Source organism: Pseudomonas alkylphenolica (genome assembly GCF_016009175.1).
Classification (GTDB): Bacteria; Pseudomonadota; Gammaproteobacteria; order Pseudomonadales; family Pseudomonadaceae; genus Aquipseudomonas; species Aquipseudomonas alkylphenolica_B.
The window spans coordinates 1-57,671 of record NZ_JADUCM010000022.1 but is presented as its reverse complement, the minus strand read 5'-3'; the positions used below and the strand labels follow the sequence as shown (position 1 = coordinate 57,671).

At 61.6% G+C, this 57,671-nt stretch carries 43 protein-coding genes (1 of these 43 running past the window's edge); 14 read left to right on the top strand and 29 right to left on the bottom strand.

Annotated elements, in window-relative coordinates; genetic code table 11:
* From I5S59_RS26595 to I5S59_RS18165, 5 genes are all read right to left on the bottom strand, one after another.
* Positions 1 to 320, bottom strand: partial view of an SDR family oxidoreductase gene (locus I5S59_RS26595; protein WP_197877850.1) — the start only. The gene continues 1,498 nt to the left of window position 1, outside the view; 320 of the gene's 1,818 nt are visible here — the first part of the coding sequence; it begins with the start codon at positions 318 to 320; the stop codon falls past the left edge of the window.
* 25 nt (positions 321 to 345) lie between these two features.
* On the bottom strand, positions 346 to 1,485 hold the full coding sequence (locus tag I5S59_RS18180; RefSeq protein ID WP_232239840.1) for an acyl-CoA dehydrogenase family protein: 1,140 nt from the start codon (positions 1,483 to 1,485) through the stop codon (positions 346 to 348).
* Positions 1,486 to 1,517: 32 nt separating this feature from the next.
* Positions 1,518 to 2,663, bottom strand: a complete 1,146-nt coding sequence (locus tag I5S59_RS18175) for an acyl-CoA dehydrogenase family protein (protein WP_197877848.1) — start codon at positions 2,661 to 2,663, stop codon at positions 1,518 to 1,520.
* Between the two features lie 261 nt (positions 2,664 to 2,924).
* Positions 2,925 to 5,606 (bottom strand): LuxR C-terminal-related transcriptional regulator, encoded by a 2,682-nt coding sequence (locus tag I5S59_RS18170; protein ID WP_197877847.1) that lies wholly within the window; start codon positions 5,604 to 5,606, stop codon positions 2,925 to 2,927.
* Between the two features lie 250 nt (positions 5,607 to 5,856).
* On the bottom strand, positions 5,857 to 6,999 hold the full coding sequence (locus I5S59_RS18165) for an acyl-CoA dehydrogenase family protein (protein ID WP_128325415.1): 1,143 nt from the start codon (positions 6,997 to 6,999) through the stop codon (positions 5,857 to 5,859).
* Between the two features lie 263 nt (positions 7,000 to 7,262).
* Between I5S59_RS18165 and I5S59_RS18160 the strand changes: the two genes are divergently transcribed.
* Both I5S59_RS18160 and I5S59_RS18155 read left to right on the top strand, forming a co-directional pair.
* Positions 7,263 to 8,447, top strand: a complete 1,185-nt coding sequence (locus I5S59_RS18160; RefSeq protein ID WP_197877846.1) for an acetyl-CoA C-acyltransferase — start codon at positions 7,263 to 7,265, stop codon at positions 8,445 to 8,447.
* A gap of 111 nt (positions 8,448 to 8,558) precedes the next feature.
* Positions 8,559 to 10,136, top strand: coding sequence for an AMP-binding protein (locus I5S59_RS18155; RefSeq protein ID WP_197877845.1), 1,578 nt, complete (start codon positions 8,559 to 8,561; stop codon positions 10,134 to 10,136).
* Positions 10,137 to 10,205: 69 nt separating this feature from the next.
* Here the strand turns inward: I5S59_RS18155 and I5S59_RS18150 are convergent, their stop codons facing one another.
* From I5S59_RS18150 to I5S59_RS18115, 8 genes are all read right to left on the bottom strand, one after another.
* Positions 10,206 to 11,561 (bottom strand): DUF1329 domain-containing protein, encoded by a 1,356-nt coding sequence (locus I5S59_RS18150; RefSeq protein ID WP_197877844.1) that lies wholly within the window; start codon positions 11,559 to 11,561, stop codon positions 10,206 to 10,208.
* Positions 11,562 to 11,804: 243 nt separating this feature from the next.
* Complete coding sequence (locus I5S59_RS18145; RefSeq protein ID WP_197877843.1) at positions 11,805 to 12,260, bottom strand: MaoC family dehydratase; 456 nt, start codon at positions 12,258 to 12,260, stop codon at positions 11,805 to 11,807.
* Positions 12,261 to 12,296: 36 nt separating this feature from the next.
* A complete protein-coding gene (locus I5S59_RS18140) occupies positions 12,297 to 13,436 on the bottom strand; it encodes an acyl-CoA dehydrogenase family protein (RefSeq protein WP_197877842.1) in 1,140 nt (379 codons plus the stop codon).
* A gap of 15 nt (positions 13,437 to 13,451) precedes the next feature.
* The gene (locus I5S59_RS18135) at positions 13,452 to 14,648 is read right to left on the bottom strand and encodes an acyl-CoA dehydrogenase family protein (protein ID WP_197877841.1); all 1,197 of its coding nucleotides are present in this window, start codon (positions 14,646 to 14,648) and stop codon (positions 13,452 to 13,454) included.
* 13 nt (positions 14,649 to 14,661) lie between these two features.
* Positions 14,662 to 15,849 (bottom strand): lipid-transfer protein, encoded by a 1,188-nt coding sequence (locus I5S59_RS18130; RefSeq protein ID WP_197877840.1) that lies wholly within the window; start codon positions 15,847 to 15,849, stop codon positions 14,662 to 14,664.
* A 129-nt stretch (positions 15,850 to 15,978) separates the two neighbouring features.
* Positions 15,979 to 16,779 carry an enoyl-CoA hydratase/isomerase family protein gene (locus tag I5S59_RS18125; RefSeq protein WP_197877839.1) on the bottom strand — a complete coding sequence of 267 codons (801 nt, stop codon included), beginning with the start codon at positions 16,777 to 16,779 and terminating at the stop codon, positions 15,979 to 15,981.
* A gap of 69 nt (positions 16,780 to 16,848) precedes the next feature.
* The gene (locus I5S59_RS18120; RefSeq protein ID WP_197877838.1) at positions 16,849 to 17,994 is read right to left on the bottom strand and encodes an acyl-CoA dehydrogenase family protein; all 1,146 of its coding nucleotides are present in this window, start codon (positions 17,992 to 17,994) and stop codon (positions 16,849 to 16,851) included.
* A gap of 114 nt (positions 17,995 to 18,108) precedes the next feature.
* Positions 18,109 to 20,820: a LuxR C-terminal-related transcriptional regulator gene (locus I5S59_RS18115; protein ID WP_197877837.1), complete on the bottom strand. Its 2,712-nt coding sequence runs from the start codon at positions 20,818 to 20,820 to the stop codon at positions 18,109 to 18,111.
* 167 nt (positions 20,821 to 20,987) lie between these two features.
* Between I5S59_RS18115 and I5S59_RS18110 the strand changes: the two genes are divergently transcribed.
* The 4 genes from I5S59_RS18110 to I5S59_RS18095 all read left to right on the top strand — a co-directional run bounded on the left by I5S59_RS18110 (position 20,988) and on the right by I5S59_RS18095 (position 25,711).
* On the top strand, positions 20,988 to 21,761 hold the full coding sequence (locus I5S59_RS18110; RefSeq protein WP_197877836.1) for an enoyl-CoA hydratase/isomerase family protein: 774 nt from the start codon (positions 20,988 to 20,990) through the stop codon (positions 21,759 to 21,761).
* Between the two features lie 44 nt (positions 21,762 to 21,805).
* The gene (locus I5S59_RS18105) at positions 21,806 to 23,050 is read left to right on the top strand and encodes a thiolase family protein (protein WP_197877835.1); all 1,245 of its coding nucleotides are present in this window, start codon (positions 21,806 to 21,808) and stop codon (positions 23,048 to 23,050) included.
* 85 nt (positions 23,051 to 23,135) lie between these two features.
* The gene (locus I5S59_RS18100) at positions 23,136 to 24,056 is read left to right on the top strand and encodes an SDR family NAD(P)-dependent oxidoreductase (protein WP_197877834.1); all 921 of its coding nucleotides are present in this window, start codon (positions 23,136 to 23,138) and stop codon (positions 24,054 to 24,056) included.
* Between the two features lie 92 nt (positions 24,057 to 24,148).
* Complete coding sequence (locus I5S59_RS18095) at positions 24,149 to 25,711, top strand: AMP-binding protein (RefSeq protein ID WP_197877833.1); 1,563 nt, start codon at positions 24,149 to 24,151, stop codon at positions 25,709 to 25,711.
* A 137-nt stretch (positions 25,712 to 25,848) separates the two neighbouring features.
* On the opposite strand, the gene I5S59_RS18090 is transcribed toward I5S59_RS18095, so the two are convergent.
* From I5S59_RS18090 to I5S59_RS18035, 12 genes are all read right to left on the bottom strand, one after another.
* Positions 25,849 to 26,886, bottom strand: coding sequence for a DUF1254 domain-containing protein (locus I5S59_RS18090; protein ID WP_197877832.1), 1,038 nt, complete (start codon positions 26,884 to 26,886; stop codon positions 25,849 to 25,851).
* A gap of 29 nt (positions 26,887 to 26,915) precedes the next feature.
* The gene (locus I5S59_RS18085) at positions 26,916 to 28,268 is read right to left on the bottom strand and encodes a DUF1214 domain-containing protein (RefSeq protein ID WP_197877831.1); all 1,353 of its coding nucleotides are present in this window, start codon (positions 28,266 to 28,268) and stop codon (positions 26,916 to 26,918) included.
* Positions 28,269 to 28,391: 123 nt separating this feature from the next.
* Positions 28,392 to 29,453 (bottom strand): NAD(P)-dependent alcohol dehydrogenase, encoded by a 1,062-nt coding sequence (locus I5S59_RS18080; protein ID WP_197877830.1) that lies wholly within the window; start codon positions 29,451 to 29,453, stop codon positions 28,392 to 28,394.
* A gap of 70 nt (positions 29,454 to 29,523) precedes the next feature.
* Entirely contained in the window at positions 29,524 to 30,981 is a 1,458-nt protein-coding gene (locus tag I5S59_RS18075) for an acyl-CoA reductase (protein WP_197877829.1), read from the bottom strand.
* Between the two features lie 3 nt (positions 30,982 to 30,984).
* Entirely contained in the window at positions 30,985 to 32,415 is a 1,431-nt protein-coding gene (locus I5S59_RS18070; RefSeq protein ID WP_197877828.1) for a hypothetical protein, read from the bottom strand.
* Positions 32,416 to 32,595: 180 nt separating this feature from the next.
* Positions 32,596 to 33,309 (bottom strand): TetR/AcrR family transcriptional regulator, encoded by a 714-nt coding sequence (locus I5S59_RS18065; protein ID WP_232239833.1) that lies wholly within the window; start codon positions 33,307 to 33,309, stop codon positions 32,596 to 32,598.
* Positions 33,310 to 33,312: 3 nt separating this feature from the next.
* Entirely contained in the window at positions 33,313 to 35,286 is a 1,974-nt protein-coding gene (locus I5S59_RS18060) for an alkyl/aryl-sulfatase (RefSeq protein ID WP_197877827.1), read from the bottom strand.
* 67 nt (positions 35,287 to 35,353) lie between these two features.
* Entirely contained in the window at positions 35,354 to 36,052 is a 699-nt protein-coding gene (locus tag I5S59_RS18055; RefSeq protein WP_197877826.1) for an acyl-CoA dehydrogenase family protein, read from the bottom strand.
* A 127-nt stretch (positions 36,053 to 36,179) separates the two neighbouring features.
* Complete coding sequence (locus I5S59_RS18050) at positions 36,180 to 37,328, bottom strand: acyl-CoA dehydrogenase family protein (RefSeq protein WP_197877825.1); 1,149 nt, start codon at positions 37,326 to 37,328, stop codon at positions 36,180 to 36,182.
* Positions 37,329 to 37,374: 46 nt separating this feature from the next.
* Positions 37,375 to 39,846 carry an efflux RND transporter permease subunit gene (locus I5S59_RS18045; RefSeq protein ID WP_197877824.1) on the bottom strand — a complete coding sequence of 824 codons (2,472 nt, stop codon included), beginning with the start codon at positions 39,844 to 39,846 and terminating at the stop codon, positions 37,375 to 37,377.
* Positions 39,846 to 40,931, bottom strand: coding sequence for a WD40/YVTN/BNR-like repeat-containing protein (locus I5S59_RS18040; RefSeq protein ID WP_197877823.1), 1,086 nt, complete (start codon positions 40,929 to 40,931; stop codon positions 39,846 to 39,848). The genes I5S59_RS18045 and I5S59_RS18040 overlap by 1 nt, the downstream gene beginning before the upstream one ends.
* Before the next feature lie 101 nt (positions 40,932 to 41,032).
* Positions 41,033 to 42,727, bottom strand: coding sequence for a DUF1302 domain-containing protein (locus tag I5S59_RS18035; protein WP_197877822.1), 1,695 nt, complete (start codon positions 42,725 to 42,727; stop codon positions 41,033 to 41,035).
* A gap of 224 nt (positions 42,728 to 42,951) precedes the next feature.
* Here I5S59_RS18035 and I5S59_RS18030 point away from each other — a divergent pair, with 224 nt between their 5' ends.
* Positions 42,952 to 44,013: an MBL fold metallo-hydrolase gene (locus I5S59_RS18030; protein ID WP_197877821.1), complete on the top strand. Its 1,062-nt coding sequence runs from the start codon at positions 42,952 to 42,954 to the stop codon at positions 44,011 to 44,013.
* A gap of 83 nt (positions 44,014 to 44,096) precedes the next feature.
* On the opposite strand, the gene I5S59_RS18025 is transcribed toward I5S59_RS18030, so the two are convergent.
* Entirely contained in the window at positions 44,097 to 44,840 is a 744-nt protein-coding gene (locus tag I5S59_RS18025) for an SDR family NAD(P)-dependent oxidoreductase (RefSeq protein ID WP_197877820.1), read from the bottom strand.
* Between the two features lie 167 nt (positions 44,841 to 45,007).
* Here I5S59_RS18025 and I5S59_RS18020 point away from each other — a divergent pair, with 167 nt between their 5' ends.
* The 3 genes from I5S59_RS18020 to I5S59_RS18010 all read left to right on the top strand — a co-directional run bounded on the left by I5S59_RS18020 (position 45,008) and on the right by I5S59_RS18010 (position 50,506).
* Complete coding sequence (locus I5S59_RS18020; RefSeq protein WP_197877819.1) at positions 45,008 to 47,704, top strand: LuxR C-terminal-related transcriptional regulator; 2,697 nt, start codon at positions 45,008 to 45,010, stop codon at positions 47,702 to 47,704.
* Positions 47,705 to 47,807: 103 nt separating this feature from the next.
* Positions 47,808 to 48,962 carry an iron-containing alcohol dehydrogenase gene (locus I5S59_RS18015; RefSeq protein WP_197877818.1) on the top strand — a complete coding sequence of 385 codons (1,155 nt, stop codon included), beginning with the start codon at positions 47,808 to 47,810 and terminating at the stop codon, positions 48,960 to 48,962.
* Positions 48,963 to 49,171: 209 nt separating this feature from the next.
* Complete coding sequence (locus I5S59_RS18010; RefSeq protein WP_197877817.1) at positions 49,172 to 50,506, top strand: MFS transporter; 1,335 nt, start codon at positions 49,172 to 49,174, stop codon at positions 50,504 to 50,506.
* Positions 50,507 to 50,567: 61 nt separating this feature from the next.
* Here I5S59_RS18010 and I5S59_RS18005 read toward each other — a convergent pair whose 3' ends face one another.
* Genes I5S59_RS18005 through I5S59_RS17995 form a run of 3 tightly spaced genes read right to left on the bottom strand, consistent with a single transcriptional unit; the run spans position 50,568 to position 53,148 of the window.
* Positions 50,568 to 51,509 carry an electron transfer flavoprotein subunit alpha/FixB family protein gene (locus I5S59_RS18005; protein ID WP_197877816.1) on the bottom strand — a complete coding sequence of 314 codons (942 nt, stop codon included), beginning with the start codon at positions 51,507 to 51,509 and terminating at the stop codon, positions 50,568 to 50,570.
* On the bottom strand, positions 51,509 to 52,258 hold the full coding sequence (locus I5S59_RS18000) for an electron transfer flavoprotein subunit beta/FixA family protein (protein WP_197877815.1): 750 nt from the start codon (positions 52,256 to 52,258) through the stop codon (positions 51,509 to 51,511). Before I5S59_RS18000 ends, I5S59_RS18005 begins: the two co-directional genes overlap by 1 nt.
* Before the next feature lie 26 nt (positions 52,259 to 52,284).
* On the bottom strand, positions 52,285 to 53,148 hold the full coding sequence (locus tag I5S59_RS17995) for an MBL fold metallo-hydrolase (protein ID WP_332262085.1): 864 nt from the start codon (positions 53,146 to 53,148) through the stop codon (positions 52,285 to 52,287).
* A gap of 239 nt (positions 53,149 to 53,387) precedes the next feature.
* Here I5S59_RS17995 and I5S59_RS17990 point away from each other — a divergent pair, with 239 nt between their 5' ends.
* Genes I5S59_RS17990 through I5S59_RS17975 form a run of 4 tightly spaced genes read left to right on the top strand, consistent with a single transcriptional unit; the run spans position 53,388 to position 57,519 of the window.
* A complete protein-coding gene (locus I5S59_RS17990; RefSeq protein ID WP_197877814.1) occupies positions 53,388 to 54,395 on the top strand; it encodes a LacI family DNA-binding transcriptional regulator in 1,008 nt (335 codons plus the stop codon).
* A gap of 47 nt (positions 54,396 to 54,442) precedes the next feature.
* Complete coding sequence (locus tag I5S59_RS17985; protein ID WP_197877813.1) at positions 54,443 to 55,747, top strand: MFS transporter; 1,305 nt, start codon at positions 54,443 to 54,445, stop codon at positions 55,745 to 55,747.
* A 34-nt stretch (positions 55,748 to 55,781) separates the two neighbouring features.
* Complete coding sequence (gene hisD, locus I5S59_RS17980) at positions 55,782 to 57,068, top strand: histidinol dehydrogenase (RefSeq protein ID WP_197877812.1); 1,287 nt, start codon at positions 55,782 to 55,784, stop codon at positions 57,066 to 57,068.
* Positions 57,069 to 57,072: 4 nt separating this feature from the next.
* Positions 57,073 to 57,519 (top strand): acyl-CoA thioesterase, encoded by a 447-nt coding sequence (locus I5S59_RS17975; protein ID WP_197877811.1) that lies wholly within the window; start codon positions 57,073 to 57,075, stop codon positions 57,517 to 57,519.
* The last annotated feature ends 152 nt before the right edge of the window (positions 57,520 to 57,671 follow it).

Here is a 57,671-nt window from a genome sequence, read left to right as displayed (position 1 = left end):
GAGGTGTCGCGCAGAATGCCGGCGTTGTTGATGAGGATGTCGACGGTGCCAAAGGCTTCCAGCGCGGTGGCGACGATTTTCTCGCCTTCAGTGACCGAATGATGGTCGGCCACTGCTTCACCGCCCAGGGCACGGATTTCGGCCACTACAGCATCGGCGGCAGCACTGGAGGCACCCAGACCATCGGTGCTGACACCGAGGTCGTTGACCACCACTTTGGCGCCGCGGGCACCCAGCAACAGCGCGTGGGCACGACCCAGGCCGTTGCCGGCGCCGGTGACAATGGCGACTTTACCGTCAAAACGAATTTCTTCAGACACGTGTGCACTCCTATTGTTATGGCGCTCACAAGGTGCGAGCGATGATTTCTTTCATGATTTCGTTGGTACCGCCCCAGATGCGGTTGCCGCGTGTGTCCAGGTACAGCCTGGCAATCGGGTATTCGGTCATGTAGCCATTGCCGCCGTGCAGCTGCAGGCAGGCATCGACCACGCGACTGCTGAGTTCGGCGGTCCAGTACTTGGCCACTGCTGCGGTCTCGGCACTCAGTTCGCCGCGCATCAACAAGTCCATGCAGCTGTCGACCCACGAGCGGCCGATCTGGATTTCGGTCTTGAGTTGCGCCAGGGTGAAGCGCGAGTTCTGGAAATCGAGCACCGGCTTGCCGAACACGATGCGTGTGCGGGTGTACTCAAGGGTGTTCTCAAAGGCCGCTTCGGCCTGGGCCTGAAAGCCCACGGCGCCGATGATGCGTTCCCAGGCGAGGTCATGCATGAGCTGGTAGAAGCCCTGGCCCTGCTCGCCGCCCAGCACGTTTTCAGCGGGCACACGGCAGTCGTCGAAGAACAGCATGCTGGTGTCCTGGGCATGCAGGCCGATTTTTTCCAGCGGCTGCGAGCGTTCGAAGCCGGCGCGCTCTTTTTCGACGATGACCAACGAGATGTCCTTGGCCGTGCCGCTGGTGCCGGTCTTGCACACCACCAGGGCCAGGTCGCAGGAGGCGCCGTTGGAGATAAAGGTCTTGGAACCGTTCAGCACCAGTTCATCGCCGTCCAGCACGGCGCGGGTGCGCACGGCCTGCAGGTCGGAACCGGTGTTGGGCTCGGTCATGGCGATGGCGCCCACCGCCTCGCCGGCGATCATCTTCGGCAGCCAGGCCTGCTTTTGCGCCTCGGTGCCGTAGTTGAGGATGTAGAACGCCACCAGGCCATGCACACCAAAGCCCATCAGCCCGGTGGCGCCGATGCGCATGAATTCTTCGGCAAACACCATGTCGAACAGGCGGTCGGCACCCGGGCCGCCGTATTCTTCAGGCATGGAGGGCAGCAACATGCCCAGCTCGCCAGCCTTGCGCCACACCTCGCGGGGGACGCACTTGTCCTTCTCCCACTGGGCGTGGAACGGTGCCACTTCTTCTTCCATGAAGCGGCGTGCGGCGCGACGGAACTCGTCATGCTCGGTGCTGAACAGTGTACGGGGGATCAGGTATTCCATTGGGTATTCCTCAGCGGCCCGGATCAGAGCGTGCGCCCGACCAGATCTTTCATGATGTCGTTGGCGCCACCGGCAATGCGCAGCACGCGGTGGTCAAGGTAGTGACGGGCTACCGGGTACTCGAGCATGTAGCCGTTGCCGCCGTGCAGCTGCACGCACTCGTCCACCACCCTGGTGTAGAGGTCTGAGCACCACAGCTTGGCGGCGGCTGCCGCTTGCGGGCTCAAGGTGCCGTTCAGGCACTGTTCCATGCAGCGGTCGACATAGTTCTGCGAGACCGCCAGCTGCATCTTCAGATCAGCCAACTTGAAGCGGGTGTTCTGGAAGGCAAAGATCGGCTGGCCAAAAACATTGCGGCTCTTGGTGTACTCCAGGGTGCTTTCCAGTACCGCGAGGGAGCCGGCGACGCTGCTGATGGCGATGGACAACCGCTCCCAGGCCAGCTCTTTCATCAACTGGAAGAAGCCCTGCCCCGGCACGCCGCCGAGCAGGTTCTCTTTTGGCACCCGCACGTTGTCGAAGAACAGCATGGTGGTGTCCTGGGCATGCAGGCCGACCTTGCGCAACGGTTGCGAGCGGCTGAAGCCCGCACGGTCTGCCTCGACCAGGATCAGCGAGGTGTCCTGTGCGCCCTTGCCGGTGTTGCCGGTCTTGGCCACGACCACCACGATGTCGCAATTGGTACCGTTGGAAATGAAGGTCTTGGCGCCGTTGATGACGTATTCGTCACCCTCGAGCACGGCGCGGGTCTTTACCGCCTGCAGGTCGGAGCCGGTGTCCGGCTCGGTCATGGCCACGGCACCGATCGCTTCGCCTGCAGCCATCTTCGGCAGCCAGGCCTGCTTTTGGGCTTCGCTGCCAAAGTTGACCAGGTAGCCGGCGACGATGTCATGTACGCCGAAACCGATCAGCCCGGAGGCCAGGCCCGCACGGTAGATCTCTTCGGTGGCCACCATCGAAAAACGCCGGTCCAGGCCCAGGCCGCCGTAGGCTTGCGGCGTGGTCGCATTGAGCATGCCCAGCGCACCGGCCCGCTGCCAGATTTCCCGGGGCACCCGATGATCGGCTTCCCACTCTTCCTGGCGGGGCGCACAGTCGTGCGCCAGGAAGCGTCGCACACTGCTGCGAAACGCCTCGTGCTCATGATCAAACAGGCTACGCGGGATCATTGAAGGTTTACTCCTCGGCTCATCGTTCTGCCGCCCTTGCGGGGGCGCTGAATCGATCATAGGAGGAGCGTTGGTTGAACCGCCCCCTCACGGCGGGGGGGATCTGCGCAGTGACTCAAGGTAAGGGTTGTGCCCCCCCGACCGGGGTTGGGCGGGTGGCGGCCAAGGCGCTTAGCCTAGGCCGGCGAAATGCCCGTGCAGAGTGCCTGGCGAGACGTCCACGCAACGTCCCGCCAGCGCGCTGTACGGGTGGTTTCGCGCTTACTCGATCAGGCCGTTCTTGCGCGCCCAGGACACCGCGTCATAGCGACTGGAAACACCTAGCTTGGCGTAGATGTTCTTCAGGTTCCATTTCACCGTTTCCAGGGAAATGTTCAGGGTCAGGGCCACCCGTTTGTTGGCCATGGCCTGGCTGATCAACTGCAGGATGGCCAGCTCGCGTGGTGTCAGCATCGAGGGCGCGCCATGGGCGGATGAATCATTGCTGCGCCCTGCTCCGCCTTGGCCGAAGCGCTCCAGCAGCAGGGTCAGGTACGTCACGTCGGCGCTTGCCAGTGCCTGGTTTGTCAGCGCCGAGAGCATCTTGCGCAGCACCTCGCCTTCATCCAGAAACGTGCGTACCAAACCCAGTTCGCGGCCTTGGGACAGGGCCGCGACCAGGTGTTCCTGGGCCTGCTCGGGTTGGCGCAGGTCGGCAGCAGCGCAGGCCATGAGCAATTGGCCGGTAACCTGCAGTTGACCGCGGCGGAATGTGCAAGCATAGCCATTGAGCAGTTGCAGATCCTGCAGCGCCTTGTCCGGGTAGTTGGTTGCCAGCAACAGACGCGCACGCGCCAACGCCGTCATCGCCATGATATCGGCCTGAAACCCTTGCGCGCCTTTGTGCAACTCTGCCAGCACCTGCAACTTGGCAACCTGTTCGCTGGCGTAGGCTTTGTTGCTCTCCAGCAAGGCAATGCGTACCTGTTCGGCCAGACAGTGGACCAGGGCGCGATCCTGGCCGATGGTGCGAAAATGACGCTCCTGGCGCTCCAGGAAAGCCATTGCCACTGCAGCACAATCTTGCAGCAGATCCAGACGCGCGCGGCAGATCGTGGCGCGCAACATGGTATCGGGCATTGCCCACTGCAAGAGTCCACTCCGGTTGGCAAGGATTTCCCGCGCCTCATCGGTTCTGTCCAGCTCCCGATACACTTCAGCCAGGGTGGCGGCACCGAGGTAGGCACTGGCCGAGCGGTGACCGTGAACCGACACGGCGCGGGCCAGTTGCGCAGCGCCAACGCGCTCGGCTTCGAGAATGCGCCCCTCCTGCAGGTAGCAGAGGGTTCGTGCGCCCTGAGCTACCAGGGCCATTTCGGCATCCAGCTCGGATTCAGGTATCGGATTGTCATCCAGGCAGCGCAACGCCTCTTCCATGCGTCCCGCTGCCAGGTAGGCAATGGCCAGCAATGCCGGGGCACCATAGCGAGTTACCGAATAATCATCGGGCAACGCCTGAAAATCCTTCAGCAGGTCAATGATCGGTTCGGTGCGGTCACGCTGCAGCTCTATGGTGGCCTGCACCAACGGCAGTCGGTAGGCGACGTCGTCCTGATGGGCCGCACCGCTGTGACGAAACTGCTCTAGCCAGGCTTCGGCCTTGGCCGGACGCGCAGTCAGCGCATAGGCCAGGCAACCGAGGAAGAACAGCCGAGGCCTGGAGAACAGGATGTCCTGTGGCAAGCGGTCGAGCAGACGCAGCAGCGGGCTGAGCTGCCCCAGGCTCCAGGTGGCCGGTGCCGCCCGTTCAATCACCTGGGCGGCAAATCCAAGATCGCCAGCCTGGGTGGCATGGCGTACGGCTTCGGCGAGCAGTTTGCGCTCAGCGAACCAGTGAGCCGCGCGGCTGTGCAATTCCGTCTGCGAGGTGCTGTCGCGCCGGGCCAGGCGCGTGGCCAGAAAATCGCCGAACAGCGCGTGAAAGCGGTACCAGGGCTGGCGGTCGTCCGCCTCAACGCGAAAAATCAGCAGGTTATCTTCGTCCAGACGCTTCAACATCGCCTGCGCTGCGTCATTGCCGGTCACTGCCTGCGCGAGCGAGGCGTTGAAGCGACGACAGATACTGATGCTTTCCATGAAGGTTGCCAGTTCGACAGGCAGATGGGCCATGACGTTTTCGGCCAGGTAACTTTGCAGGTCGTCGGAGCGCCAGCCCATCTCGCGCAAGGTGCCGCGTGATTCCGGATCACTGCGCAGGAGAATGATCACCAGTTGCAAGGTCGCCGGCCAGCCACTGGTGAGTTCATGGATCTGATGCAGTTCTTCCGGGCTGAGTTTCAGCGCCGCCAGGCTCTGCTCAAGGAATGCCCGCGACTCGCTCAGGTCAAACGGCAAGGCCGCACAATCGATCTCCACCAGTTGCCCACTGAGCCGCAGGCGGCTGAAGCTCAAGGGTGGGCCAACCCGTGAGGAAATGATGAAGTGCAGGTTTTCCGGGCTATGATCCAACAGTTTTTGCATCAACTGATGCGCGCGCGGATCAACAACATGCTGGTAGTCGTCGACGACCAGGTACAGCTCTTTATTGATTGAAGCGGCGCCTTCGACGATCGCCGCGACGACTTCATCGATCAACTCCTGACGCGCGCCTTCCAGCGGGATGCCACTGTCCAGGGCAATGCCCAGGCGTTGCAGGGCACCGCGCAGGTAGGCGAAGAATATCGACAGGTGTTTGTCATCGGCGCTAAGCGACAACCAGGCCACATCAGCCCCCGAGCGCATCATCACCTGACGCCATTGGGCCAGCAGTGTGGTCTTGCCAAAACCGGGGCTTCCGGTGATCAGCCCCACACGGCACTGCGCCATGCTGCGCAGATCCTCCAGCAGGCGTTCGCGAACGATCGTCTGGGTGCTGATGCGCGGTGGCGCAAATTTCGTCGATACGAGCAGTTTGTCGGTATGCATGTGCTGACTGGTCTCCGATCCCGCCGAATGCACCGCTACAGCACCCCGGGGTGCTGCATGATCGGCTAGGTGTGGCCACGTTCTGGCGTTTTTTCGGATTATTTACCCGAATACCGGCAAAAGACAGCACGTATCGTTACTACGCCCTGACTTGCGGCACCTCGAGGATCCGCCTGGCACAGATGGTGGCGGGGATCAGCGATAAACCACCCCCTACAAGTGAGGGGGCTGTCGTCACTGCGGCAGAGGTTCAGAGGGTGCGTGCCACCAGTTCACGCATGATGTCGTTGGCGCCCCCATAAATACGGTTGACCCGGCTGTCCAGATAATGCCGCGCCACCGGATACTCAAGCATATAGCCGTTGCCACCGTGAAGCTGTACGCACTGGTCGACCACCTTTGAATACAGTTCGGTACACCAGAGCTTGGCTGCCGCAGCTGCCTCCGGGCTCAGCTGGTGTTGCAGGATCAGTTCCATGCAACGATCAACGTAGGTCTGCCCGAGAACGATCTCGGTCTTGAGCTCGGCGAGTTTGAAGCGCGAGTTCTGGAATTCGAAGATCGGCGTACCGAATGCCTTGCGCTCACGCGTGTAGGCGATGGTCTGCTCCAGCACCGCCTGACTCGCGGCAATAGCAAGGATGCCGATGCTCAGGCGCTCCCAGGCCAGCTCTTTCATCAATTGATAAAAACCCTGGCCGGGCTCACCGCCGAGAATATTGGCCTTGGGCACACGCACATCCTGGAAAAACACCATGGTGGTGTCCTGGGCGTGCATACCGACCTTGCGCAACGGCTTGGACTTGCTGACGCCCGCCCGCTCGGCCTCCACCAGGATCAGCGAGATGTCACGCGAACCCTTGCCACTGGTGCCGGTCTTGGCAATCACCACGATGATGTCGCTGTTGGTGCCGTTGGAGATGAACGTCTTCGCGCCATTGATAACGTACTCATCGCCATCCAGCACGGCGCGGGTTTTTACTGCCTGCAGGTCCGAGCCGGTATCGGGTTCGGTCATGGCCACCGCTGCGATGGCTTCACCCGCGGCCATTTTCCCCAGCCATTGCTGTTTCTGAGCCTCAGTGCCGAAATTGTTCAGGTACCCGGCGCAGATGTCGTGCACGTTGAAGCCGTTCAAGCCCGATAGCCCCGCCCGGGCGATTTCCTCGACAGCGATCATCGAAAAGCGCCGGTCCAGTCCCAGCCCCCCATAGGCTTCAGGCGTGGTGGCATTGAGCATGCCCAGCTCGCCGGCACGCTGCCATACCTGGCGCGGCACCCGATGATCTTCCTCCCACTGTTCATGGAAGGGCGTGCATTCCTCGGCGAGGAAACGCTGCACGGTGCTGCGGAACGCTTCATGTTCATGATCGAAAAGGGTACGCGGAATCATCGTTTGACCTCGGGAGACAGTGGCTGCGTTGCGCCACATTAGGGCCGCGCAATCAGCTTCTACCCCCTCGAAGCGGGTAGGCGGTGGCAATCCGGCAACGACCAGCAACCCCTTGCAGCGTGCCGCCGCCCTACCCTTCGCGCCTGCGCCCCCCTCCGAAAGGGAGTTACGCTGAGGTGCCGGAATTGGATTTACTGCGGCTTCCGTCGCCTCCGCCGACACCGGCGAAGGGCACCAGGCGCCACCTTCCAGAGACCTACGCCATGAAAGAAGCCGTCATCCTCTCAACTGCCCGCACGCCCATAGCCAAAGCTTTTCGCGGCGCGTTCAACCACACCACGTCACCGACCATGGCGGCATTCGCCATCCGCGCGGCGGTGGAACGCGCAGGCATTCGTGCCAATGAAATCGAGGACCTGGTCATGGGCACCGGGATGCCTGCCGGTACGGCGGGCTGGAACCTGGGGCGCATGAGCGCATTGGCGGCCGGGCTACCGGTTAGTGTCAGCGGGCAAACCCTGGATCGGCAGTGCGCATCAGGCCTGATGGCCATTGCCACGGCCGCCAAACAGATCATCGTCGACGGTATGCTGGTCACCCTGGGGGCGGGTCAGGAACATATCAGCCTGGTACAGAACCGCCACACCCAGTGGATTGGCGAGTTCCACGATACTCAGGTGCTCAGCCATGCACCGGATGCCTACATGCCGATGCTGCGCACCGCCGAACTGGTTGCCCAGCGCTATGGCATCAGCCGCGACGACCAGGACGCCTATGCGCTGCAATCCCAGCAACGTACAGCAGCAGCGCAGCAAGCAGGTCTGTTCGAAGGCGAAATCGTTCCGGTGACGGTGACTCAGCAGGTGGTGGACAAAGCCACGGGGGCCGTCAGCTTCCAGCAAACCAGCCTGAGCCAGGACGAAGGCAACCGTCCGCACACCGTGCTGGACGACCTGACCCGGCTCAAGCCGGTCATTGAAGGCGGCTGTATCACAGCCGGCAACGCCAGCCAGCTGTCCGACGGTGCCAGTGCCTGTGTATTGATGGACGGGCGTCTGGCCGAACAGCGCAACCTTGAACCGCTGGGGGCTTACCGCGGCATTGCGGTGGCGGGCCTGGCCCCGGATGAAATGGGCATCGGCCCGGTATTGGCGGTACCGAAACTGCTCAAGGCCCACGGCTTGAGTGTCAATGACATCGGCCTGTGGGAACTGAACGAGGCTTTCGCCTGCCAGGTGCTGTACTGCCGCAACGTGCTTGGCATCGACAATGACAAGCTGAATGTCAATGGCGGCGCCATTGCCATCGGCCATCCCTATGGCATGAGCGGCGCGCGCATGGTTGGTCATGCACTGCTCGAAGGTAAACGCCGCAGCGTGCGTTATGTCGTGGTGACCATGTGCGTTGGTGGCGGTATGGGCGCTGCCGGGCTGTTCGAGGTCTACTGACGTTCACACAGCTGTGCGTGCATGTGCCCCTCTCCTGTAGGGAGGCGCTGCACCAGGCGGTGCTTCCTAGAATGCGTTCTCCACTGATTACAACAACAAATGGAGATCGCGATGAAGATGAATTTTTCCCGCGTCATGGCTCAGGTTGCCCAGCGCTATGCCAAGCAGGACGCGCTGGTCAACGTCGAGCGCAACCGGCGGTATCGTTTCGATGAGTTGCACCGTTTGACCAATCGTATCGCCACGATGCTGCGCACACGGCTCAACCTGCAGCGTGGCGATACCGCGCTGTGCATTCTGGAAAACGACAACTTGTCGCTTTTGCATGCCTGGACCGCGTTCAAGGGTGAGGTGGCATTCGCCCACACCAACATCCGCGACTCCCTGGAAGAACACCGCTGGCAGGTGACTTTCATCGAGCCGAAAGTCATTTTCATCGAGCGGGCCCTGCTGCCACCGTACAACGACATGCTGCGTGCCAGCGGCGCCACGGTGGTGTGCATGGACCCGCCACCTGCCGGCTGCACTTTCGCGCTGGACTTCTGGACACTGCTCGAAGGCGTCCCGGAGAAGGAGCCCGACATCGAGTCCGATGTCTACCAGGACACTCTCATCTATCGCTTTACCGGAGGGACCACCGGCAGGAGCAAGTGCGCCCGCTACACCATCGACAACTGGTTGGCGGCGCGTGATTCGATGTATGCCGATAGCGAGCAGAGTCAGGCCTTCAACGAAAACACCCGTTATCTGCACATAGCGCCCATCAGCCATGGCTCAGGGTTGTCGCTGCTGCCAACACTGTTTCGTGGCGGCTGCACCGTGACCCAGAATGCCGCCGACCTCAAGGCCTGGTGCCGAAACGTAGAAGCGGAGCGCATCACCACCGCGCTGATGGTACCGACCCTGGTCGGCTGGTTGCTCGAACTGCCCGAGGCATCACAGTCCGACCTCTCCAGCCTGCAAACACTGTTCTACGGCGCCGCTCCGATGAGTCCGGCCAAGCTCAGACAAGCCCAGCAGCGCTTCGGCAATATCTTCTTTCAGCTCTACGGTGCCACAGAGTGTGCCCAGGCGGTTTGTACCCTGAACAAGGCCGACCACCTGGATGCCGTGGAGACGGGTCGGCTGGCCTCCGCCGGACGGCCGGTGACCGGCATCGAGCTGAAGATTGTCGATGAAGCAGGTAATCGCCTGGCGCCCGGCAGCACCGGGGAAATCTGGCTGCGCGGGCGCGGCACCATCAGCGGCTACCACAACAATCCGCAAGGTACCGCAGCCGAGTTCAGCGATGGCTACTGGAAGTCCGGGGACCTGGGCTATGTTGATGAAGCCGGCTATGTGTTCATCGTCGATCGCAAGAAAGATGTGATCATCACCGGAGGTTTCAATGTCTACGCCGTTGAAGTGGAAGCCACCCTCAACGCCCACCCCGCCGTGTCGATGTCGGCTGTGGTGGGTATTCCGGATGACAAATGGGGTGAAGCGGTGCATGCCGAAGTGGTGCTCAAAGCAGGCATGTGCGTGACTGCAGAAGAACTGATCGTGCTGGTCAAGGAGCGTCTGGGCCGCTTCAAGGCACCGAAGTCAGTCAAGTTGGTGGACGCGCTGCCCCTGAGTGCCGTCGGCAAGGTGCTGCGGCGTCAGGTAAGGGACCGTTACTGGTCCGATCAACCTCGCCGGGTATCCTGAACGACCTCGCGGCACACGCCTTCGCCTGTTGCAGGCGTGGGCATGTGCCGCGATGGAAACCCTGCTATATCAGCGAACGCCGGCACCGGCCAGGCTGTCGGATGTCCAGCCGTTGTCGGGGCTGAGCTTGTCCATGACCTTCACACCGCCTTTGCCGGGCCAGACGTTGATGTAGTAGGTGCCGCTGATCAAGTCGTAGTGGCCGCCCGGCGAATTGTTGATTGCACCGACATCATACATCTGGGTCATGTAGCTGAAGCCGGGGCGCCAGAGCTGGCCACGCCCGTCATACTGGTCCACTGCCAGTGCGGTCCAGCTGTCCTCGTCGATGTAGAAGGTACGCTTGGAATAGATGTGGCGCTTGCCCTCCTTGAGGTTGGCCTCCACCACCCAGACACGGTGACGCTCCCAGCGCACCAGGTCGGGGTTGATGAACTTCGGCCCGAACACGTTCTTCGGGTCATCGGCGTAGGTGAAGCGATAGGTATTGTAAGGAACGTACATTTCCTTCTTGCCGATCAGCTTCCAGTCGAAGCGGTCCAGCCTGCCGTTGAACAGGTAGATGTCGTCGACCGTGGACATGCCCGAGGTACTGGCGTTTGGTGTGTCGTAAGCCAGATCGGGCGCCAGCCGCACACGGCGCTGCCCCGGCAGGTACTGATAGGCTTTGCGGCCCTTCTCGGTGTCGAGGTTGTCGAAGGTCATCACCGCTTCGCCAGCGCGGCGTGCCGGCCCGGTGTAGTTGGCACGGGCACGGGTAATGAGCGTCGGTGCCTCGTCTTTGCTGGTGTCGTAGTACGGCATCTCGTACATCCAGCGGCCCTCGGTCGAGACCACCAGTTTGCCGGCGGCATCGACGTTGTAGGCGCCGTACTTGGGCGCGAGATAACCCACCCCCTGATAACGGGTCAAGTGGTTGAACATCACCTCGATACCGCGTTTGGGAATCGGGAATGGCACCCCCGCGCGCGCGCCCTGCAAGTTCTGATCGTCGTTGGTCAACTGTGCCTGGGTAGCATTCTTGCGGGTGTTGTCGAGTACGAACTGCGGGTAACCGACCGTGCGGTGGGTCGGGTAGACATCAACGCGAAAGCCCGGCCTGGCCTTGATCAGCGCCTTGGTACCTTCGGTGAGCTTGTCCGCATACGTGTCAACGTTCGAAGCATCGATGGTGAACTGCGGTTTTTCGTTGATGAAGGGATCAGGGCGAATACCTGACGCCTTGTCAAAACCTGCGGGCGCGGTCAGCAGCCCGCCGGTGTAGGCCGGGATGCTGCCGTCGGCATTTGCGGCCATCTCGGCGCCCACGGGGGTCAATGTCGTGCCCAGTTGCCGGGCTTCCTGTTCGCTTACTGCTGCATGGAGCACGCCTGCGTGTGCAGCCACTAACGCGGCAGCAATCAGGGTTTTTGTCAGTCTAATCATGTCTCCAACCTCTAGGATGGTGGTTTGAGCGTCTGCTAAAGCGCGCCCGGCCCCTCAGGAAATGCGGTTTCTCTTCCCGTCCTGGCCCTATGTTTTTAACCAACCACCCTGTCCTCTCGCCCCCCCCTTATTGGCGCGGCGAGGGGGGGCCGTCTACCAGCCATCGCCAAAACACAAACGCCACGCAACAGAGCACTGTGCGTGGCGTTTGTGGGCGCGGCGTTTGTCCCCGTCAGGGTGCGATCAGGCAAAGACGCGCAAGATGGTCTCCGCTACGCAGGCAGGTTTTGAGGCACCTTCGATCTCAACAGTCATCTCATAGGTCACCTGGGCGCCGTTGCCGTCCAGCGGCTCCCAGGACTGCACCTTGAAGTGCGCGCGCAGGCGGCTGTCCACCGGCACCGGCTGGACGAAGCGCACTTTGTTCATGCCGTAGTTCACGCCCATTTTCACGTCACGCAGCTCAAACGCGTTGGTCATGAAAGTCGGCAGCAGGCTCAGGGTCAGGAAGCCATGGGCAATCGGCTTGCCGAAAGGCCCGCTGGCGGCGCGTTGCGGATCGACATGAATCCACTGGTGATCACCAGTGGATTCGGCAAAGGTATTGATGCGTTGCTGATCGATGCTGATCCAGTCACTGGTGCCGACGACTTCGCCGACCAGGCCTTGCAGTTCAGCCAGGGTTTCGTAGCTTTTCATTGTTGTGCGGTTCTCGAGGGTCTGTCTGTGGGCGGATCAGGCGCGCAACTCGGCCTGCAATGCGGCCGCGCAGGCGGCTTCGTGACCGTCACTGCTACCGAGCAACACGTCGGCGACGACGGCACGCTTGTAGTAGTGGCCGACCAGGTACTCTTCAGTCATGCCGATACCGCCGTGCAACTGGATGCCCTGGCCACAGACAAACCTGGCGGCGCGGCAAATGAGCATCTTGCTGCCGGAAACAGTCTTGTAGCGGGTCGTTTCATCATCGTTGGCCATCGACGCCAGGGCCACGTGCAGGCTTGACCGCGCCAGCTCCAGTTCCGCAGCCATATCGGCCAGGCGGTGCTGCAGTGTCTGGAACGAACCGATGGGCACGCCGAACTGCTGGCGTACCTTGAGGTAGTCAGCGGTGACTTCAAGGGTTTTTTCCATCGCCCCGATCAGCTCGGCACACAGGGCTACAATGCCGTTGGCCAACCCCTGGCGCAGCCCGGGCAAGCCCTGCCCTGCCTCACCGAGCAAAGCATCGGCAGCAACTTCAACGCCATCGAACTGCAGCTCCTGGACCCAACTGCCATCGTGCAGTGGCAACGTTTGGCATTCGAGGCCGGCGCAGCCTGCTTCGACCAGAAACAGGCTGACGCCCGGGGTCTGCGGTATGTGTGCAGAAACGATGAAGGCGTCCGCCCCCGGCGCCCCAAGTACCAGACTTTTGCGCCCGGACAGGCGATAACCGTCGCCGATGCGCTCGGCCTGCAGCGCAACCGGCTCAGGCATACCACGCGAACCTGGCTCGCTGTAGGCCAATGCTACGCGGTAGGAGCCATCGGCCACCTGCGGTAGCAGGCGTACTTTCTGCGCCTCGCTAGCGGCGCCCAGCAGGGTCTGTGCGGCCAGCACGCCACAGCCGAGGAAAGGCTCCAGTACCAGGCCGCGACCCAGTTCCTGGGCAATGATCACTGTATCCACGAGCGAACCGCCAAGCCCGCCATAAGCCTCCGGCAACGCGGCCATCAACCAGCCGTTGTCGGCAAAGATGCCCCAGTTTTCGGCGCTACCGTTCTTGCCCGCTGCCAGCAGCGCAGTACGCGCTTCGAAACTGTAGGCCTTGTCTACATAGCGTCGCAGGCTGTCCTGCAACAGTTGTTGTTCCGAAGTGAATTCGAAATCCATAGCGGTTTCCTGATATCAGAGTTGGAACAGCATCTTGGCGATAATGCCGCGCTGCACTTCACTGGTGCCGCCGTAGATGGTCGACGCCCGGCGCAGGAACATATCGTTGCTGATACCCCGGGCAAGCGCCTGCAGCGGAAACGGCTGCTGTGGATCGGCCTCATGCGGATGCGCATAGGCAATCGCACCGTAATCCCCCAGTGCCTCGATCTGCGCCTCGGTCATGCGTTGCTGCAGTTCAGTGGCGCGAATCTTGAGCATCGACCCCAGGGTGTGGGACGCCGGGTTTTGCTGTTCATCCAGGCGTGCAACACGCTGCACCAGCATCTCGATCGCCTGCAGCTCAACCTCCAGGCGCGCCAGTTTCAGGGCGAACTCCGGACGCTCGAACAACGGTTTGCCGGCCACCTGCAGCGTTGTGCCAATCAAGCGCAGTTCGCGCATGTAGCGTTTGAGTTCGGGTAAATCGGCGGTGGTGGCATGTTCGTTGTTGAGCAGAAACTTGGTAATGCTCCAGCCCTGCCCTTCGCTGCCAATCAGGTTACCCACCGGCACCCGTACATTGTCGAAGAAGGTTTCGTTCAAGTGATGGGCATCGTCGATACTGCGAATCGGCCGCACGGTAATGCCGGGCGTGCGCATGTCCACCAGCAGGAAGCTGATACCCGCCTGCTTCTTCACCTGCGGGTCGGTACGCACCAGCAGGAAAATCCAGTCCGCGTGGTGGGCGTAGCTGGTCCAGATCTTCTGGCCATTGACCACGTAGCAATCACCGTCACGCTCGGCACGGGTGCGCAGCGACGCCAGGTCAGAGCCGGCGCCAGGCTCGGAAAAACCCTGGCACCACAAACGTTCGCCATTGAACACGGCCGGCAGGTGCTCGGCCTTTTGATCAGGCGTGGCGAAGGCATTGAGCACCGGCCCGAGCATCTTGTGCACGAAGCCATCCTGGGTCGGTGTGCCAGCCAGGCTGCACTCGTCATCGAACACCAGGATCTGCGGCACCGTCCAGCCCGTGCCGCCGTGCTCCTTGGGCCAGTACGGTGCCCCCCAGCCACGTTCGTTGAGGAGCTTTTGCCAACGCATGATCTGCTCGCGTGGCGAGCGGGTACAGCGCTGCTGCCCTTTCAGGTCTGCCGGGACCTGGTCCCGAAGGAACTGACGAACCTCCTGGCGGAACACCTCGAGGCTGGCATCAGGTCGAAAATCCATGGTGTTTCCCCTGTCAGTCTTTGCGGTACAGGGTGACGACGCAGGCGCCACCGATGCCGACGTTGTGTTGCAGGGCGATCCGTGCGCCTTCTACCTGGCGCTGTTCGGCGCGGCCACGCAGTTGCTGGACCAGCTCGGTGCTCTGCGCCAGGCCCGTAGCACCGATCGGGTGGCCTTTGGAAAGCAGGCCGCCGGACGGGTTGACCACGTACTGGCCGCCATAGGTATTGTCACCATCGTCGACAAATTTCTGCGCCCCGCCTTCCGGGCACAGGCCAAGCGATTCATAGGTCAACAGCTCGTTCTGGGCAAAGCAGTCGTGCAGTTCAACCACGTGCACGTCTTCAGCACCGATGCCGGCCATTTCGTAAGCCTGCTGCGCCGCCGCCCGTGACATCGAAAACCCGGCAACATCGCGCATGTCGCCGGACTTGAAGGTTTCCGCGCCGTCGGTAGTCAAGGCCTGACCGGCAATCGACACGCTACGGTCCAGACCATGTTTCAATGCATAGGCTTCACTGCACAACACCACCGCTGCGGCGCCGCAGGTCGGCGGGCAGGCCATCAAGCGGGTCATGACCTCAGGCCAGACCACCTGATCGGCCATGACTTCTTCGGTGGTGATCACCTTGCGGAATACCGCCTTGGGGTTGTTGGCAGCGTGACGACTGGCCTTGGCGCGAATCTTGGCGAAGGTTTCCAGCGGCGTGCCGAAGCGTTTCATGTGCTCCACCCCGGCGCTACCGAATATGCGCAGCGCGGCCGGGATCTGAGACGCGCCAGGAATCGCTTCGTCGCATTGATCCAGAAAAAGCTCCAACGGGCTCGGACGATCGGGGAAGGCACTGCCGATGGCACCAGGAATCATTTGCTCAAAGCCGAACGCCAGGACGATGTCGACCATGCCGCTGGCAATCGCCTGATTGGCCAGGAACAACGCGGTAGAACCACTGGCGCAATTGTTGTTGACGTTGATCACCGGGATACCGGTCATGCCAACGTTGTAGAGAACGCGCTGACCGCAGGTGGAGTCGCCGAACACGAAGCTGGCATAGGCCTGCTGCACTGACTCGTAGCCAACCCCGGCATCGGCCAGGGCCAGACGCACGGCCTGTTCACCCATGACTGCGTAGGTCTCGCTCTGGCCAGGTTTGACGAAGGGAATCATACCGACACCCGCGATGACGACTTTCTGCCTCATGTCTTACTCCTCAGCGTTGGATAGTCTGCCGGCCTTCAGGGGCGTGTGCGCCGGATCATGACGGGCGGCAGGCGGTGAGTCTCAAGGATAGGTGCACGCTCATGCGCTCGGCCCCTCCCTATTTGGGGCTTACGGCGGCGGTAGCACCGCCCCTCGGTAGGACAAACCCTCTTTACCGAGAAAGCGCCGTACGGCTTCGGCATGGTAGCGGCTGGCGCCGCACATCGACTGCGCGCTGGCTTCGAACTCGGTCATCGCCGGGCGATCGGTCTCAAAGGCACGGTTGAGCAAGGTCTTGGCCATACCGAGCGCATCCGCGGGTGCTTCATCGAACTGCCGGGCAAACTGCAAGGCACTCTCAAGCAATTGCTCTCGAGGAATGATCGCCTGCGCCAGGCCAAGTGCCAATGCCTGTTGTGCATCTAGCGCACGGGCGCAAAAGATCAGCTCCTTGGCTTTTGCCAGCCCGACCAGGCGCGGCAGCACATACAGCATCGACAGGTCCGGCACCAGGCCGAGGCTGAGAAACGTCGGCAACAGCCTTACCTGCGGCGTGACAAACATGAAGTCCGCAGCCAGGGCCAGGGAAAAGCCGGCACCGACAGCTGCACCATCGACGGCAGCAACAACCGGCTTGGGCATATCGGCAAAGCTTCCGAACCATTGATGAAAGCCCTGTACCAGCGTGCGCCCGGCAAATGCCGGGTCCTCGCCGGGGTCCAGGCTACCCAGGTCGAAGCCGGAACAGAATGTGGCCCCCGCCCCGGTCAGCACAATGGAGCGCACGGCACTATCGTCGCGCGCCTTCATTACAGCTGCGGGCAAGGCATCGTTGATGGCCGCCTCGAAGGCGTTCCTTTTCTGCGGCCGGTTCAAGGTGATCAGCGCTGTCTTGCCGATCCGTTCATAAAGCACTGCACTCTCAGTCATGTCCCTTCCCTCCTCAAGGGGCATCGGCCAGCATACGCGGGCCGTGCCCAGGTCGACAGGCAGCCTGGCCTACAGGTTGCGGGCAATGATTACTTTCTGGATATGACTGGTTCCCTCATAAATCTTGGTCACCCGCACATCACGGCAATACCGCTCCACCGGGAAGTCACTCAGGTAGCCGTAGCCACCGTGAATCTGCAGCGCCTCGGAGCAGACCTTCTCGGCCATTTCACTGGCGAACAGCTTGGCAATCGACGCCTCTTTGGCGCAGGGCACACCGGCACCGTGAAGCCGCGCTGCGTGCAGCATGTAGTGTTGTGCCACTTCGAACTGAGTGGCCATGTCAGCCAGATCGAATGCCACGCCTTGCAGGTTGATGATCGGCGCGCCATAGGCCTCACGCTCCTGGGCATATTTGACCGCAGCCTCCAGCGCGGCACGGGCGGCCCCCACAGCAACGGCGGCGATGCCGATGCGGCCTTCGGACAGTGTCGCCATCAGGCGCTTGTATGCCGTACCTTCTTCTGCCAGCAGGTTCTGCGCCGGCACCTGGCAGTTGTCCAGCTGGATCGCGGCGACGTGCGCGGAGCGCTGGCCCATCTTGCTTTCAACCCGGGTGACGATGTAGCCAGGCTCGCGTGGATCGATGATGAACATGCTCGGGCCTTTGCGGCCCTCTGCGGTCTCGGTGCTCGCGGCAATGGCGAAGGCGATACCGGCTTCGTTGCCATTGGAGATGAATTGTTTGCTGCCGTTGAGCACATAGTGGTCGCCTTCGCGGCGAGCCGTGGTGCGAAATGCTGAAGTGTCGGAACCGGCCTGCGGCTCGGTAAGCAAGCCCGCAGCGATCAGCTCGCCGGAAATCATCCCGGCCAGGTAGCGGTCCTTTTGCGCTTGGGTGCCAAAACGGTGAAGCATGTCGGCCATGCCGTTGTGCACATGAAGGATGGTGGCGAAACCGGCGTCCGCCGCCGCGAACTCCTCGATGCACAGGCAATATTCGGGAAAGGACATCCCGGCACCACCCGATGCCTCGGGAATGTGCATGCCCAGAAAGCCGAGCTCAGCCACCGCTTTGAGCTCCGCATGTGGCCAGGCACCTGTTCGGTCGCGCTCGGCTGCCGTAGCGCCCACCACCTCTTGCGCCACCTTGCGGGCGGCATCACGGATCATGATTTCCTGCTCGCTCAGGAATACTGCAGATGTATCGCTCATGGTCTTCCTCTTGAACCGGGTCGGATAGTCGAAGTTGACCTGAGCATGGCGGCTGACCAGGGCCGTACGCGCCTATCCTCTCGGGAGGGCGTAACGGCCGTTGTCAGCATCCCGCTACTCGAGCAGACCTTGCTGGCGGGCCAGGGTGATCGCTGCATAGCGGCTCGACACGCCGAGTTTGGCGAGGATGTTCTTGACGTTCCATTTCACCGTGCCGAAGGTGATATTGAGGGTCAGGGCAATACGTTTGTTCGACATCGCCTGGGCCACCAGCCCGAGAATTTCCAGCTCGCGCGGAGTCAGACTGGCCCGTGGCGAATCGACCCGGCTCCTGCTCGCACAGGCCAGTGGTGCCGGCGTGTGCACGGGCGTCTTGCGATTGAGCAGTGCCTGCACATACTCGGCAGCGGCCGGTGCCTGGCTGATGGCTTCCAGGTGCGTGGCGAGCAAGTCAAGCACGCCTTGGCCCTCATCGAGCAAGGTGCGCACCAAGCCCATCCTCACGCCTGATGCCAGCGCCTCCTGCAGGTTTTCCACCACTGCGAGCGTCTGCCCCAGCAGGGCATGGGCCTGCGCGCTGAGCAGGTGCGCCCTGACCCAGCTGCGGCCACGGGCTGACTGCTCGACGTGGGCATGGATGGCCGCAAGCGCGTCCAGTGCCGATTGCCCGTCCTGCGCCGCCAGCGCCAGACGTACCCGGGACAATGCCACCAGGTAATTGATCTCCTCGCGGCTTTCAGCATTCGGGCGCTGTGCGGCGGCCAGGCTCGTCAGGCGTCCTGTCACCTCGGCAGCGCGGCGGCTTTCGCCTTGCAGCACCAGCACGCGTACCTGCTCGGCCAGAATCAATGCCAACAAACGGTCCAGCTCCAGCACCTGAAAATGTGCGCCCTGGGTGTCGAGAAAACTCAGCGCTGCCTGGGGTGAATCTTGCTGCAGGGTGATACGCGCACGACAGAGCGAAGCGCGGATCATCACGTCCGGCATGGAAGAGCGCAAAATGCCGCTGCGATTGGCCAGTACGCGCAAGGCATCATCCAGCTGGTCCAGTTCGTAATAGGCATCGCACAGCGTGGCCGCGCACAGGTTGGCAGACACCGACCCGCGCCCGTAGGCCTCCTCGGCGCGGGCGATCACCTGCTCGCCGATGCTCAAGGCCTGGCGGGCATTGCCTTCCTTGAGCCGGGCCAGGGCCTGCGTACTTTCAAATACCATGGCCATGTCGTTGGCACGGTCTTGCAGGTCAATCGGGTACTGTTCATGGAGCTTGCGGGCATCCGCTGCACGGCCCACGGAGAGGTAGGCAGTGGCCAGCCCGGAGAAACTGATATAGCGCAACGAGCGGTTCTCCAGAGGTGCCTGGTGGGCTGCTTCCAGCAAGCTGATGACGCGCCGTGGCTGATCAAGCTGGAGGGCGATGGCCGCGTCGGCCAGGACCAGTTTCGAAGAGATCGCCGGATTACGCGCCGCATCGCTGCGGCGCATCTGCTCAAGCCAGCGCTGCGCTTTTTCCGGCCGGGCGGTGAAGGCATAGGTCAGGCAGCCCATGATGAACAGCTGCGGATGGGCAAACAGCGTGTCCTGCGGCAAACGCTCAAGCAGGCTCAACATCGGGCTGATATAGGCCATGCTCCAGGTCGTCGACGCCGCCTCTTCCATCGCCTTGATCGCGTAGTCGCGATCCCCGCCAAGGTTGGCGTGGCGCACTGCCTCGACCAGATACTCATGCTCGGCGAACCACTGGCTCGCGCGGCGATGCAGTGCCTGTACCGCACCCTCACCGCGGGCCGCCAGACGCTGGGTGAGAAACTCACCGAACAAGGGGTGGAAGCGGTACCACGGGGTGCTGTCATCCGATTCGATCCGGTAGATCAGAAGGTTCTCGTCTTCAGCACGCTTGATCATCTCCGGAGCGTGGTGATTGGCACTGACGAATGCCCCAAGGTCGGCGTTGAAACGCCGCAGTATCGAGACTTTTTCCATGAAATCCAGCAGTTCCGGCGACAGGCAGACCAACACATCTTCGGCCAGGTAGGCTTGCAGGTCCGCTGAATTGCGCAGGATCGAACGCAGGTGCGCACGCTTGCTCGGTCGCACCCGCAACATGGTTGCAATCGGCTGCAGGCTCGCCGGCCAACCGCTGGTCAAGTCATGGATCAGGCGTTCTTCGTCAGCGCTCAGTACCAGCGTGCTGAGGTTTTGCTTGAAAAAATCACGGGTTTCGGCGGTGTCGAACGGCAGTTCGACGGTATCGATCTCGACCACATGCCCCTGCATGCGCAAGCGACCCAGGCTCAACGCCGGCGTCGACCGGGAAGCAAGGGTGATATGCAGGTTTGCCGGGCAATGGTCCAACAGCTTCTGCATCAAGCGGTGCGCCGCTGGCGACTCCACGTGATGAAAGTCGTCCATCAGCAGATGCAGTTCTTTGTCGATGCCTTGCGCGGCGTGGGTAACGATGGCGATCAGGGTGTTGATCGACTGCTCGCTGCCATCGCTGTGCAGCCAGTCCTGTTCGACGGCAATCCCCAGACGCTGCAACGCCTCGAGCAAATACGAGAGGAAGCTGCCGAACTGCCGGTCGTCGCGGCTGAACGAGATCCAGGCCACGTCCAGCCCGGCCTTCATCAGCTCCAGGCGCCACTGCGCGAGCAGAATGGTCTTGCCAAAGCCTGCTCCCCCAGTAATCAGCGTTGCGCTGCACGGCTGTGACTCGCGCAGGCGACTGAGCAGCTGGCTACGAACAATGTGCCGGGCGTTCAGGCGCGGTGGCGAGAACTTGGTGGCGACCAGCAGATCGCCGGCGTTGATGACATTTGTATGCATTATTAGAGTCTCCGCCCTTGGCATTGTTGCCTGGATGTCGCCCGCATCCTGCTACAGACAGCCGGGTGGGCGCCCCCGTCCGCAAGGGGGGGGGTGGGGCGTCGGGACACTCGCGTAACTTCCAATTCAGACAGAAACGTCAATTGCAGCGTGATTGAGGATTGAAGATGAGCGAGTCCGTTTCTTTTGAAATCAAAGGCCAGGTGGGATGGATAACCCTGACCCGCCCGAAAGCCATGAATGCCCTGAACCGTGAAATGCTGGAGGCCATGACCGCCCGCCTGCACGCCTGGGAGAACGACAACCAGGTGCGGGTGATCGCCCTGACCGCCACCGGCAGCGCCTTTTGCGCCGGCGCCGACCTCAAGGCTGGTGGCACCCCGCTTCCCGGCGAAAAAGACCTGCTGGACACCATCGTGACGTTTTTCGATGCCCTGCGCGCCTTTCCCAAGCCGGTTATAGCCGCCGTCAACGGCCTGGCCCTCGCTGGCGGCCTGGAAACCGTACTGTGCTGCGACCTGGTGATTGCCGCCCAGAGTGCCCGTTTTGGCGATGCCCACTCCAACTTCGGGGTGTTCCCTGGCGGCGGCGGTGCAGCGGTACTGCCGCGCAAGATCCCGGAGAACATCGCCAAGTACATGCTGTTCACCGGCGACGCTCTGCCTGCCGAAGACATGAAGTTTTACGGCCTGGTCAGTGAAGTGGTGGCCGACGCCGAGCTGCTCGCGCGTGTTCAGGTCCTGGGCGACAAACTGGCCGGAAAAAGCCCGCTGGTGCTGCGCAAAATGAAAAAAGTCGCCAACGACGCCGCCGATAAATCGCGTGCCGACGCTCTGCGCCAGGAACTGCTGGAGTTGCGCAACCACCAGCGCTCCTACGACATGGCAGAAGGCGTGCGCGCGTTCGCCGAAAAGCGCAAACCTGACTTTAAAGGCTACTGAGCCGGGCGCCCTGCCCCCTGATTTCTAAAAAACGCGAGGCAACGATGGAAAACGTATACATCGTCGGCGTCGGCATGACTGCCTTCGGCCGCCACATCGACAAAAGCATCAAGCAACTCACCGCCTGGGCGGTCGAGGATGCGCTCAAAGATGCCGGTTGTGACCGCAAGTGGATCCAGGTCGGCTTCTTCGGCAACTGCACCCAGGGCCACTTCGATGGCCAGCACATGATCCGTGGTCAGGTGGCATTGCTGCCGCTGGGTCTGGATGGCATCCCGATCTTCAATATCGAAGGTGCCTGCGCGTCTTCCAGCCATGCCTTCAACCTGGCGGTGACCCAGCTGCAAGCCGGTGCCGCCGAGGTCGCTCTGGCCGTTGGTGCGGAGAAAATGTTCTACAGCGACAAGGCCAAAATGTTCTCGGCGTTCGAGTCGGCCTGGGACATTGAAACCTTCGAAGAGAACAAGCAGTACCTGGCTGCCATGGGCAAGGGCGTGATTCCACCCGCCGGCTCGCAATCGGAAAAGCCCTACAGCCCGTTCATGGACGTCTATGCGGCCCTGGGTCGTGGCGGCCTGATGGAGCGTTATGGCGTGACCCAGCGTCAGCTGGCCGCCGTGTCGTCAAAGAACCACGGTCATTCGGTGCACAATGAGCGCTCGCAGTACCGCAATGCCATGAGCATCGAGGAAATCCTCGCTGCGCCGCCGATCACCTACCCGATCACCCTGCCAATGTGCTCGCCAATCTCCGACGGCGCCGCTGCGGCCATTCTCTGCACCGAGTCAGCCCTGAAGAAGTACGGTTTCGACAAAAACCGGGCGATCAAGGTCCTGGCCAGCGTGGTGCGCTCCGCCTCCGCCCGCGCGGCCGATGATTTCGACAAGGGTTGTACCCACTTGGCCGGCAAAGCCGCCTTCGAGCAGGCCGGTATTGCTCCGCAGGATGTCGATGTGGCCGAAGTCCATGACGCCACGGCCATCGGCGAACTGCTCGCCATTGAAGCCCTGGGCCTGTGTGAGCCTGGCATGAGCGGGATAATGGCCGAACGTGGCGACAGCGCCCTTGGCGGCAGACTGCCAGTCAACCCCTCCGGTGGCCTTGAGTCCAAGGGGCACCCGATTGGCGCCACGGGCATCGGGCAGATTTTCGAACTGGTCGAGCAGCTGCGTGGCAACTGCGGCCCGCGTCAGGTTGAAGGCGCGCGGATTGCCCTGCAAGGCAACGGTGGCGGTCTCTGGCGCGTAGAAGAGTCCACCGAGCATGTCGGTATTTTCGGCCGCGCCTGATCTTCATGGGGAACGGCGACTCAGGGGAAACCACGCACTTCCTCCGCCGTTCGCCACCTATTATCAATAACAAGAGGAACACACCATGACCATTCGCTTCGATGACCGTGTTGCCATCGTCACCGGTGCCGGCAACGGCTTGGGCCGCGTTCACGCGCTGAAACTCGCGGCCCTGGGCGCCAAGGTAGTAGTCAACGATTTCGGCGGCAGCCGCGACGGCTCCGGCAGCTCGTCCGACGCCGCCCTGGCTGTGGTTGAGGAGATTCGCCAGGCGGGTGGCAGCGCCATCGCCAACGGCGCCAACGTCGCGGACTACGAGCAGGCTCAGGCGATGGTCAGGCAGGCGGTAGACGCCTTCGGGCGCGTCGATATCCTGATCAACAACGCCGGCATCCTGCGTGACAAGTCGTTCGCCAAGATGGAAATGGCCGACATCCATGCCGTGATCAATGTCCACCTGATGGGCTCGATCCACTGCACCAAAGCGGTGTGGGAGGTCATGCGCGAGCAGAACTACGGGCGCATTCTGATGACCACCTCCGCCGCAGGCCTGTTTGGCAACTTCGGCCAGGCCAACTATGGTGCAGCGAAAATGGCCGTGGTCGGCCTGATGAACATGCTCGCCATCGAGGGCCGCAAGAACAACATTCTGGTCAATACCCTGGCGCCGATGGCTGCCACGCGCATGACCGAAGATGTGATGCCGGCCGAGTTGCTGGCGGCCAGCCGTCCTGAGCAGGTTACTCCGGGCGCGTTGTTCCTGGTCAGCGAAAATGCACCGACCAAACTGATTCTGGGCGCTGGCGCCGGGGTCTTCACCGCCCTGCGCGTGGAAGAGACCGCGCCGGTGTACATCGGCAGCGATGAACTGTCGCCGGAAGCCATCGAAGCCCATCTGGCGCAGATCACCGACTGGAGCACTGCCGTTACCCGCGACGATGCCAACCAGCAGGTCAAGGTTTTCATCGACACCGCCCTGCAGGCCATCAAGGCTCAACAGGCCTGAGCATTCGCAGGATAGGGCCGGTGATAATCGTGCGATGATGATTGCAACGGGCGTGCAGCGACACGCCCGGACGGAGAATAACGATGACAATAATGAACTTCGCACACACGGTCGGTAACCTGGCCGTGCGTTTCGGCGACCGGGAAGCCCTGGTCAACATCGAGCGCAATCGACGCTACACCTTCAAAGAGCTGCACGCGCTGACCAATCGCATCGTCAACATGCTTCGCGAACGCCTTGAACTGCGCCGCGGCGATGTCTACCTGTGCATTCTGGAAAACGACAACATCGCGCTGTTCCATGCCTGGACTGCGCTCAAGGGCGACGCAGCGGCGGCTTACACCAACTACCGTGACGCCTTCGAGGAACACCGCTGGCAGGTGGAGTTCATTCGTCCGAAAGTGGTGTTCATCGAAAACGCCCTGATCGACCGATACTTCGACCTGCTCCACGGTCAGGGCATCACCGTTGTCTGCATGGACCCTCCGACCACCCCGCGGGAGGGGCTGCTGTACTTCTGGGACCTGCTCGACGGCGTGCCGGATCACAACCCCGGCGTCGACAACGACATGCAACGGGATGCGCTGGTCTACCGCTTCACCGGTGGCACCACCGGCCAGAGCAAGTGCGCCGCCTACACCCTCGACAACTGGATGGCGCTGCGTGACTCGATGTACCTGGAGGCTGAACAGCCTTACCAGCCAGACACCCGCTTCCTGCACATGGCGCCCATCAGCCACGGCTCCGGCCTGGGCCTGCTACCCACCTTGTTCCGCGGTGGTTGCACCCTGACCCAGAACATTCCGGATCTGGCGCAACTGTGCCGCAACATCGAAGCCGAAAAGGTCACCATGACCTTGCTGGTGCCGACCATGATCTACCGTCTGCTGGAGTTGCCCGAAGCCAGGGACTACGACCTGTCTTCACTGCAGACCATGGCATACGGCGCCGCTCCCATGAGCCCGGCGAAACTGCGTCAGGCCCAACAGCGCTTCGGCAATATTTTCATGCAGATCTACGGCGCCACCGAAAGCCTGCATGCCGTTGCGCTGTTGAGCAAGGCCGATCACCTGACCGATAACGAGCAGCAACTGTCGTCGGCCGGGCGCATTGCCGTGGGCGCGGAGATCCTGATTGTCGACGACAACGGCAAGGAGGTACCCCTGGGCACCACCGGCGAGCTGTGGGTGCGCTCGCGCGGCACCATTGCGGGTTACTACAAGAACCCGCAGGGTACGGCCACGGAGTTTCACAACGGCTACTGGAAGTCCGGCGACATGGGCTATATCGACGCACAGGGCTTTCTGTTCCTGGTCGACCGCAAGAAAGACATGATCATTACCGGTGGCTTCAACGTGTACGCCATTGAGGTGGAAGCGGCGCTCAACGCCCACCCTGCGGTGTCCAACTCGGCAGTGGTTGGCATTCCCCATGAGGAATGGGGCGAGGCGGTGCATGCCGAGGTAGTGCTAAAAGCCGGTGAAAGTCTGTCGGCGCAGGCACTGATCGAGCATGTCAAAGGTCGACTGGGCCGGTTCAAGGTCCCCAAGTCCATCATCTTCGTCGACGCTCTTCCGGTCAGTGTGGTGGGCAAGGTGCTGCGTCGTCAGGTACGCGAGAAATACTGGAAAGACAAGGCTCGTTGCGTGTCCTGAAGCGTCGCGCACCGTCGATACTACCCCTTCGTTTTGTGCCCTGATGTCTCCTTCCGTCCTTGGTCAGGCGGAGGCATCGGGGCTTTTTTTTGGGGGGGTTGGGTTCGGGTTTGGGCTGGTTACAGCCCCCCCCCCGATCAACTGGCCGGCTTCGCCTCAGGCAGCGTCCAACGGCCATCGAGTACCGGTGGCTCCGGCAGATAGAAGCGCACCATATAATTCCAGCCCGGCGTAATCGGCAGGCAATTCACCGTTGCCGCCGTGCAATCGCCAAACTGCACCGAAACCCGCCCACCCTCACCTTTCTTCGCCGTCAGGTTGTTCAGCGTGTAGGCTTCTTGCGGGTTCGGCCGGTAATGGCCATCAGCATCGTAGACACTGATCGACCAGAATCCCTGCACCGGCACTTCACCGATATTCAGCCGATAGGGTGTCACCCCGTCGTTGCGCGCCGGGGTCACGATCTGATAGTAAGCGTCCTGTTGCGGATTGCCGCCCCAGGCCATCGCACTGCCGATCAAATGGCGCACCGGGTCAACCTCACCGGGTTTGCCGAACATCCCCCGCGAATCACTCAGCGACTGCCCCAGGACCGACAACGCGCCGCGCATTCTGGCCCTGCTGGTCTCGTCCCAGTCTGGCACTTCGAAACGTCCGGGCCCACCGGGCTGGCTGACGGCAATGGAATCCTGCAGTCCGTGCACCTGGCTCAGATCCGCAGGATCGGCAGGGTCGACCAGAAGCCGCACCCCGAGCATGACGTAGCGTGTACCGATCTGCTCGCGGCTGACCGTATGTTCACCGGCACCGTAGTAAACACCGACGACATGATGATCCTCGTTGATCAATGCCAACGACAGGTAACGTTTGCCCGCCTCTGGCAAAGACAGCGTGACCGGCCCGGCATCCAGATCAAAAACGGCAGTGGAATACAGCGTGTCGCGGTTTGGCCGCACTACGGTTTTCGCCCCGGCGGGAATCAACGCCCGCCAGTGAAAGAAACGCCCCAGGCCGGCCCGTTCGATGGTCAGGGCGAAGTAGCGGTCGGTTTCGGCGCGGATGAAGTTGTCGACCGTGACCACTGCCGGTGCGCCTGGCAACGCCTGGCTATGGGCAGTGGGCAAACAGGCTGCCAGCAAGGCGCCCGCCACCAGCATGACTTTTAATTCGTTCATATCGTTGTCCTCAAGAGGGTTGACGGCGGTTACAGGCGAACCAGTGCAGGCGGAAAGTACTTGCCTTCAGCCACTGGACCTTCAGGCCCGTAGAACCGCAACATCAGACGAAACGACTGGTCCGCCACGGTCGGCAGCCAGTTGCCCTGTGGGGCCCCATGAGGAAGTTTCGGCCCGAAATACAGCGTAAGTGACCCGTCTGCGTTACGCTCCAGGTCCGATTGATTGTTCAGGGTGAAGCGGTCGAGTGCATTGGGCAGCACTTTGAAGGTTTTGCTGTTAACCGCCGTGACCGACCAGAAATAGCGCGCAAAGCCCGAAGGAAGCTGACCGCCCGGGAAGGTCAGCGCATAACTTTGCCCGCCTTCCAGCACCTTGCCGTCGACGTCCAGGGCGCTTCGGAAGTAATTGACCTCCTGCTGGGTGTTCGCCCAGATTCCCCCGAGATCGACCAGGGTACGGGCAAGATAGTCGCTACCGTAAGCGCCCGAGGCGGCGGGCCGCACCCAGCCATTGCCGATGACGCCACGGCCCAGCGTGGGTGCGGCACGGGCCAGGTCAGTGAATGCCTGGGTCTTTATCTGCTGATCGATGCGCGCCCGCTGATCAGGGTGTCTGAGCTGTTCGGCAATCGCCCGTACCTGAGCCTGCTGCGCTTGCATGCCAGGGTTCAGGTCCGGTTCCTGCAGCGCCAGCGAGGCGGCTTCAAACGCTTCCACACCTGGCAGTTTGTTCAATGCGAACACGAGGCCTTTGGGCACAGGCGGCAGTTCAGGTGTGCCCGTGGGGCGCAGACTGAATTGAGACTGGAGCTGTTCGGCCTTGTTCCAGTCATCACCGAGCTCGACGCGGGTCAATACCCGGGCCGTACGCACTGGCAGGTCAATGCGCTGGACCGATGCCGGCAGATCGACCTTGGCACCCTGCAGACAGACCGCAAAGTCCCCATCAGGACGTTCCGAGAAGGTGCGCTCGTTGATGTTCGCCAGCGTTTCCCCCCAGCCATTGAGAAACTGTACGGTGTAGTAGCGACCGGAAATTTTCGGCACGCTGACTTGCGTGCAACTGCGCTCGTCCGCCGCCACCCAGGCTTCCGAATAGGCCACATCCAGATTGGGATTGGGCCAGTCCACCGCACCAGGCTTGCGATGCACAAGCTGGTTCCACTGCATGCCGTCCTGAAAATCCAGTTGCTGCTGGCGCATTACCAGCAGGCGCCCGAGCAGATAGATATAGGCGTCGCTTACCTGCTGGTCGCTGGCAATCGTGTGCGATTCGGCCGTGATCGGGGCAGAGCTGCCACTGGCAGGCTGAATCAGCGCAGCCAGGCAGGCCATAGCAAAGGCGCCTGTGCCAAGCGCCCCACGCGATGTTGCTTTCATTGTTGTTCTCCATCGGGGTCCATGTGAACACCCCTTATGCCGTTACCACGCCCATACCGCCCCTCCCGTTTTGGGGTGGCATGGGCTTGCAGGCAACGTAGAGAACATCGCAACGGTGCCGCGTCAGGCGATATTGACGTCCTTGAGCGACGCCATGTCGATGACGAAACGGTACTTCACATCATTGTTGTGCATACGCGTGAACGCCTGGTTGATGTCCTGGATCCGGATCATCTCGCAGCTCGGCAACACCTGGTGCTCGGCACAGAAATCCAGCAGCTCCTGAGTCTGTTCCAGGCCACCAATCAAAGACCCGGCAATGGAGCGGTTGTTGACGGCCAGCAAGGCGCCATGGACAGGCTCCAGTGGCTCCAGCGCGCCGACCAGCACCAATGAGCCGTTGCGGGCCAGCAGCATCAGGTAAGGGTTGACATTGTGCCCGCGCGGGATGGTGTCGAGGACCAGGTCAAAACTGCTGGCGGCCGCCTTCATGGCCTGCACATCGCTGGACAGCAAGACATGGTGGGCTCCCAGCGCGCGGGCATCGTCGGCCTTGCCGGGCGAGGTGGTAATCACCGTGACCGTGGCGCCCAGGGCCACGGCCAGCTTCACCGCCATGTGCCCCAACCCACCCAGACCGATGACCGCCAGGCGCGTACCGGCCCTGACCCCGTGCTCGCGAAGGGGTGTCCACACCGTGATGCCCGCGCACAGCAGCGGCCCGGTAAAACGTGGGTCCAGCGCCTGCGGCACGCGCAGCACGAACTGCTCGCGCACGACGATATGCTGAGCATAGCCACCGCGGGTCACTTCGCCGCTGATACGGTCCAGACCGTTATAGGTCGGGGTCGGACCATGGCTGCAGTGCGGCTCCTGGTGCTGTTCGCAGGCCTCGCAGTGCTGACAGCTGTCGACCAGGCAGCCGACCGCTACCCGATCGCCAGCACGGTACCGGCTGACGGCGGCACCGACGGCGGTCACTCGGCCGACGATTTCATGGCCCGGGACACAGGGAAAGCGCGTATTTTTCCAGTCGTTGTGCACGTAGTGCATATCGGAATGGCAGACGCCACAGTAGTCAATGTCGATGGCTACATCATCGTCGCGCAGCGCCCGGCGATCGAAGCGTACAGGGGCAAGGGGTGCGTTGGCTTCATGGACGCCATAGCCGATACAGGTGGTCATGGGGATTCTCCGGATTCTGGGTAAGCAAACCCCGCAGGGCGAACACTGCGGGCTTTTTCCTTGGCAAGGGTCAGATCGACGGGCGCAGCCAGGGTGCCGCGCTGGTTTCGGGCGCTGCGATCTGGTTGGAGATCCATTTACCCATGCGTCGCATCGGTTCGATGGAGTCCTGTGGAGCGGCAAATTTCATTGCTGCGGCATACCCCAGTGACACGATGCGTTGCGCGCCATACAGCGGCAGCACGTCCTTGAGCTGATCCTTGATGCTTTCCGGATAGACACCGACAGTCTGGGTGTAGGCATCGACCGCGTTCATCATCTCGCTCAAGTCGTCGACCGGTACCAGGTTGGCGGTGCGGTCGTCCAGACTGGCGGCAAACGACACCGGCTCAGGCAGTTGCGAACAGATGATCGCGCCCTCGCCGGCCTTGCCGCCGATGACCTTGTACCACTCGTCATCGAGTCGCAGCGCATCGACATGGGCCTTGAGTCCCTGGTCATAGCGCTTGGGCGCGGTGCTGAGGGTGTTGGGCAAACCGATCATGGCGTCATAGACGTACTGGCCAAAGGTGTTGAGGCGCTCCAGGCCTTGCTCATCGGTGCCGCTCTGCACATATACCACCCGCGCGCACACGCAGCCCTTCTGGTTGATCGCACCGATGTCGGCCGCCAGGCGCACAGCAGCTTCGCGCATGCTCGCTTCGCTGTCGAAGGTGTCATTGCCGATAATGCTGGCGCTGCGCTTGGGGTCCAGGGAAATCAGTTCAAGCCCCGGCTGAATGTAGCGCGTTACATGCTTGATCGATGCAAAACCGCCCCAGGCGACGATCTTTTCCAGATTCTGCGGCTGATACAGGCGTTGTTCGAATGCTTCGTCGCCGCCTTTCCAGTAAGCGACACTCAAGTGCTTGGTCAGCGGATGGTCAGGGGCCATATCGACCATGGTGCGGGCGATGGCCAGCGCGGTGAACGGGTCGTTGGACGGCGCCTTGATGATCGCATCGCTGCGCAGGACCATGTTGCGGATGATGGTCCATAACGACAGGGACACCGCATTGCCGGCCACGATGTGCAAGGTCCGCGCGCCGAAGCAACGCACTTCCAGCCGGGTGCCGTCGAGCAGTGTCTGCGGCACCCAGCCCTCCAGGTACTTGATACCGACCGTGGTTTCCGCCATTTCGCGGATGAACTCGCGCGACAGCATGTGCTGCAGGCCCATGTAGGAGCCCTTGACGATGCTCGGGGTGGTCGGTGCGGTCAGGTACGACAGCTCGCAGGCTTCCTGCAGGTAGCGGTTTTTGTCCAGCGCCAGGCGTTCGCCGAGGGCCACGGCATAGTCGAGAATGTCCTCAAAGCTCAAGCTGTACAGGTCCGCCAGGCGGGCCGGGTTGCCCAGTGGCAACTGATCGATATATTTGTTGGCATCAGGGGTGAGGAAGCTCAGATCGCCACCGCGGCCACCTACTTCAATCAGGTTGTCGGTGATCACTTGACCACGGATGATCATTGGCGCAATTGGGTGGGACATGGCTCAGCCCTCCAGGGTGTTGAGGAAGTCCATCGCCTCGCGATGGGATTGTTCGGAGGCCGCGCAGGTGATCTTGTCGTCGCCGCCGTTCTTTTCGCTGTAGCGCTGGATCGCACCCACCACATAGCGGCTGTGACGTCCGCAGGTGCAAGGCTGATCCCACTCGATGGTGATTTCGTCACCGGTAATGAAACCGCCCCAGTGGATGTCCGCGCCCAGATCAAAAAACGCCGCACGCCCGGTCTGACGCCCCTGACGCGGTAGCGGTTTGCTGGTTTCGGGATCAAGCAGAAAAGGAATCGCGGTGTGCGAGAAGTGGTAGTTGCCCTGCTCGCATTTAAGGTGCGAACCGCTGACCACTTCCGACATCGCATAAGACTCGTGCAGCGTCTTTACCCCGGTAAAGCGCATGACCTCTTCGCGCCAGTTCTCTGGCGGCACCACTCCTTTGGCGCCACCGGTGGTGATGATGTAGGAATCGGCATGGAACACCGACTCCAGGCCGCGCTCCAGACCGGCCTTGGCCATGTTGTGCAACAGGTTCCAGGTACCGCCGATATACACCTGCTTGCCTTTGAGGCGGGTAGCGATGTCATCGAAGAACGTCGCCAGGTGCTGGGGCATCTCCGCTTGCTGCTGATCGAAGGCCTTTTTCTTGGCCAGCAGCTCGGGGGCCACCACCAGGCGATCCAACGTGCCGTTGTTGTGCGCTGCACGCAGCCTTGCCCCCAGGCGCAGTACGTCGCTGGAGAGCGTCGAGGGATAGGCCGGATGAAAGTGTGATGGGTCGGGCAGCAGCACGCGAGCCAGTGAGCCCATGCCGCGCAGATGACTGAGATAGCCCTTGCTGTAGTACGGGTAGGCCGTGTGCAGGTCCGGGTCCGGGGTGGCTGCGCCGGTCATGTTCCAGGCATACAACTTGCGCACTTCGGAGGCTTTTTCGAACTCGCGAGTGCTGCAAGGCAGAAACGACAAGGTACCGGAGGTGCCGGACGTATGACTCAGGCAAAGCTCGGGGATTTCCCGGTCGAGGGTTTCGAACCAGTCGTCCAGGCCTTTGCAGGCACTGACGTCGACGGCGGCGATCTGTTCCGCCAGTTCCGGAACCACCAGCTTGCCCAACCACTTGTTGATCGCCGAATAGTTGTTCTTTTCCAGCAATGAAGGCGGGTACGACTTGAACAGGGTGTGCTCGAACAACAGGGGCACCACGTCGTCCAGCTGTTCGATCTGCTCGATGCCTTCGGCGTCCGCCAGTTTCTTCAGCACCGCAATGCGGTTGCGCATTTCGCCGAAGCGGCGTTTCAGGCCTGCCAGCTGCAACGCATTGATCTGTTCGGCAGGCAATTGCTTCCAGTTCTGCAAGCTGTGCTCGACCAGGGCAGCCGGATCGCTCAACAGCAGATCGACCTGTTCTTCTATTGTTTTTTTCAAGGGACAGCCTCCTGGAAATCAGTTGATCTCGCCTTGGCCGTGACGCTGTAACGGCCGGTTTGGCAGGCCCAGTTTAGGGGCGCTGCGGGCTAAATCATTTCCGGATTCCAACACTTGAAAATCAAACACATCTTGTTGTTTTTATTTGATTTTTTAATTTTTCCCGCTGTGCAATACGGATTACTCCGGGTCTTGCGTCGTCAGCAGTGCATGGATCATGCGGGCCAGCATGCGAACAGTGGTGTCCTCGATCAGGTAGTGCGGTTTTTCGATCAACAACGCCCGCGGCAAAGCGGTTACGGCCTGATAGGCAAGGAAGCCGGCTTTCTCGCGATCACGCACCAGTACCTGGTTGGAAAAACGCTGAACCAGCGCCGGAATTACCATCGATATCCAGAAACGCTCCGGCTTCACGATTTCCAGACGCACCAATTCACCGTAGTAAGCAGCCTTGATACTTTGCTCGGAGTCGACCTGCAACCAGCGATGCAATGCGACAAGTCCGGTGCGCAAGACGATTTCGATACCGTCATAGAGTGTCGCCGACGCCGGCAACGCCTCGATACTGGCGATCACCTGCAGCCGTACATCAGCGCGGTAATCCTCGAATATCGCGCCGATCAGCGAGTCGATGGTGGGGAAATACTCATAGATTGAACTGACGGCCACACCCGAATAGTCGGAAAGACGATAGTTCGAGAGTGCCTCTCGCCCTTCCCGTTCGAGGATTTCGCGTCCGGCGATTTTCAAGGCTTCGACCAGGGCAACCGAGCGAGCCTGCTTAGGTCGCTTGCGTGGCCGGGCCGGCACTTCCACCACGACATTACCATCGCAGACCGGGTCCCGAGGGGCCGTTCCCTCGGGGCCGGACACCGTGTCGGAACGACGGCCCATGACTCAGGGCGTCACGACGTTGAACGTCGGCTGAAAGCTGGCCAGCGTACCGAGCAGCACTTTAAAGCGTTCCACATCGCCCTCGAGCTTGATATCTCCCTGCTTGATCGCCGTCGGAAAATCAAGTTGACGCAGGCTGATGCTGTCCAGTACGGGCTTGCTCATCTTGACCGTAGCATCAGCCTGGGCATGGCGTGTGTGCTCACGATAGGTCAGCACGCCGTTACGCAAGGTCAGAGCGAAGTGCTGGTCGAGGTCGTCAAAGTCCCAGTTCACGGTCATGTCATGGCCCTGGGCCTTGTCTGAATCGATGCGCACCGCCAGCAGGTCCATGAACATGGTCGGCGTGGCCGCCCGCACCAGGTCGGCAATGGCCCGCCCGCCCTGTTGCGGCGCGAGCTGGCGCAACTCCTGGGCACCGGTCAGGTACATATTGCGCCAGATGGCCGATTCGCTGCGATACCCCAGTTGTTCAAGGCTTTGTGCCTGAGCCTCACGCGCGGCTCTGTTGTCAGGCTCCGCAAACACCAGATGATTACCCAGTTGCACGGCCCAGCGGTAATCGCCTTGCTGCATGGCCGTGTGCATCAGTTCGAGGACCTTTTGCGCACCTCCCATGGCTTGCACGTAGTGCTTGCCAGACTCCACGGGTGGCAACGGGTCAAGGTTGGACGGGTTACCGTCATAAAACCCCAGGTAACGCTGGTACACCGCACGGGTATTGAAACTCAGGGTGCCGTAGTAGCCCCTTGCGTACCACTTGTGCTCGAGCTCACCGGGCAGCTTCTTCACTGCATCGGCAATCTCCAGTGGAGTCAGGCCCTGATTGAGCAGGTGCAGTGTGCGGTTATTGATAAAGGCGTACATGTCGCGCTGGTCGGCGAGCATACTGCGAATGCCCTCGCCGCCCCAGGTTGGCCAGTTGTGCTGGGCAAACATTACCTGGGCCTTATCGCCATACCGTACCAGGCTGTCATCGATGAACTGAGACCAGGCCTTGGCGTCACGCACTTCAGCACCACGCGGGGTGAGTACGTTATGCATTGACATCACTGCGTTTTCGGACATGCACAAAGCCTTGAACTGCGGCAAGTACAGGTTCATTTCCGCCGGTGCTTCGGTGCCGGGGGTCAATTGGAACTCGAACTGCACACCTGCAATTTCATGACTTTCCAGTGGCTGTACAATCAGGTTGGTCGGAGCAATCAGGCTGATGGTGCCGCCCACCGGTGCCCCCTTGCCAATCCCGGTGTCAACCTGCCCTCGCTCGTTCCTGGGCACCGCCCCGCCACTCTGGAACATGCCCCGGCGGAACATCGCTGCACCGGCGAGCACGTTCTCCTGGATCGCGTGTTCCATGAAACCGTTCGGGGCGTAGATCCTCACCTTGCCGGATTTGACATCGGCTTCATCAACTACGCCGCGCACACCGCCAAAGTGGTCGACATGACTATGGCTATAGATCACGGCAACCACCGGTTTGCGCGGGCGATGCTGGTAGTACAGGTCAAGGCCGGCCCGGGCCGTTTCGGTCACATACAGCGGGTCGATGATGATCAGCCCGTCATCGCCTTCGATGATGGTCATGTTCGCCAGATCGATGCCGCGAATCTGATAGACCTTGTCGGTCACCTGGAACAAACCGGCGTTTGCATTGAGCTGGGCCATCCGCCACAGGCTGGGATTGACCGAGTCTGGCGCCTGAGCCTGACTGAGAAAGTCGTAGTGGTGGGTATTCCACACAGGCTTGCCGTCAGCATTCTTGATCTCGCCTTCAAAGGCAGCCACCAGCCCCTTGCGCGCGGCGTCATAGTCAGCGCGATCGTCGAATGGCAACGTCTGGAGCACTGCCTGGTTGACCGCCGCCGTGCTCGGACTGGCAGCCTTGGCGGGGTTGGCGGATGCCACATCTGCGGCCCAGGACGGAGCACTGGACAACGCAATGGCAGTGGCAAGAGCAGCAAATGAATAACGCATACGGATTCCTTAAGCGTGGATCGTGTCCACCGTTTTTATTCTGGCTGGCCACACGCTGGCGGCCGCCTCATTGGGCATTACAACCATCACCCCTGAGCCTCGTGAGTACCTGATCGATCCACCGCGTCTGAGCATCGCTCAAATCAGCCGGCAAGCGTACATCGCTGAATGTCACCTGTGCCGGGTATGAAGGGTCGTTACGTGCTCCGCCGTCATCCTGCCCACCCTCGACCACCACGAAACAGCACACACCCTCCCAGGCAGGCAACGGGGTGACGAGAACATCGACACACTGACGATTGCAAAACCGTTGCTGATTGCCGTTGATCACCCATCCATCGTCAGTCGGCCAGGCACTGACGCCTTCCGCCTGTTCCAGACAGAAGCCACCGTGGCCACGTCCCGCGAGCAGGTCTGGCAGGAAGCGCTCGCGCATGGATTGCTGGCTCGAAGGCAGGCCCGCCAGCGCTGAGGCCACCAACAGGTTGCCAAGTACAGACTCGGCAACCACCCTGGAGGCCGACCTCAGTTCTTCGAACAACAGGGCCTCAGTCACCGCCGACAGCCCCATGCCACCCAGGGACTGCATGATGCTGGCGCCAGGAAGGCCAAACTCGGCGATGCCCTGGGTGAGTTCGCGCATTTTCTGCGCAGGTATGCTCCGGCCCTCGAACAGACGGGCCACGGGTGTTACCTCGGACGCCAGGAAGGTCCGGAAACTTTCCACGGCGAGCCGCTGCACATCGGTGGTAATCGGTGTCTTCATGGTGCTGGTTCCCTGCCACTCGGCGCGAACCCACCCGAAACTTCGGGTCCGCCATCAACAGCAGGGTATGCTGCAGAAGGTCCGGCTGCCCCCCCTCAATGAGGAGGGGGTAAGCCGAATGTGGCACTTACACCAGGCTGCGAGCGATGATCAGCTTCTGAATATGGCTAGTACCTTCGTATATCTTCGTCACCCGGACATCCCGGCAGTAACGCTCAACCGGGAAGTCGGTGAGGTAGCCATAACCACCATGGATCTGTAACGCATCGGAACAGACCTTTTCCGCCATTTCGCTGGCAAACAGCTTGGCCACCGATGCTTCCTTGGCACATGCCACACCGGCCTCGCACAACCGGGCGGCATGCACCATGTACTGATGGGCGACTTCCACCTGGGTCGCCATATCGGCCAGGTCGAAGGCAACCCCTTGCAGGTTGAGGATCGGCGCCCCATAGGCTTCGCGCTCTTTGGCATAGCCAACAGCGGCATCCAGTGCCGCGCGAGCGGTGCCGGTGGCGACGGCGGCAATCGCCACCCGACCTTCCGACAGCGAGCCCATGACGTTGCGATAGCCGGCGCCTTCTTCACCCAGCAGGTTCGAAACCGGTACCCGGCATTGATCCAGCTGGATCTGGGCGACATGGGCCGAGCGCTGGCCCATTTTGTGTTCGACGCAAGACACCACGTAGCCGGGGTTGTCCGACGGGTCGACCATCAACAGGCTGCTGCCTTTCTTGCCGGCAGCCTTGTCGGTCACCGCCAGCACCAGGCCCAGGCCGGCATGATTGCCATTGGAGATGAATTGCTTGCTGCCGTTGAGCACGTAGTGGTCGTCTTCGCGGCGCGCCTGGGTACGGAATGCTCCAGTGTCGGAACCGGCATGCGGTTCGCTGAGCAGAAAGGCGCCGATGCGTTTACCACAAGCCAGGTCCGCCAGGTACTTGCGTTTCTGCGTCTCGTCACCCAGGCGGGCCACGGCCATGCCCACCGAGTTGTGCACATGGATCAAGGTGGCGAAACCGGTATCGGCAGCGGCGAATGCCTCAATGGCCAGGCAATACTCGACGAAACTCAGGCCCGCACCGCCGTACACCTCCGGTATCAGCATGCCGAGAAAGCCCAGGTCGGCAACGGCCTGCAGTTCGTTGCCGGGCCAGGCGGCACTGCGGTCACGTTCGGCGGCTGTCGCGGCGACTACCTCCGCGGCGACCTTGCGTGCCGAGTCGCGGATCATGATTTCCTGTTCGCTGAGGAAGGTTGCACAGGTGTCGCTCATGGTAATTCCTTATGAATTCAGGTCAAAAGACAGGTTCAGCTTGGCGTTACACGCACGACACGGTCCGCGCGTCAGGCTCGGTGGGGGCACTGTTCTCATGGACCTCCGGGGTGATAGCCGTCGCACTGCGGGCATGCACGTCTCGGAGCAGAAAGTGCGACAGTGCCGGGATCAACGCCAACGCGCCGAGCATGTTCCAGAGGAACATGAAGGTCAGCAGGATGCCCATGTCGGCCTGGAACTTGATGGGCGAAAACGCCCAGGTGATGACCCCGGCAGCCAGCGTCACACCGACCAGCGCCACGACTTTGCCGGTGAAGCGCAAGGCATGCCGGTAAGCGTCAGCCAGGGTGGCGCCAGCACGCTGGCGGGCCAGTTGAATGCTCAGCAGGTACAAGGCGTAGTCGACGCCGATGCCTACCCCCAGCGCGATCACCGGCAAGGTCGCGACCTTGACGCCCATGCCCAGTACCACCATCAGCGCTTCGCAAAGAATCGATGTGATCACCAGCGGTACTACGGCGACTACCACTGCACGCCAGCTGCGGAAGGTGATGAAACACAACACGATCACGGCCGCATACACGTACATGAGCATGGTCAGGTTGGCTTTCTTGACCACGATGTTGGTCGCCGCTTCAATGCCTGCGCTACCGGCCGCCAACAGGAACTGCCGCTCCGGCGTGCTATGCGCCGAAGCAAACGCTTCGGCGGCCTGGACGACCTGATCCAGGGTCTGTGCCTTGTGATCGGTCAGGTAAGCAACCACCGGCATCACCGAGCAATCGTTGTTGAAAAGCTCCGGGTTACTGGTGCTGGCGGTACGCGCGGCGTAGTTCAGCACGTCCTGGTTGGGCGAAATCGACATCCATTTCGGGCTTCCCTCGTAGGACCCGGCAGTAATCTTGCGTACCGCGTCGGCAAGCGACACCGTACTCTGCACGCCCGGCACTTGCTGCAAGGTCCAGCCCAGACGATCGGCATCCACCAGCGTCTGGTATTCAAGACAGCCTTCGGCGCGGGTTCTGACGATGACTGCAAACTGATCGGAAGACAGCGAGTACCTGCTGTTGATGTAGGCATTGTCGAGGTTGTAGCGCGAGTCGGGACGCAACTCCGAGGCCCCGGCGTCAAGGTCACCGATCTGCAGCTGGGTGCTGACGATAAAACCGGCCACCGTGAGCAGCGCCGACACCGTCAGCAGCACCGTTGCCCAACGGCGTTCAGTGAAGCGCTCCAGCAGCAACCAGAGGCCACTGGCGGGCTTCTGTTCCGCGCGCAGGCTGCGGGCAGCCGCCTTGGCACTGACCCCGGTATAGGAAAGCATGACCGGCAGCAGGATCAGGTTGGTAAATACCAGCAGCGCGACGCCGATCGACGCGGTGATGGCCAGGTCCTGGATCACCGGAATATCGATCAGCATCAGCACCCCGAAGCCTACCGCATCGGCGACCAGCGCCGTGACCCCGGCGAGAAACAGACGGCGAAAGGTGTACCGCGCCGCCACCAGCTTGTGGGTGCCGCGGGCCACGTCCTGCATGATGCCGTTCATCTTCTGCGCGCCATGGGAGACGCCGATGGCGAACACCAGAAACGGGACCAGGATCGAATAAGGGTCCAGGGCATAACCCAACCGGGCGATCAGCCCCAGTTGCCAGAGCACTGCGATGCAGGAACAGCCGAGCACCAGTGCGGTACTACGGATACAGCGGGTCCAGCCGAAGATGATCAGCGCCGCGATCAACGCCGCTACTGCGAAGTAGACGACCATCTGCTGCAGGCCATCGAGCAGATCGCCGACAACCTTGGAAAAACCGACGATGCGGATCGCCAGGTCAACACCGCCCTGATCGCCGGAATACTGGCTTCGGATAGTTTCCAAACGCTTGGACAGTTCCCAGTAGTCCAGCGGCTCACCGCTATTGCTGTCCTTGTCGAGCAGCGGCAGGAAAATCATGCTCGAGCGAAAATCGGTGCCCACCAGGTTCCCCAGCAGCTGCGCACGGCCGATGTTCTGCCGCAGCGCATCGATACTGGCCTCGGAGCCGGTGTAATTGTCCGGCATCACCGGGCCGCCGGCGAAGCCTTCCTCTGTCACCTCGTTCCAGCGCACCACCGGCATCCATAACGACTTGACGTTGGCGCGGTCAACGCCGGGGGTCAGGAACAACGCGTCATTGATGTGTTTCAGCGCCTGCAGGTAAGCGGGATCAAAAATATCGCCGGAGCGATTTTCCACCACCACGCGCACGGCATTGCCCAGGCCCTTGAGTTCATCGCGGTTATCAAGGAAGTTGCGAATGTAGGGCTGGTTTTGCGGAATGGTTTTTTCGAAAGCGGCGTTGAGCGTCAACCGGGTCGAATCCCAGCCCAGTATTACCGTAGCCACCGCACAGAGGAGGATGACCAGCAAGCGGTTGTTGAAGATCAAGCGCTCCAGGCGGCTGCCTGAGCGATGATTGAAATCTTTCAGGTTGCTGATGGTTTGCAGGGTGTCGCTGGCGTTGTGGGTAGCCATCAGAGCTCTCCGACCTTCTTGTTCTGTTGCAGGCTCTGCACACGCACACCACCAAGCCCGGCCAGGGCGACGGCCCCGTCGGCAACGGCTGCCACTGCAAAGTTGGGTGCCACACTGTCGAGCGCTACGCGGCGGAACGTCGCCCCACGGTCAATGGAGCGCAGTAACTGACCGCTCTGGCTGGCCAGCAAGAGCGTGCCGTCTGCGGCGATCAGACCGCTGGTGATACCCGCCTCGGTGCCGGTAGTGACCGTGCTCCAGCTGGCACCGCCATCGAGGCTGCGCAAGGCGTTGCCACGCAGGCCGTACACCAGCACCAACTGGTCATCGCCCAGCACGCCAAACAGGGTGCCCTCATACGGCAACGGCACTTTCACGAAACGCTGGCGGGTCGCATCGAGTTTCAATACCAGGCCCTGCTCGGCCACCATGAACAGCGTCCCGGCAGCCGGATGCAGGCCATACAGGTGCATGCTTCGCGGGTTGTCGACACGGTCCTGCCAGGGTGTCCAGCTTTGCCCGCCATCCTCGGTGCGCAAGATCAGATTGAAAGCACCAATCACGAACCCCGTACGCTCGTCGGCGAACCACACGTCCAGCAACGGCTTGTCAGCCCCTTGCTCGGCAAACAACTCAGCGTCCTGTTTAAGGCGCTGGGCCTGCGGGTCTTCGGGATTGGTCGGATGGCCGTAGTGCTTGAGCATCAGCGCCGCAATCTGCCGGCCATCGAGCTGCTTGCTCCAGGTTTTACCCGCATCGCTGCTGTGTAAAACCACGCCTTCGTGGCCTACAGCCCAGCCCTGATGGGGAGTGGGAAACATTACGGCAGTGAGGTCGGAACTGACCGGAACCTGGGCTTGAACCCAGGTGGTGCTGTCGTCGGAGTAGAGAATATGACCGCGCTGGCCAGCTGCAATCAGCCGTGCGCCGGCCTGCACCAAAGCGTTGAGCGGCGCATGTATCGCCTGGTTACTGGGCACCGCTGGCATATCCAGGGGCGAGACGAAAGCGGGTTGCGCGAGCACATGGCCCGTCAATAGCACGGCCAGGATCAGCCATGACGATCGTAAGCGTTGCTTAAACACTGTGTTTACCTCACATCAGTTGCGCACCAGCGCACATTGCACCAACAGTGGTCCCGCCTTGGGACCACCACCGGGAAGCTTGCAGCAGTGGCAAGCGCGACTCAGAGCGTGGTCTTGAAGGTGAAGTACACCGCGCCGCGGTCTTCCAGCATCGCCTGGCTACCGCTCGGGGTCAGGGCCGCACCGGTGACCGGATTGGTCGAGTAATCGCCGAAATAGTCCACATACTTGAGGTCGAAGCGGTACCGGCTGTAGACGTCGAGTGCCAGACCGACGGCGTAGCTGCCGGCATCTTCGTTACCGCCTGAGCTGACTGCCGAGTTGCCATTGATGCCCTGGGAGAAGCTCAACGGCATCGACAGGTCGCCACCGGGGAAGACCTGGTACCAGGTCGGCGTGAAGTTGATGGCCAGTCCGTAGGCATCGCGGGTGACCGCGTCAATATTGGTGGGCACGGCTTTGTACGCAGACGATCCCTTGAACAGGTGCAGCGGATCGGAATTGACCGACAGCCAGCGGCTCCAGGTCAGTTCGGCAGACCAGCTGGCGCCGTCGTAGAGCGGCGTCGGGCTGAGCGAGCCAATGGCATTGAGCACACCGTGCAAAGTGTCACCACGGGCACCGAGAATATCGCCGTCATCCGGCAGTTGCGCCGCCGACGTCACCCGTGCCGCCGAGCTGACCAGCGGCATGTTGCGCCGGTAGTTGAGGTCGGCGCCGACACTCACGCCGCCGACTTCCTTGGACAGGCTGATGCCGTACATGTCGATCTTGTCGGCGTAATTGAGGAAATACTGCGGCCGCGCATTGGCCAACAGCACGACCTGAGGCAGCGTGTCGGAGAACTGGCGCACATAGAAGCCCAGCGTGCCGTCCAGCCATTGCGGGCTCCAGCGCGTCATCACGCCCCAGTCACCGGAATCGCGCGGCTCGATGTCGTCGCCATGCAGGGCACGCAGGCTGGGGCTGAGGATAAACGACTCGCCCCCTTGCTGATAGATATCGGCAAAGCCCAGGTAACTGCCAGACTCCGGCACGCGCGAGGGCCGCCATTCGAAGAAGTATTGCGCGGCAAACGACAGTTCGGGATTGACCTGCAACTGGGTCGACAGCTGAGTGCGTGGCAGGTACAACTCCTTGGCCTCGATCCCCGGTAGTGCCAGGGCCTTACCCTGGTCCAGCGGTGCCTGGCCATAAGAAATGCCATGAATGGCGCCAGCACCCAACAACGACTCGCCCCAGTTAACGGTATGCCGACCCAGGCGGGCCTTGAGCGGCATCTCGCCCAGGTCGTATTCGCCAAAGACGAAGGCGTCCATCCATTCGGCAGACGGGCCTTCGTAGTAACGGTTGGTATAGCGACTCAACCCGGTGGCCGGACGTCCGTCGGAACCCAGGTGGTTGGAGGTGGCAACGTTGTCGTTGTCCAGGTCACCGGCATACGCAGCGTCATACCAGAGTGCCGCACTGACACGTGCGCCGTATTTGCCCTTGTAGATGAGGTCCGACTCGCTGAGGATATCCAGGCGATTGTTGACCAGGCGATGCTTGTCGAAGTTACGGTCGCCGTCATCGTTGTTCGGGTTGGCCAGGATTGCCTTGTCCTGGCCCTCGGTACGCATCCCCAGGTTGTAGCGCAAGGTGTTGTCCCAACGCAGCTGGATATCATCGTTGCCGGTGTCGATCTCGACAGCAACGGCATTGGCGCAGGCCAGTGCGCATAACGTCACGACCGTGGCCCGGACTGCAGGGTGATTGGTGGGATGACGTGGACTGGTGTTTTTCTTGTTATTCATCTGGGTGTCTCCTCCCCTGGGTTGAACCTGGACCTCCAGGTTCGCAAGCCGCTCAATCAGTGATCGAGTGCTGCGCAGGGTGCCAGCGTTGTCAGTACCTCCTCCCCCCCCTTTCTGAAAGGGGGGTGCTCCCCCTACCCCCCCTTCGGTAGCGTCTGTATCCATAACGCTGATTTGCGCGCCTGTACCGGCAACATCAGTGGACAATCAGACGGGAGAACACAATGATGGACGGCCTTTCGGTCAGCGCGAATGCACGCCTCACCTACCCCTACGCCCTACCGCCAGTGCCCGGGGTGCCAGCCCAGGTCGTTGCGGGCGTACAGTGGCTCAGGTTGCCCCTGCCGGTTTCGCTGGGGACCATCAACGTGTGGTTGCTCGCTGACGGTGCGGGCACCACGCTGGTCGATACCGGCATCTACGATGAGCAGACCGAGGCGCTTTGGCGTACCTTGCTGGACGGTGCCTTGCGCGACACGCCACTGACGCGAATCATTGCCACCCACCTGCACCCCGACCATGTCGGCATGGCCGGTTGGCTGAGCCGCCACAGCGCTTGCCGCTTGTGGATGACACGCCTTGAGTACCTGCACTGTCGGCTGCAAGCGGGCGACAGCAACCGTCCGGCACCCGAGGAGTCGCTGGCGTTCTATCAACGTGCCGGTTGGGACACACAGGCGCTGGAGCGATACCGCAAGCGTTTTGGCGGCTTCGGCCGCATGCTCTCGAGCCTGCCTGACAGCTATCGGCGTATCCAGAACGGCGAGCAGCTTGATATCGGCGGGTATGGCTGGGAAGTGGTCGTAGGCGCAGGCCATTCACCGGAGCACGCGTGCCTTTTCGATCCGCAGCGTAAGTTGCTGATTTCCGGCGATCAGGTGTTGCCACGGATCTCGTCCAACGTTTCAGTGCATCCCACTGAGCCGGACGCCGATCCGATGAGCGAGTGGCTGGATTCGTTGGCTATGTTGCGACGTCGCGTGCCAGACGATGTACTGGTGCTGCCGTCGCACAACAAGCCCTTCCTTGGTCTGCACACGCGAATCGAGCAACTGCAGGTTGATACCTACAGCGCCCTGACGCGCTTGCGCCAGGGGCTGGAGCAACCCCGTCGTGTGGTCGACCTGTTCGCCCTGCTGTTCAATGCCCCGGTGCGCAACGACGCCAGCTCGCGACTGACCCTGGCGCCCGGAGAAGCGCTGGCGTGCCTCAATTACTTGCTACGCCGCGGGGACATCAGCGTCAGCCTCGACGGGCACGGCGTGGCCTGGTATCAACGCGCCTGACGCACCTGCGCAGTGTACCCAAGAACTGTGGGAGCCGACGCTGCCGGCTCCCACAATGGTCGCGATATACCCAAGAAGCGGGCTCAACGGGTCCCGCATTGAATATCAAGTGTCAACGCATTGAGATAGGCATTTTCCACCACGTGCTGCACCAATGCCGCAAACTCGTGGGCAAACCCCATACGCCGCGGAAACAGCAACCCGCCGACGATGCTTTCGGACACCTTGGCCGGCATCCCCGCCGACATGCCCGACTCGAACAGCCCTGGCGCCAGGCTCACCACGCGAATACCGTGCTCAGCCAGGTCACGTGCAATGGGCAATGTCATGCCAATCACTGCCGCCTTGCTGGCGCTGTACGCCGCTTGACCCATCTGCCCTTCACGCGCAGCGCCCGAGGCGGTATTGATGATTACTCCCCGCTCGCCGCTGTCTTCGGCTGCATTGCCCGACATCGCCAGGGCCGCGTGACGGATAACGTTGAAGGTTCCCGTAAGATTGACCGCCAATACCCGGTTCCACAGCTCTGTAGGAAATACCTGCCCCTTGGAAAGCGTCTTGCACGGCCCCAGCACCCCGGCGCAGTTGACCGCCACATGCACCGCGCCAAACCGCTTCATCACTTCATCAATGCCGTGCTTTACGCTGACTTCGTCGGCAACATCCACCGCAATGCCGACCATGCCTTCGAGCGCCGCGTCGAGCCGTTGCTGATCCAGATCGAAACCCACCACCTTTGCCCCGGCTGCAGCCAGCGCCTTGCAGGTGGCCAGCCCCAACCCCGACGCCGCGCCCGTTACTACTGCTACTTTATTATCCAGTTTCATCGTGACTCCTTGGTTATCCCCTGAATCGGGCCGGAGCGATCTTAGAAAACAACTGCACCGTCCTGTCCCTCCCTTTGCGGGCAGTCAGCGGCTGCCCGGTCTAGGCTTGACCTGTCCAGACAGGTTGGCTAGGTTCGCTCGAACCAATAAGAAACGTGGAAAACACATTGCCTAAAAATCTTGCCAGGCACTTGGTTTCGACCAAGTTCGCGCCCCCGCGCATCGGTACCCGGCACGTTGTCCGGGCCTTGCTGCTGGCGCACCTCAAGCGCATGAGTCATTGCCGCCTGGCCCTGATCACCGGGGCTGCGGGTTACGGCAAGACAACCCTGCTCGCGCAGTGGCGCCAGGACCGGCTGAAAGCAGGCGCCGAAGTGGCCTGGGTTTCCCTGGCTGTCGACGACAAGGGTTACAACGCTTTCTGCACGGCCTTCCTGGAGGGTGTGAGACGCCTTGGCATCGATATCGACATCAACCTGCAGCGTGAAGACAACACGCCCTCGGCCATTGACGGCACGGTGGCGATCATCGTCAACGCAGCGGCAATGCTGAACAAGGAGCTGTACCTGGTGGTCGATGACTACCACTACGTAGAAGCCCCTCATGCTCACACGTTGATGCAGAAGCTGCTTGAACAAGGCCCTGCCAACCTGCACCTGGTAATTGCCTCACGGGTCAGCCCACCACTGAGCCTGTCGCGACTGCGGGTGATGGACCTTGTGGTCGAGATTGAAAGTGCCATGCTGCCGTTCGACCTGGCGGAGACTCGCACTTTCGTCGAGGAAAACCTTGGTAGCGAGAAGATCAACGCCGACGCGCTCAGCCTGATTTACGATCTGACCAGCGGCTGGCCCTCCTGCCTGCAGTTGATCGTGATCATGCTCAAGAGCCGCAGCGATACCCGCTCGATCCTGGATGACCTGGTGTGGCGCGCCAATGACCTGCAAACCTACCTCAGCGAAGAAGTAGTCGCACACTTGCCGATCGAGTTGGTGAAGGTCGCCGAAACGCTGTCGTTGTTCCGACGTTTCAATGCCGCAATGGCCATTGCCGTTACCGGCAACGCCCAGGCCGGTGAACTGCTCCAGCGCATGGAGGACGAAAATCTGCTGATTTACCGGGTCGACTCCGATGACCGTATCACCTGGTTTCGCTTTCATCCTTTGTTCGGTGAGTTTCTCAGCACCCGTCTGCAACGCCGCGAACACGACGTGCGCGCCCTGCATCGCCTGGGCGCCCAATGGTTTGCCGGGCACAACTGCCTTACCGAGGCAGTTCGTCACGCCAACCTCGGCGATGACATCGAGTTTGCCGTCCAGGTGATTGAACAGACCACCCCGGCAACCTGGAGCCTGGATTACCTGGCACCCACCTTGCGGCTGCTGGAGCGTTTGCCCGAAGAAGTACTGTTTCGTCATCAGCGGCTGTTGTTTCTGGCCTGCCTAACCGTATCACTGACGTCGCGCCCGGCACGCGCAAAAGCCTGGCTCAGCCGTTTGCAGGCCAGCAACCTGGACGCTCACCCGGAACTTGCCAGTGGCCTGCCCTTGATCCATGCCGCAGTGGCCATCCAGGAAGATGACAGTGAACTGACCATCCGACTGCTGGAGCCGGTTCGCGACGCCGCGATGGGCAACCCGTTCCTTCGCTATGTATTGCTGGCAGCGCTGACGGTCGCTTATGCCACCGCAGGCCGCTACACCGATGCCCGGCGCCTGTTCGATGTTCATCCGATCCCCTCGCAAGACCGCAACAACGACATGGCACTCGTGGCTGAATCCGCCCGTTTAACCACCTATTTACTGGCCGGCGACATCATCGAGGCCGAATCACTGGCTTCCGAGCTACTGGAACGCTCCACGCGCGAAGGCGGACAGCGTTCAATCTGTAGCAACCTTTGTGCCAGTCTGCTGGCCGATGCCTTCTATGAGCTGGATCGCATCGATGACGCCCGCGAACTGATCGCCAACCGCTTTGGCTTGCTGCATTCCTCGGTCCCCGACGTTATCGTTCGCACCAACCTGAGCCGCAGTCGCCTGGACCTGCTGCAGAAAGGCCCGGACGCCGCCCTGAACTTTTTGCGTCAGCAGATTGCCCACCTGCGCAGCCTGGGGCAGATACGTCCGGTCGCTCACCTGTTGGCCGAAGCCATCCGCGTATGCCTGATCAAAGGCCAGCATTCACATGCCAGCGAACTGTTGCAGGCCCTGGAGTCGCTTGCTCACGACCATGGCAAGGCAACCGGCGGTCGAGCAGAGCTGCCGGCCATCGCTGCCCTGGCGCGTGCACGTGTGCTGGTCAAACAAGACTCGCAAGCGGCCCTGCTGGCGTTGGAAACCGTCAGCGACTATGCCCAGCGCTTCCAGCGCGGTCGCCTGAGCGTGCTCACGGACCTTTTATCGGCAGGCGTGCTGGAAGACCTCAAACAGCCTGATCACGCGTTATTGCGTGCTCAACGGGCAGTCGAGGCAGCTCAGCGCCTTGGACTGGTCCGCACCTTGCTGGACGAGGGCGTACTCAGCGAGAAGTTGCTCTGCACGCTTGCCACCACCCACCTGCGCGCCCCGCTGCGCCAGTATGTCGATGAGTTGATCGAGAAGCTCACCGGCCCCTGTGCGCAAAACCTTGTAACGCCACGCATGCGGCGCACCGCAACGTCTGGCCAACCTGCCCTGCTGACCCCACGAGAGCGCGAGATCCTCAGCCTGGTAGCCCAGGCCATGTCGAGCAAGCGAATCGCCCACACCCTGGATATCACCCTGGAAACCGTGAAGTGGAACCTGCGCAACATCTTCGCCAAACTCGGTGTTTCCAGCCGCTACGATGCCATGGTGCAGGCACGCAACCAGAAACTGATCGACTGAACACGGTTCAACCCCCTCCCGTCTGGAGGGGGGAAGCGCCGGTTATTGGCGCCTAACCTCGCAGGACGCTGCCGATCCAACGGCCATCCACGGGGAAAACAACATGACGCGCCGCCTGCTGTTCAACACCACCCGCTCAATCATCATCGAACGTGGGGCAGCCGCCCGCCTGGCCGAACAGGTCGAGACAATGGGTTATCGTTCGGCACTGCTGGTCACGGATGCCGGCGTTCTCGCCACCGGTCTGCTGGCAGCGGTGGAAAGAGGCTTTGCCCAACGCGGCATCGCCCTGCAGGTGTTCAGCAAGGTCCAGGCCGACCCTCCGGAGTCGGTGATTCTTGAAGCTGTGCAAGCCGCCCGACAGTGCTGCGCCGACTGTGTGATCGGTTTTGGCGGTGGCAGCTCCCTGGATGCCGCCAAGCTGACCGCCTTGCTTGTGCGCAGCAATGAGTCGCTGGCCGACATCTACGGCATCGACCGCACCAACGGTCGGCGCTTGCCGCTGATTCTGGTGCCGACAACCGCCGGGACCGGCTCCGAGGTCACCGCCGTGTCGGTGATTACTACCGGTGAGGGCCAGAAGAATGTCGTGATTTCACCTTCGCTGCTACCTGACATCGCCTTGCTTGACGCCGACCTGACCCTGGGGCTTCCCAAGCACGTCAGTGCTGCTACCGGTATCGACTCCATGGTCCACGCGATCGAGTCCTATACCACCAGGCACCTGAAAAATCCGATATCCGACTGCCTGGCCCGAGAGGCGCTGCGCCTTTTGGGCGACAACCTTGAACGGGTGTGCGTCAACGGCGCCGACGCTCAAGCTCGTGAGGACATGCTGATTGGCGCCTGCCTTGCCGGCATGGCCTTCGCCAATGCCCCGGTTGGCGCGGTACATGCCCTGGCCTATCCGTTGGGCGCACGCTTTCATGTGCCTCATGGGCTATCCAACTCGTTGGTGCTGGCACCGGTGATGCGCTTCAACCTTGAGGCCGCAGCGCCGCTTTACGCTGAACTGGCGAACATTCTGCTGCCCCATAGCCGCGGCGCGATCCTTGAAAGGGCCATGGCCCTGATCGCCCACCTGCAGGCCTTGCCTGCACGCCTGGGCCTGCCCACCCGGTTGCGCGACGTGGGCGTCACCGAACGCGACCTGGAGACCCTGGCACGCGATGCCAGCCAGCAGACGCGCCTGCTAGGGAACAACCCTCGCGAAATGAGCCTGGACGACATTCACGCCGTCTACCAACAGGTGTTCTGATCGAACGCCACGCGCGCCCCTCGGCTGCAGATAAACGCGGAGCCCGGCAACGGGCGACCGCAAAAACATATGTTTTCCTGTTATTTTTCAGTATCTTATAGTCATTTATTAATCCGGAGTATCACCTGAGTGATTCCTCCTTATACTCGCCTGAACCGCCCCGTGCGGCGCCACAACAACAATAATCAGGCAACCCCAGGAGCGCCTCCATGAGCGACGCCATCCCTTCCTTTCCCACGACATCTAGCGTTTCAGCCGATCTGAAACGCACCTATTCCAAAGTCATCTGGCGACTTTTGCCCTACTTGATGCTGGCCTTTATCATCAACGCCATCGACCGCCTGAACCTGTCGTTTGCCAAGCTGCGCATGGCCGACGACATTCTCCTCAGCGATGCAGCCTACGGCATCGGCGCCGGGGTCTTCTACCTGGGTTACATCCTCTTCGAAGTACCCAGCAACCTGTACATGCAGCGCGTCGGCGCACGTGCAACGCTGACGCGGATCATGATCCTCTGGGGCCTGATCACCGTGGCCACGGCCTTTGTTACCAACCCTACGCAACTGATCGTTGCGCGTTTCCTGCTGGGCGTCGCCGAAGCGGGCTTTTTCCCGGGCCTGATCCTTTACCTTACTTTCTGGTTTCCTGCCGCTGTACGCGGGCGTATCACCGCCTCGTTCTTCATGGCCGGCATGGTTGCCGGGATGATCTGTGGCCCCTTGTCGGGCACCATCATGACCCACCTGCATGGCTGGCTGGGTCTGCGTGACTGGCAGGCATTATTTGTTCTGACCGGCCTGCCGGCGGTGCTGCTTGGAGTGATCGGGCGCTTCTGGCTGACCGACCGTCCTGAGCAGGCGCGCTGGCTGAACGATGAACAGAAACAGCAGATCCACCAGGCGCTAGCCCATGAATCAGGGTCCGGCGCGGCTAGCAGCGGGTTCTTGGGGGCATTGCGCGATCCACTGTTGTATGTGGCGGGATTGGTGTGTTTCTGCATCTACAGCGCCTCCAACACCGTTTCTTACTGGCTGCCGACACTGGTGCAGGGTTTTGGCCTGGAAGACCTGCAGCACATTGGCCTGGCCACCAGCCTGCCGTTCCTGGCGGCCTTGTGCGCCATGTACCTGCTCGGTCGCAGCTCTGACCGCTACATGGAACGCCGCTGGCACCTGAGCCTGACAATGCTGCCCGCTGCGGCCAGCTTCTGCCTGCTGGACCTGGCCGCGGGCAACGCGCTGCTGTCGATGGCACTGGCCAGCCTGGGGGCGGCGGGCGCCCTGGCGGCGATGCCGTTATTCTGGACCATTCCGCCAGCGTTATTGAGCAAATCCGGGGCAGCGGGCGGCATTGCCATCATCAGCAGCCTCGGCAACCTTGCCGGAGTTCTCAGCCAGACGGCCGTTGGCGCGGTAAAAACCACCACCGGCAGCTTATATCTGGCTTTTGACCTGATCGCGGTTCTGCTGGTGCTGGGCACGCTCCTGCTACTGATCGCGATCCCGGCAGGACGCCTGGTACCTGCCGGTAACGCCCAGCCGTAAGTCTTTCACAACATACAAAAAGCCCGCTCGATGAGCGGGCTTTTTGTTTGCCTGGGACGTCTCAGAGGTGCTGCTCCAACTCCGGCACGGCATCGAAAAGATCGGCGACCAGGCCATAGTCGGCGACCTGGAAAATCGGCGCCTCTTCGTCCTTGTTGATCGCGACGATCACTTTCGAGTCTTTCATCCCGGCCAGGTGCTGGATTGCGCCGGAGATACCTACAGCGATGTAGAGCTGCGGAGCAACAATCTTGCCGGTCTGGCCAACCTGCATGTCGTTGGCGACGAAACCCGCGTCGACCGCTGCCCGCGATGCACCGACGCCAGCACCCAGCTTGTCGGCAAGGCTGTACAGGTGCTTGAAGTTGTCACCGTTCTGCATGCCGCGACCGCCGGCAACAACGACGCTGGCCGCCGTCAGCTCCGGACGGTCCGAGGTGGCCAGAGTTTCGCCAACGAACACCGAGAGGCCTGCGTTATAGACCGAACCGAGAGACTCGACGGTAGCCGCCCCGCCCACAGCGGCAACGGCGTCGAAGCCGGTGGCACGGACGGTGATAACCTTGATTGCGGCATTCGATTGCACGGTAGCAATGGCGTTGCCGGCATAGATCGGACGCTTGAAGGTGTCTGGCGACTCAACCGAGATGATTTCGGAGATCTGGTCGACATCCAGCGCCGCCGCCACCCGTGGCAACAGATTCTTGCCGTTGGCTGTGGCAGGCGCCAGGACGTGGCTGTAGATCACCGTCTGGTCGATCACCAGGCCGGTAACCAATGCAGCGAGGTTTTCCGGCAACTGGTGGGCATACGCCGCATTGTCAGCCACCAGCACCTTGGCGACACCATCGACGCCTCGCGCTGCTGCCACAGCGCCTTCGACACCCAGGCCCGCCACCAGCACATGAATCTCACCGCCAATCTGCTGTGCGGCGGCAACCGTGTTCAGGGTCGAGCCGCCAAGCGCTGCATGAGTGTGTTCCGCAATTACCAGGATAGTCATCAGATTACCTTCGCCTCGTTCTTCAGTTTCTCGACCAGTTCAGCAACCGACTTGACCTTGATACCCGCGCTGCGAGCAGCTGGTGCTTCGACTTTCAGGGTCATGCTGGTGGAGGCGGTGGAAACGCCCAGCGCGTCTGGAGCAACCGTTTCCAGCGGCTTTTTCTTGGCCTTCATGATGTTCGGTAGCGACGCATAGCGTGGCTCGTTCAGACGCAGGTCGGTGGTGACGATCGCTGGCAGGTTCAGCGCTACAGTCTGCAGGCCGCCATCGATTTCACGGGTGACATTGACCTTGTCGCCAGCCACTTCAACCCTGGAGGCGAAGGTGCCCTGGGCGAAGCCGGTGAGCGCAGCCAACATCTGGCCAGTCTGGTTGTTGTCGCTGTCGATGGCCTGTTTGCCAAGGATCACCAGCTGTGGCTGTTCCTTGTCGACAACAGCCTTGAGCAGCTTGGCCACGGCAAGCGAGCCGAGCTCGTCGGCAGACTCGACCAGAACGGCACGGTCTGCACCCAGTGCCAGCGCAGTACGCAGTTGTTCCTGGGCGCTGGCCGGACCGACGGTCACCACCACTACTTCAGTGGCTATGCCTTGTTCCTTGAGGCGCACAGCCTCTTCCACGGCTATTTCGCAGAAGGGGTTCAGCGCCATTTTTACGTTGGCAAGATCGACGCCCGTGCCGTCCGCCTTGACGCGAACCTTGACGTTGTAGTCGACCACGCGCTTTACCGCAGCCATTACTTTCATACAGCACTCCTGTTGAGCGGGTTGATTCAACTGTCCAGCCGATGCAGTACGGCATGGTGGTCGTAGGGTTGATAACGCGATTGCCGGTTGCGACAGACCTTGATGAGCGCAACCTCAGGATCACGGGCCAGGAACAGCCTGCCACCGCTGGCGACCAGGTGGTCGAGCAGGTGCTCTTTTTCATCGATCAGGCATTCCGGATTCCGGTCAAAGGCGGTGGTCAGGTCGAGGGCGAGCCATTGCATGGCGGGCACCAGGTCACCGGCAAAAATCAGCGGGCCACCGGGCATCTCGATTTCCGGCAATAGCTGTCCCGGGGTGTAGCCGTCGCTGACATGCAAGCGCCAGCCTTCACCCAGTACCTCGCTGGCGTGCTCGTCGAGTACCTGCAAACGGCCACTGCTTTGCAGTTGACTGATGATCGGCGCCACGAACAATGCCCGGTCTCGCGGGTGGGGATGGCTGGCCCGTACCCAGTGCTGACGGCCGACCAGATAGCGGGCTGCCGGGAAGAGCAAGCGCGGTGCATCACCTGCGTTGACGGCTCGGCGCACCTCCGGCGTGAGCATCGCATGCAGGTGGGTGAGCACCACGGCGTGTATGTCCCCTTCTGCCAAGCCAAGACGCGCCAGGCTGTCGAGCAGGCCAGGGGCCGGGCGCTGACAGCGGCAGGTTGGCGCCAGGGGGGCCAATAAAGCATCGCTACCGGCCATGACCAGTATGTTCTGGCCGTTCTGTTGCACCAGCAGTACGCGCGATGCCAGCTCGACCTGATTGTCGTTGTCCGGGCTCAACCATTCGCTCCAGATGCGCCGCGGTGTCGTGCCGAACAATGTGCCGCCGTCGAGCTTGCGTGCTTTGCCGGTCACTGAAAATAACTTGCGATACACCCCATTTACCTCGCTGAACCCATTTGTGCCCTGTGCTGTTGAGCGCACTGAGAAAGGCCAGCATATGCAAAAGACGGTCGGCGGCACCCCTCCCGTGACGGGTGGTGTGCACATTTTCGGCAAGGGGTGGGCGATCGTTTTGCAGTGCCCCCTCCATTGGGGAGGGGTTTCTCTTGGGCTGTACGAATAGCATTGGCGCCACTTGTGCACACGATTGCACTGCCATCGGAGGAACTGCCATGACGCGCGCCTGCAGTAGCGGGAGGATCACCGCTCGGGACATCGCCCAACGGCTGGGGGTCGCCACCTCGACCGTCACCCGTGCCTTCGATGCCCAGTCGCGCATTTCCGCCACCGTGCGCGCACGTATCCTCGCCATGGCCGAAGAACTGGGCTATCGACCCAATGCCATCGCCAGGTCGCTGAACCGGCGGCGCACCGGCATTGTTGCCCTGGTGATGGGCGACATGAGTAATCCGTTCTACCCGGCGGTGCTTGAAGCGTTCTCCCTGCAACTGCGCGAGTCAGGCCGGCAACTGCTGCTGTTCGTAGTTCCCCCCGGAGGCGATGCCGACGCACTGATGCCGCAACTATTGCAGTATCAGGTCGATGGCATTGTGGTCACTGCCGCAAAGCTCTCTTCGCACATGTCCGACCTGTGCGCCCGCCAGGGGGTTGCCGTGGTGTTTCTCAACCGCCGCGTCGAAGACCCGAGCGTCTGGTCGGTGTGTTGTGACAACCAGCGCATGGCCACCGAGGTTGCAGAATACCTGGTGGGACAAAACCGCCAGGCCTGCGCCTTTATCGCCGGCGATCCGGACGTCTCCACTACCACAGATCGTCTGCTCGGTTTCGAACTGGGCCTGGCAGCGCACGGCCAACGTGTGGTTGCACACCTGCACGGCGGATACACCTATGAAGGCGGACGCGCTGCAGCCTCCCGCCTGTTCAGCCCCGGGCAGCCGGTCATCGACGCCGTGTTTTGCGCCAACGACGTCATGGCCCTGGGGGTACTCAGCCATTTGCGCATGAACACCACCCTGCGGGTGCCCGACGATGTCGCCGTCATCGGTTTCGATGACATCCGCGCCGCTGCCTACGCAGAACATGCCCTGAGCACGGTGCACCAACCGGTCGAGCAGATGATTGCGTGTGCCATCCGCTTGCTCGGCGAAGGCCGCCCTGCCGGCACCACGGCTGCGCTGTACGAAATACCGGGCCATCTGATGCTTCGCACCACCGCTTAGCGACGCTCGACCAAGCCAATAACAACAAAAACCATCAGGAGACAGGCATGACCCTCACCGAGACTCCGGAAGACCGCAGGCTGTATCGAAAAATCAGCTGGCGCATCATGCCGCTGCTGATGGCCGCCTATGTCGTGGCCTTTCTTGACCGTATCAACGTCGGTTATGCGCAGTTGCAAATGAAAGAGACGTTGGCATTCAGCGACGCTGTGTATGCGCTGGGCGCGGGGATCTTCTTCATCGGTTATCTGCTGTTCGAGGTACCCAGCAATCTGATGCTGGAAAAGATCGGTGTGCGCAAGACCCTGCTGCGCATCATGGTCTGCTGGGGCGTGGTCGCCATGGCAATGATGTTTGTACAGACACCTACTCAGTTCTACGTATTGCGTTTTCTGCTTGGTGCCTTCGAGGCCGGCTTCGCGCCCGGGGCACTGCTCTACCTGACATTCTGGTATCCGCCTGCGCGGCGCGCGGGAATGATCGCGGTGTTTCTGCTCGGGGCCATTCTTGCCAGCCTGATTGCCGGCCCGTTATCGGGTGCGATCATGAAATTCCTCGACGGTTTCAATGGATGGCACGGTTGGCAGTGGCTGTTTCTGGTACAAGGGCTGCCCGCCCCCCTTCTCGGTCTGGTGGCCTGGCGCGTGCTTGTCGACAGCCCTGAGCAGGCCACATGGCTGAGTGCTGAAGAAAAAGCCCGCCTGCGCCAGCAACTGGATGCCGAGCAACGTTCGGCGCTCAAGGCCCGCCACGGCTCAGTGCGCGATCTTTTCGGGGATACGAAGTTCTGGGCGCTGTCGGTGGTGTACATCCTCATGGTGGCCGGCACCTACGCTATGGCCTTCTGGACACCTACCCTGATTCGCGGTTGGGGGGTCTCCGACCTCCTGGACATAGGTATCTACGCCACCTTGCCGCAGCTGTGCGCGATAGCCGGGGTGCTGTTGCTCAGCCGCAGCTCAGACCGCCACCGCGAGCGCCGCTGGCATTTCTCCAGCGGCGCGCTGATGACCGTCTGCGGCCTGGCAATCATGGTGCTGGCCCAAGGACAACTGGGTGCTTCGCTGCTTGGCCTGTGCCTGGCCATGCTGGGCATCGCTTCGGTTCCCCCGGTGTTCTTCGCCCTGGTCTCGGAATACCTGCCGCGCCCTTCGGTCGCCGTGGGCATCGCCCTGGTCAGCAGTATCGGCAATCTGGGGGGGGCGGTCATTCCTTCGCTCACCAGTGCGCTCAATACCGCAAGCGGCGGGACCACCTACAGCCTGTACCTGGTGATGAGCCTGTACCTCCTCGCCAGCGTCATTGTACTGCGGGTCGCCCGACCGCCGGTTCCGGCCTACCAATCCGCCTGAGGCGGCCATTTCTCACATTCAAAGGAGACTTACCGTGATCCAACACCTCAAGCAGGGTCAACCGCCCCACACCAAAGCCAGCAACCTGGCCCAGGTACGCGCCACTGTCGAAACCATCCTTGCCGACATCGAGCAACGCGGCGATGTTGCGGTTCGCGAATATTCAGAGAAGTTCGACAACTGGACGCCGCAATCCATGCGCTTGAGCCAGGCACAAATCGATGCCTGCATCGCCAGCCTGCCGCGCCAGACCCTCGACGACATCCACTTTGCCCAGGCACAGATCCGTCGTTTCGCCCAGGTACAGAAAGACTCGATGCATGACGTTGAAGTCGAAACACTGCCCGGTGTCGTGCTCGGCCACCGTAACATCCCGGTCAATTCGGTGGGTTGCTACATTCCTGGCGGCAAGTACCCGCTGATCGCCAGCGCGCACATGAGCGTGCTCACCGCCAAGGTTGCCGGGGTAAAACGGGTGATTGCCTGCGCGCCGCCGTTCGAAGGCCGCCCTTGCCCGGAAATCGTTGCTGCCATGCACCTGGCCGGTGCCGACGAAATCTATTGCCTGGGCGGCGTGCAGGCAGTAGCGGCGATGGCCCTCGGCACCCAGAGCATCGCCGCGGTCGACATGATCGTCGGGCCTGGCAACGCCTATGTTGCCGAAGCCAAACGCCAGCTCTATGGCCGTGTCGGCATCGACCTGTTTGCCGGCCCCACGGAAACCATGGTGATCTGTGACGATACGGTGGACGCCGAACTGGTGGCCGTCGACCTGCTCGGCCAGGCCGAGCACGGCCCCACCTCCCCGGCCTATTGCGTGACCACCAGCAAAACCATCGCCGAGCAGTTGCCCGCGGCCATCGAGCAGGTGCTCGCACGCCTGGACACCGCGCCGATCGCCAGCGTCGCCTGGCGTGACTTCGGTGAAATCTACCTGTGCGACACCGACGAAGAAGCCCTGGAGGTCGCTGAGCGCCTGTGCTCCGAGCATGTGCAGGTGATGACCCGCGACCCGGACTGGTACCACGCGCGCATGACCCGCTACGGCGCGCTGTTCCTCGGCCACCGCACCAATGTCAGCTACGGCGACAAGGTCATCGGCACCAACCACACCTTGCCGACCATGGGCGCCGGGCGCTACACCGGTGGCCTGTGGGTGGGCAAGTTCATCAAGACCCATACCTACCAGCGCGTGCTGACCGACGCCGCCAGCGTGATGATCGGCCAGTACTGTTCACGGCTGTGCAGCTATGAGCATATGTCCGGGCACAAAGAGCAGGCGGATATCCGCGTGCGTCGCCTGCAACACCAGGAAGCCTGAAGCCATGAGCAAACCCGTACCGCAACACCGTAGCAGCTATCCCTACCAGCGCGAGATCACCACACGCTGGATGGACAACGACGTCTACGGCCACGTCAACAACGTCATCTACTACAGCTGGTTCGACACCGTGGTCAACGGCTGGCTGCTGGAGCAGAACCTGCTGGACTTCGAAGGCTGCCCGACCATCGGCCTGGTGGTCGACACCCACTGCAGCTATTTCTCGTCGATCGCCTTCCCTGACCTGGTGCGCGCCGGCCTTCGCGTAGCGCACATCGGCACGTCCAGTGTGCGCTACGAGGTGGGCCTGTTTGCCAACGACAGCACCACGGCGTCGGCCCAGGGCTACTTCGTGCATGTGTACGTCGACCGTGTCAGCCGCAGGCCCGTGCCGCTGCCGCCGGCCTTGCACGATGCGCTGGAAACACTCCAGACAGTGTCCCCGACCTGACACATACGCCCTGCCCCGAGCCCCGGGGGGGGGGGCGCGCCCCGCCCCGCGGCCCGGCCCGAAAAAAAAAAGAAACACGCCGGGGGGGGGCCCACCGCAAACCCGCCGCGGCCGCGCCGGCCCGCGGGGGGGGGCCCCCCCGACACACGCCC

What these genes read in the sequence shown, in the direction of transcription:
- I5S59_RS18175 (WP_197877848.1), bottom strand. Translation starts at nt 2,663, where the DNA reads ATGATCCCGCGTAGCCTGTTTGATCATGAGCACGAGGCGTTTCGCAGC.
- I5S59_RS18170 (WP_197877847.1), bottom strand. Translation starts at nt 5,606, where the DNA reads ATGCATACCGACAAACTGCTCGTATCGACGAAATTTGCGCCACCGCGC.
- I5S59_RS18165 (WP_128325415.1), bottom strand. Translation starts at nt 6,999, where the DNA reads ATGATTCCGCGTACCCTTTTCGATCATGAACATGAAGCGTTCCGCAGC.
- I5S59_RS18160 (WP_197877846.1), top strand. Translation starts at nt 7,263, where the DNA reads ATGAAAGAAGCCGTCATCCTCTCAACTGCCCGCACGCCCATAGCCAAA.
- I5S59_RS18155 (WP_197877845.1), top strand. Translation starts at nt 8,559, where the DNA reads ATGAAGATGAATTTTTCCCGCGTCATGGCTCAGGTTGCCCAGCGCTAT.
- I5S59_RS18150 (WP_197877844.1), bottom strand. Translation starts at nt 11,561, where the DNA reads ATGATTAGACTGACAAAAACCCTGATTGCTGCCGCGTTAGTGGCTGCA.
- I5S59_RS18145 (WP_197877843.1), bottom strand. Translation starts at nt 12,260, where the DNA reads ATGAAAAGCTACGAAACCCTGGCTGAACTGCAAGGCCTGGTCGGCGAA.
- I5S59_RS18140 (WP_197877842.1), bottom strand. Translation starts at nt 13,436, where the DNA reads ATGGATTTCGAATTCACTTCGGAACAACAACTGTTGCAGGACAGCCTG.
- I5S59_RS18135 (WP_197877841.1), bottom strand. Translation starts at nt 14,648, where the DNA reads ATGGATTTTCGACCTGATGCCAGCCTCGAGGTGTTCCGCCAGGAGGTT.
- I5S59_RS18130 (WP_197877840.1), bottom strand. Translation starts at nt 15,849, where the DNA reads ATGAGGCAGAAAGTCGTCATCGCGGGTGTCGGTATGATTCCCTTCGTC.
- I5S59_RS18125 (WP_197877839.1), bottom strand. Translation starts at nt 16,779, where the DNA reads ATGACTGAGAGTGCAGTGCTTTATGAACGGATCGGCAAGACAGCGCTG.
- I5S59_RS18120 (WP_197877838.1), bottom strand. Translation starts at nt 17,994, where the DNA reads ATGAGCGATACATCTGCAGTATTCCTGAGCGAGCAGGAAATCATGATC.
- I5S59_RS18115 (WP_197877837.1), bottom strand. Translation starts at nt 20,820, where the DNA reads ATGCATACAAATGTCATCAACGCCGGCGATCTGCTGGTCGCCACCAAG.
- I5S59_RS18110 (WP_197877836.1), top strand. Translation starts at nt 20,988, where the DNA reads ATGAGCGAGTCCGTTTCTTTTGAAATCAAAGGCCAGGTGGGATGGATA.
- I5S59_RS18105 (WP_197877835.1), top strand. Translation starts at nt 21,806, where the DNA reads ATGGAAAACGTATACATCGTCGGCGTCGGCATGACTGCCTTCGGCCGC.
- I5S59_RS18100 (WP_197877834.1), top strand. Translation starts at nt 23,136, where the DNA reads ATGACCATTCGCTTCGATGACCGTGTTGCCATCGTCACCGGTGCCGGC.
- I5S59_RS18095 (WP_197877833.1), top strand. Translation starts at nt 24,149, where the DNA reads ATGAACTTCGCACACACGGTCGGTAACCTGGCCGTGCGTTTCGGCGAC.
- I5S59_RS18090 (WP_197877832.1), bottom strand. Translation starts at nt 26,886, where the DNA reads ATGAACGAATTAAAAGTCATGCTGGTGGCGGGCGCCTTGCTGGCAGCC.
- I5S59_RS18085 (WP_197877831.1), bottom strand. Translation starts at nt 28,268, where the DNA reads ATGAAAGCAACATCGCGTGGGGCGCTTGGCACAGGCGCCTTTGCTATG.
- I5S59_RS18080 (WP_197877830.1), bottom strand. Translation starts at nt 29,453, where the DNA reads ATGACCACCTGTATCGGCTATGGCGTCCATGAAGCCAACGCACCCCTT.
- I5S59_RS18075 (WP_197877829.1), bottom strand. Translation starts at nt 30,981, where the DNA reads ATGTCCCACCCAATTGCGCCAATGATCATCCGTGGTCAAGTGATCACC.
- I5S59_RS18065 (WP_232239833.1), bottom strand. Translation starts at nt 33,309, where the DNA reads ATGGGCCGTCGTTCCGACACGGTGTCCGGCCCCGAGGGAACGGCCCCT.
- I5S59_RS18060 (WP_197877827.1), bottom strand. Translation starts at nt 35,286, where the DNA reads ATGCGTTATTCATTTGCTGCTCTTGCCACTGCCATTGCGTTGTCCAGT.
- I5S59_RS18055 (WP_197877826.1), bottom strand. Translation starts at nt 36,052, where the DNA reads ATGAAGACACCGATTACCACCGATGTGCAGCGGCTCGCCGTGGAAAGT.
- I5S59_RS18050 (WP_197877825.1), bottom strand. Translation starts at nt 37,328, where the DNA reads ATGAGCGACACCTGTGCAACCTTCCTCAGCGAACAGGAAATCATGATC.
- I5S59_RS18045 (WP_197877824.1), bottom strand. Translation starts at nt 39,846, where the DNA reads ATGGCTACCCACAACGCCAGCGACACCCTGCAAACCATCAGCAACCTG.
- I5S59_RS18035 (WP_197877822.1), bottom strand. Translation starts at nt 42,727, where the DNA reads ATGAATAACAAGAAAAACACCAGTCCACGTCATCCCACCAATCACCCT.
- I5S59_RS18030 (WP_197877821.1), top strand. Translation starts at nt 42,952, where the DNA reads ATGATGGACGGCCTTTCGGTCAGCGCGAATGCACGCCTCACCTACCCC.
- I5S59_RS18025 (WP_197877820.1), bottom strand. Translation starts at nt 44,840, where the DNA reads ATGAAACTGGATAATAAAGTAGCAGTAGTAACGGGCGCGGCGTCGGGG.
- I5S59_RS18015 (WP_197877818.1), top strand. Translation starts at nt 47,808, where the DNA reads ATGACGCGCCGCCTGCTGTTCAACACCACCCGCTCAATCATCATCGAA.
- I5S59_RS18010 (WP_197877817.1), top strand. Translation starts at nt 49,172, where the DNA reads ATGAGCGACGCCATCCCTTCCTTTCCCACGACATCTAGCGTTTCAGCC.
- I5S59_RS18005 (WP_197877816.1), bottom strand. Translation starts at nt 51,509, where the DNA reads ATGACTATCCTGGTAATTGCGGAACACACTCATGCAGCGCTTGGCGGC.
- I5S59_RS18000 (WP_197877815.1), bottom strand. Translation starts at nt 52,258, where the DNA reads ATGAAAGTAATGGCTGCGGTAAAGCGCGTGGTCGACTACAACGTCAAG.
- I5S59_RS17990 (WP_197877814.1), top strand. Translation starts at nt 53,388, where the DNA reads ATGACGCGCGCCTGCAGTAGCGGGAGGATCACCGCTCGGGACATCGCC.
- I5S59_RS17985 (WP_197877813.1), top strand. Translation starts at nt 54,443, where the DNA reads ATGACCCTCACCGAGACTCCGGAAGACCGCAGGCTGTATCGAAAAATC.
- I5S59_RS17975 (WP_197877811.1), top strand. Translation starts at nt 57,073, where the DNA reads ATGAGCAAACCCGTACCGCAACACCGTAGCAGCTATCCCTACCAGCGC.